Here is a 55907-nt window from a genome sequence, read left to right as displayed (position 1 = left end):
TCTGCGAGAAGGTGCCGCCGAGCGGGTCCAGGATGTGCGCGGACAGTTGCGGCGAGGCGGACAGCACGGTGGCCACCGCCATGGTCTCGCCGAGCGCGCGGCCCAAGCCCAGCATCGAGGCGCTGATGATGCCGGAGCGCGCGAAGGGCAGCACCGACAGGCGGATGACTTCCCAGCGGGTCGCGCCGAGCGCGAGCGCCGCCTCCTCGTGCATCTTGGGCACCTGGCGGATCACTTCGCGGCTGACGTTGGTGATGATCGGCAGGATCATGATCGCCAGCAGGATGCCGACGGTGAACAGCGACCGGGCGGCCGAGTTCGGGTCCTGCTTCTCGAAGATGACGGTCCAGCCGAAGTACTTGTCCAGCCAGAGGTTGAGGCCCTTGAGGTGCGGCACCAGGAAGAGCGCGCCCCACAGGCCGTAGATGATGCTGGGCACCGCGGCGAGCAGGTCGATCACGTAGGCGATCGGACCGCCCAGGCGGCGCGGTGCGTAGTGCGTGACGAACAGGGCGATGCCGACGGCGATCGGGACCGCGATGACCATCGCGATGACCGAGCTGACGACCGTGCCGTAGGCCAGTACCGCGATGCCGAACACCGGCGGGTTGAGGCTGGCGTTCCACTCGAAGGTGGTCAGGAAGTTGCCGTGGTCCTTGGAGATCGCGCTCACCGAGCGGACCGTCAGGAAGATGGCGATGGCCGCCATCACGACGAGGAGGAAGATGCCGGACCCGCGGGAGAGTCCCGCGAAGATCCGGTCGCCGGGCCGGGTGACGGTCTTCGTCTCCACCGGTGGCGCGGTAGGGGGAGGGGCGGTGGTGGTCATAGGGATTTCTCCGGTCTGGGTGGGGGACGTTCGGTCCCCCGGCGGCGGTGCACCGGATGTACGGCGGGCCCCGCGGTCGCCAGGACCGCGGGGCCCGCCGACTCGACTAGGACAGGGCGGTGATGGTGGAGCGGACCTTCGTGGCGATCTCGGTCGGCAGCGGGGCGTAGCCGGCCGCCGAGAGCTTCGCCTGACCGGCGTCGCTGGCGATGTAGGTCAGGAAGGACTTGGTGAGCGGCAGGGTGTCGGCCTTGTTGCCCTTGTCGCAGGCGATCTCGTACGTCACCAGGACGATCGGGTAGGCGTTGTCCGCCTTGGTGGTGTACGCGGCGCCCAGGTCCAGGGACAGGTCGGAACCGGTGCCGACGACCTTGGCGGAGGCGATACCGGCCGACGCGTTCTGCGAGGTGGCCTCGACCGGCGCGGAGGCACCGGTGTTGATCTTCACCGTCGGGATGGTGCTGGCGGTCGCGTAGGACAGCTCGAAGTAACCGATGGAGCCCTCGGTCTGCTTGACCAGCGCGGCGACACCGGCGGACTTCGCGGCGGCCTGGCCGCCCTTGCCCATCCACGCCTTCGCGTGCTCGTACGGCCAGTCGGCCGGAGCGGCGCCCTTCAGGTACTTGGTCAGGTTGTCCGTGGTGCCGGACTCGTCCTGGCGGTGCACGGTCTGGATCTTGGAGCTCGGCAGGGTGACGCCCGGGTTGAGCTTCTTGATCGCTTCGTCGTTCCAGTTGGTGATCTTCGAGTTGAAGATCTTCGCCAGGGTGGGCGCGTCCAGAACCAGGTTGCTCACACCGGAGAGGTTGTAACCGACGGCGATCGGGCCGCCGACCATCGGGATGCTGATGCCCTGGCCGTTGGTGCAGACCTTCTTCGAGGCGGTGACCTCTTCGGGCTTCAGCGGGGAGTCGGAGCCCGCGAAGGCGTCCGTGCCCTGGTTGAAGTCGACGATGCCCTCACCGGAGGACGAGGTCTTGTAGTTGATCGTCGCGCCCGAGCAGGCCTGCTGGTAGTCCTTGACCCACGACTCGATCGCGTTCTGCTGGGCACTGGAGCCGGAGGCCAGGATCTGGCCCTTCTCACAGGCGATGCCGCTCGCGTTGGCGCTGCTGTCGGACGAGCTGGCCGAGGCGCTGCCGCTGGGCGTGGACGTGGAGTCGTTGTTGTTGTCCGAACCACAGGCGCTCAGGACCAGCGCGCCGGTAATCGCGACCGCGCCGACGGTCAGGGCCCGCAGCCCGTTCTTACGCTGAAGCTTCACCTTCGTGTGTTCCTTCCAAAAGCCCGCCGGTGGACGGCGAAGCAGAGGGTTATGGGTTCTGCATCCACCCGGCGTCGCGTGATGCTCACCGGTAAGCCCGAAATTAGGCAGATGAAGTGAAGCGACCGACGGAAGGGAGTGAACGCCAGGTGAACCTCGTCTATCAGGGTGGTGCCGCTACGCGCGTTACGCGCGCCGTGGTGACGAAGTGGTATCCGGGGCTGTCGTTGTGTCACAAAGGAACACGGGCAGGTCACGGGGGTGACACGGGCCGGTTACGGCCGCCGGGCGGGCCGATCGGCACGCGGTGGTACGTCGGTTCACCGGCCGTCCACCCGCTCGGGTGCCCGCTCGTGCCCCCGCTCGGGCCCCGCGAGCCGGTACGGCCGGCCCGATGAGCCTGTTGTGGGACGGCTCCGCCGACCGCCGTCAGCCCGCCAGCGCGTGCAGCAGCGCGTCCACGAGGGGCCGGTCGCGGTCGTGGGTGAGCCTGCGGCGGGCAGCCGAGGGCGGCAGCCAGATCATCCGGTCCACCTCGTCGTTGGGGACGAAAGAGCCCTCCCACGCCTCGGCCGCCCAGTAGCGGACCTCCTTGGGGCGGCCGTCCACCAGATAGCGCGACGTCGGCAGCGGGGCGCCGAGTGAGCAGCCCAGGCCGGTCTCCTCACGGGTCTCGCGCAGCGCGGCGGCAGGGAACTCCTCGCCGCGCTTCAGCTTGCCCTTCGGCAGGCTCCAGTCGTCGTAACGCGGCCGGTGCACCAGCGCCAGTTCGATCCCGCCGTGGTACGGCGAGACGCGCCACAGCACGACGCCCGCCGCCCGTACGGTCGTTCCGCTCTTGTCGCCCGCGCGTTTCATTCCGTGCGCGCCCCCGGTACGGGATTCGGCCCAGGGCCCGGTGCGGACCCCGGCGCGGCACTCGCTGCGGGACCGGGCGGACCGGGCCGAGAGGCGCCGGAGCCCGGCTGCCACAGCCGCGAGAAGGCGAAGCGCGCGGCTTCCACCTCGTGCCGCTGGTCGGCGTGGAGCACGCCCAGCGCGTACGCGGTCGCCGGAGCTATGCGCGGGGTGCGGGCCGCCGCCGCGACGGCCGCCGCGCACTCGGCCGCCTCGCGGTGCCTGGCCAGCAGCACGGCCGCCTCGGCCAGCCGCTGCGCCGCCGCCTCGCCGTCCGGGTCGATGCCCCGGCAGACCTCGGCCGCGTAACGGCTCAGCCGCAGCAGCACCCGCACCTGGTGCCAGGGCGAGTCCTGGAGGTCGGCCGTCAGCTCGGTGCCGAGCGCCGCCTGGACGGCCTCCGCGTTGTACGGGTGCGCCGCGCGCAGCAGCGGCAGCGCGCCCGCCGCGTCGGCCAGCCGCCGGTCGGCCTGGGCGGCGAGCGGCGGCAGTACGGTCGCGGCCGGTCCCTCGGCCGCCGCGGTCAGCGGCACCTCGGAGGCCAGGACGGCGATGTTGTCCGCGAGCGCGTGGAAACGCGAGGAGCCCATCGCCTGGAGCGTCGCCGAGTGCGCCCGGGTACGGGCCAGGGTGAGCTGCCGCTCCAGGAGCGCCCCGGCGCGCGCGGCGCCCAGCGCCAGCGGACCGCTCCCGGCCGGGGGCGGCGGGACCGCGGGCGCGGGCGGCCCCGGGACGTCGCCGGTGTCCGCGGGGGCCTTGCCGCCGGCGTCCGGGTCCGGGTCCGCGGCGGCCGACAGCCGCCGCAGCGCCTCCAGCAGCCGCGCCAGCCGGGCGGTGTACTGCGGCTCGCGGGCCAAGGTGGTGGCCAGCCAGCCCAGTTCGGCGCGGAGCGACTCTGCCCACACCGGGTCGGTCAGCGGCGCGTAGATGTGCAGGACCCCGCCGATCCGCCGGGCGCTGGCCCGCAGCAGTTCGTCGGCGTCGCCCTCGTGCTCGCCCCGCAGGCTCAGGGCCCGCAGGAAGGCGGTGGCCTGGTCGTGCAGATAGCGCGCGAGGGTGCCGCCCGCCGTACCGCCGGGCGGGCCCGCGGGCGTGGGGCCCGCGTCGGCCGTGGGCGCCGCGGCCGTCCGCGACTGCGGTGTACGCGCTTGCGTCGTACGTGTCCCCGTCGTGCCGCCCGGTGCGGGGGCGGCGGCCGGTGGGCCCGGGTCGCCGCTCCCCGCGGGGGTCAGCGGGGGGCTGTCAGGTAGCTGCTGCTGGGCCACGCCGGCGCCTCCGGGCGTCGATGAGCATCTCCTGGACATTGCGCAGCGGCTTCCCGTCCGGGTCGGTGCTGTGCCGGGTCCAATTACCGTCCGCCGCCAGGTGCCAGGAGGAGGTCGTGTCCGACATCCCGTCCTCCAGCAGGCGGTTGAGGGTGGCGCGGTGGGTCGGGTCGGCGACCCTGACCAGCGCCTCGATGCGGCGGTCGAGGTTACGGTGCATCATGTCGGCGCTGCCGAACCAGACTTCGGTCTCGCCGCCGTTGCCGAACGCGAACACCCGCGAGTGTTCGAGGAAGCGTCCGAGCACGCTGCGGACCTTGATGTTCTCGGACAGACCGGCGACGCCCGGCCGTACCGCGCAGATCCCGCGCACCCAGATGTCCACCGGGACCCCGGCCTGCGAGGCGCGGTAGAGCGCGTCGATGATCTGCTCGTCGACGATCGAGTTCACCTTCAGCCGGACATACGCGGGACGCCCGGCGCGCTGGTGCGCGATCTCCTCCATGATCCGGGAGATCAGGCCGTCGCGCAGACTGCGCGGCGCGACCAGCAGCCGGTTGTAGACCTCGCGGCGCGAGTAGCCGGACAGCCGGTTGAACAGGTGCGACAGATCCGCGCCCACCTGCGGGTCGGCCGTCAGCAGACCGAGGTCCTCGTACAGCCGGGCCGTCTTCGGGTGGTAGTTGCCGGTGCCGACGTGGCTGTAGCGGCGCAGGGTGTCGTCCTCCTGGCGGACCACCAGCGACAGCTTGCAGTGCGTCTTGAGGCCGACCAGGCCGTAGACGACATGGCAGCCCGCCTCCTCCAGCTTGCGCGCCCACTTGATGTTGGCCTGCTCGTCGAAGCGCGCCTTCAGCTCGACCAGCACCAGCACCTGCTTGCCCGCCTCGGCCGCGTCGATCAGCGCGTCGACGATCGGCGAGTCGCCCGACGTCCGGTACAGCGTCTGCTTGATCGCCAGGACGTCGGGGTCGGCGGCGGCCTGGTCGAGGAACGCCTGCACGGAGGTGGAGAAGGAGTCGTACGGGTGGTGCAGCAGCACGTCCCGGCGGCGCAGCGCCGCGAAGATGTCGGGCGCCGATGCGGACTCGACCTCCGCCAGGTCGCGGTGGGTGCCCGCCACGAACTTCTGGTACTTCAGCTCGGGGCGGTCCAGGCCCGCGATGGCGAACAGCCCGGTCAGGTCCAGCGGACCCGGCAGCGGATACACCTCGTTGTGCTTCATCTTCAGCTCGTGCACCAGCAGGTCGAGCACGCGCGGGGCGATGGACTCCTCGACCTCCAGGCGGACCGGCGGGCCGAAGCGCCGGCGCATGAGTTCCTTCTCCAGCGCCTGGAGCAGGTTCTCGCCGTCGTCCTCCTCCACTTCCAGGTCCTCGTTGCGCGTGACCCGGAACATGTGGTGGTCGAGCACCTCCATGCCGGGGAACAGCTCCTCCAGGTGCGCGGCGATCACGTCCTCCAGCGGCACGTACCGCTGCGGGCCCGCCTCCAGGAAGCGCGACAGGATCGGCGGCACCTTCACCCGCGCGAAGTGCTCGTTGCCCGAGACCGGATTCCGTACCACCACCGCCAGATTCAGCGACAGACCCGAGATGTACGGGAACGGGTGCGCCGGGTCGACGGCCAGCGGGGTCAGCACCGGGAAGATCTGCTGCCGGAACAGCGTGAACAGCCGCGCCTGCTCCTTCTCGGTCAGCTCGTGCCAGCGGATGACGTGGATGCCCTCGTCCGCGAGCTGCGGCGCCACGTCGTTCTGGAAGCAGGCCGCGTGCCTGGCCATCAGCTCCCGCGACCTGGTCAGGATCAGGTCCAGCACCTCGCGCGGCTGGGCGCCGGACGCCGAGCGGGTCGCGACACCGGTCGCGATACGCCGCTTCAGGCCCGCGACCCTGACCATGAAGAACTCGTCCAGGTTGCTGGCGAATATCGCCAGGAAGTTAGCCCGTTCGAGGAGCGGGGTCGCCGGGTCCTCGGCCAGCTCGAGCACCCGCTCGTTGAACGCCAGCCAGCTGCGTTCGCGGTCCAGGAAGCGGCCCTGCGGCAATTCCTCACCGAATTCCTCGCTCGCCTCGCCCAGGCTCGACGATCCCGGGTCCGGATTCGGTACGACGCGGGGGCGGAACGTCCCGGACGCCAACGACTGCTGGGGCTGGGCGGGAAAACTGGGGTGATTCGTCTGGGCCATGGGATGCGAGCCCTCCTCCTGGTCCGGCACGGGGCGGCCTGCGGCCGGCTCGGGGCGACCGTGGGCCGTCGGTCCATTGTCCCGTGTACCCGAGGGTTTCGGCAGGTCGGGCGGGGGAGGGGGTGCGGGGGCAGCGGGCTGCATCCTGCGATGCTCGCAAGCGAGGTTGAATCGCCGGTAACGAGAGCGTTGCCGTCAGGCAAGCGGGACGCTTCCAGCGGGGGTGCCTTCGAATCTCGGCCCGCGCCCCGTCCGCACCCTCCGGTCCGCCCCCTCCCCCTCCACCTCGCGCAGGTGAGCCCCTTTCCACGGGCGCGGCCCCGCGGGTCCCCTGCCGGGGGGGGGTGGGCCGATCTTCCCAGGGGCGCGCCCTGGGGCGGTTCTTCTGCCGGGCGCCGGCCACGTGTTTTTTGGGGCGCGGCCCCGGGGGGGGCTTCTGCCAGGGGGGGTGGGCCGATCTTTTAGGGGCGCGCCCTGGGGCGGTTCTTCTGCCGAGGCGGCACGCCGTGTAGTTAGGGGCGCGGGGAACTGCGCGCTCAGCCCGAGCGGTGGCGCGGGTGAGAAACCGGCCCCAGCGGGGCAGATGCGGTTGTTTTCGGGCTGACAGCCCGGTGGGGGCTGGTCGCGCAGTTCCCCGCGCCCCTGAAAAACACGCCCTGCGCAAGGCGGAGGCACGGGGGGCGCGCCCTGAAGGCAGGCCGTGCGCGGGGTGGAGGCACTGGGGGCGCGCCCCCGGAAGGGCAGGCCCTGCGGGGGGGGGGCTTAGGTTTCGGTGCGGTACATGAGGTCGACCTCGTGGGTGGTGAAGCCGAGGCGTTCGTAGACGGAGAGGGCGGCGGGGTTGTCGGCGTCGACGTAGAGCAGGGCGGCGGGAAGGCGGCGGTCACGGGCGAGGTGGCGGAGCCCGACGGCGGTGAGGGCGCGGCCGAGGCCGGAACCCTGCTCGGCGGGGAGGACGCCGACGACGTAGACCTCGCCGAGCCCTTCGGGGTGGACTTTGGTCCAGTGGAAGCCGACGAGGTCCTCGCCGCGGAAGGCGAGGAAGAAGCCGGCGGGGTCGAACCAGGGCTCGGCGAGGCGGTCGGAGAGGTCGCGCTGGGTGAGGGAGCCCTGCTCGGGGTGGTGGGCGAAGGCGGCGGCGTTGACGGCGAGCCACGCGGCATCGTCGCGCCCGGGGACGAAGGTGCGGACGGTGATGCCGTCGGGCAGCCGCGGCTCGGGCAGGTCGGCGGCGTCCGGGGTCAGGGGCCGCCGCATCTGCCGCAGCTCGCGGAAGAGCTTGAGGCCGAGCTGGACGGCGAGGTGCCGGGCGGCGGGGTGCCCGCCGTGGGCCCAGACGCGTACGCGCCTGCCGGTGGCGTCCAGAAGGGCCGCGGCCAGGGTGCGGCCGTGGCCACGGGAGCGCCGCGCGGGGTGGACGACGAGTTCGGCGGAGGGCGCCTCGACCGGGTCCGAGCCGTCGATCTGCGCGTATCCGGTGAGGTCGGCCCCGGCCCCGTCGGCCCCCCCGGCCCCGTCCTGTCCAGGCGTCCACAGCAGCAGGTGACGGACGCCCTCGCGCGCGCCGCCGCGCACATGGAGCCGTCCGCTCTCGGAGACGGCGGGCTGCCCGTCCGCGGCGGTCGCCGCCCCGATCAGGCCGAGCACCGCTTCGGCGGTGTCAGCGGGCAGTTCTGTCAGGGCCTCGATCCGCGCGTCGGTCATGCGGAGATCGTACGGCGGGTGCCCCCGGCATCGGCGGCGGCGGGTGCCCGCGGAGCCGAAAGCGTCGGTCAGGCCGAGACCGTACGGCGGGCGCCCTCGGCGTCGGCGGGGGCGGCGCGGCGGGGGATGGGGATGAGGACGGCGGAGACGCAGGTCGTGGCGGCGGCGAGGGCGAAGCCGGGCCAGTAGGCGGTGGCCGAGATGACGGCGGCCATGACCGGCGGGACGACGGCGGCGGTCAGATTCTGGCCGGTGTTGTGGACCCCGAGGGCGCGACCCGACCAGGCGGGGCCCGCGTGCTCGGCGGTGGAGGTGAAGGACAGGCCGTTGGTGCTTGAGGTGATCGCGATGGCGGCGACCAGCAGCACGGGGGTCAGCGGGGAGGGGAAGGCGGTGCTCACGGCGGTGGCGGCCACCACGGCGGCGGTCAGGACGGCGAGCTGCCGCATCGGCCGCAGCCGGTCGCCGACCCGGTCCGACCAGCGGCCGACCAGGATGCGGGACACCGCGCCCAGACCTTGGGCGACGGCGATGAGCTGCCCGGCGTGCACCGGCGACCAGCCGCGTACGTCGACCAGCAGCACCAGCGCGAAGGCCCCCGCGGTGAACTGCGGGATCACCAGCAGCGCGGCCGACCCGTGGATGCGGGGCAGCAGCCGCGAGCCGCGGTACGGGTTCGGCGCGGGGCCCGCCGCGGCGGCCTCGGCGCGCGCCGGGTCGGCGGCGAAGACCACGATCAGCACGGCGATGACGGCGCAGATCGCGGCGAGGAAGCCGAAGGCGCCGCGCAGCCCGTGCGCGGCGGCCAGCGGCGGCATGGCGAGGGCGGCCACGCCCATGCCGAGCGGGGTGGAGGTCTGCCGGATGCCCATGGCCAGCCCGCGCTCCTCGGCGGAGAACCAGCCCATCACCAGGCGTCCGCTGGCCGAGTAGACCGAGGCGCCGGACGCGCCCGCCAGCACCAGCAGCGCGCCGAGCGCGACCATGCCGTGCGCGGCCCAGGCGGCCCCGCCGAGGGCGCCGGCCGCGATACCGAGGCCGAGCGCGATCACCACCCGCTCGCCCCACCGGTCGGCCGCCGCGCCCCACAGATAGAGCGCGAGCACCAGCCCCGCGGTCGGGCACGCCACCAGGAAACCGACCCGCGTGAGGCTCAGCCCCTGCTGGCCGCGCAGCTCGTCGGCCAGATACGGGACCCCGTACACGAAGGCGCAGGCCGCGGTCTGCGCGGCCGTTCCCAGCGCCAGCATGATCCAACGACGCACGTCGGAAGCACCTCCTCGGTGAGTGGGTGGTGCATCCAACTATGGCGGCTGCTCCGCAGTTTGAGACAGTTCGTTTCGCATCGTGAGACTCGCTAGGGCGACATCGCGCCACCGGACCTCACCCGGACGATCCCGGCCCACCGGGCGGTAACCGGGTCTTAACCCCCGCCCCCCTGCCGCGCTACGCGCGTTGACTCTATGCTGCCCTCCGCGTGACCCGTATTTGACCAGTTGTTGACTTCAGCTGGCGGCGGCTGACCCCAGCCGACGCCAGTCCTTGATCCGAGGGGATCCATGTCTCTGACGCGCAGAATCTCCGTCGCGGCCGTCGGGCTCGTGGCCGTCGGCGCGCTTGTCGCGGCCGGGCCCGCCCAGCACGGTGGCGGCCACGACCGGCCCGGCCACCCCGGAAAGCCGGGCCACGGGCAGTCCGGCAACACGGTCGACCTCCAGTTGCTGACGATCAACGACTTCCACGGCAATCTGGAGCCCCCGGCAGGCTCCTCCGGCCGCGTCACCGAGCAGCAGGCCGACGGCACCGTCAAGACCATCGACGCCGGTGGCGTCGAGTACCTGGCGACCAGCCTGCGCAACGCCCGCAAGGGCCATGACCGTTCGCTGACCGTCGCCGCGGGCGACCTGGTCGGCGCGAGCCCGCTGCTGTCCGGCCTCTTCCACGACGAGCCCACCGTCGAGGCGATGAACAAGATCGGCCTCGACGTCACCGGCGTCGGCAACCACGAGTTCGACGAGGGCAAGGACGAACTGCTCCGTCTCCAGAACGGCGGCTGCCACCCGGTCGAGGGCTGCTACGAGAAGGGCAAGAAGTTCAAGGGCGCCGACTACCCGATCCTGTCGGCGAACGTCGTCAACGAGAAGACCGGCCGCCCGCTGCTCGCCCCGTACACGATCAAGAACGTCAAGGGCGTCCGCGTCGGCTTCATCGGCGTCACCCTCAAGGGCACCCCGAACATCGTCACCGCGTCCGGTGTGAAGGGCCTGAAGTTCCTCGACGAGGCCGAGACGGTCAACAAGTACACGGCCGAACTGCGCAAGCGGGGCGTCAAGTCGGTCGTCGCGCTGATCCACGAGGGCGGCTTCCCGGTCTCCGGCAGCTACAACTACGACTGCGACAGCGGCGGTCCCGGCACCGGCATCTCCGGCCCGATCGTGGACATCGCGAAGAAGATCTCGCCGGACGTCGACGCGCTGGTCACCGGCCACACCCACAACGCGTACGTCTGCACCATCCCCGACCCGGCGGGCAAGCCCCGGCTGGTCACCAGCGCCTCGTCCTTCGGGCGGCTCTACACCGAGCTGGACATGAAGGTCGACAAGCGCACCGGCGACATCGTGCGCACCTCGGTCAAGGGCAGCAACCACGTCGTGGACCGCGTCCAGCCCAAGGCCGCCGACATGACCTCGCTGATCACCCGCTGGAACGCGCTGGCCGCCCCGATCGCCAACCGCACCGTCGGCTGGATCAGCGGCGACATCGGCCGCACCGGCACCAACGAGACGCCGCTGGGCGACCTCATCGCCGACGCGCAGCTCGAATACGCCAAGACCCTCGACCCGACCACGCAGATCGCGTTCATGAACCCCGGCGGCATCCGCACCGACCTGGTCTACGCGGCCTCCGGCAGCGAGGGCGACGGCGTCGTCACCTACGCCGAGGGCTTCGCCGTACAGCCGTTCAGCAACACCGTGAACCTGGAGACGCTGACCGGCGCGCAGCTCGTGACCGCGCTCCAGCAGCAGGTCAGCGGGCCGAACGAGGCGGCGACGAAGATCCTCCAGATCTCGGCCGGGCTCACCTACACGCTCGACCTGACCAAGTCCGGCGCGGCGCGCGTCGTCGCGGACTCCGTCAAGCTCAACGGCGCCCCGATCGACCCCGCCGCCAACTACCGCGTCGCGATGAACAACTTCCTGACCGGCGGCGGCGACGGCTTCCCCGTCCTCGCCCAGGGCACGTCCCTGCTGATCGGCGGCGACGACCTGGCCGCCTTCGCCACCTACCTGACCGCCCACTCCACGGCCGCGGCGCCCCTCGCCCCGCCCGCCGCCGACCGGGTCACCGTCATCAAGTAGGGCTCAGAGCACGGTCATTCGTCGAAACCGGCGAATACGGTGGAGCCGCCGGACGACACGGCGGGCCCCTCGGGCGGCGCGGTCGGCGCTCCCGGCAGCCGGAGGGCGGCGAGCGTGCCGCCCCCCGGCGCCCGGGTCAGCGCGACCTCGCCGCCCGACTGCTGCACCGTGCGCGCCACGATCGACAGCCCGAGCCCGCTGCCCGGCAGCGACCGCGCCGACGGCGACCGCCAGAACCGCTCGAAGACATGCGGCAGTTCGTCCTCCGGGATGCCCGGCCCGTGATCGCGTACGGTGAGCTGCCCGTCGGCCAGCCGCACCTCGATCCCGCCGCCGGGCGGGCTGAACTTCACCGCGTTGTCCAGCAGATTGACGATCGCCCGCTCCAACGCGGCGGGCTCCGCCCGCACATACCAGGGCGCCAGCTCCGCGCTGATCTTCAGGTCGGGCCCGCGCAGCCGCGCCCGTTCCAGCGCCGTCTCCGCGCTCTCGTGCAGCGCCACCACCTCAAGGGTCGGTACGGCGTCCGGCCGGGACAGCTCCTGCAAGTCGCCGATCAGCGAGGCCAGTTCGGTCATCTGCGCCTTCACCGACGCCATCAGCGCCTTGCGGTCCTCCGGCGGGATCGCCCGGCCGGTGGCCTCACTGCGCTCCAACAGCTCGATGTTGGTCCGCAACGACGTGAGCGGCGTGCGCAGTTCGTGCCCCGCGTCCGCGATGAGCTGCTGCTGCCGGTCGCGCGACGACGCCAGCGCGGCCGTCATCGCGTTGAACGACGCGCTGAGCCGGGCGATCTCGTCCTCGCCCTCCACCGGGATGTTGACGTTCAGATCCTCGGTGCGGGCGATGTGCTCGACGGTCTCGGTCAGCCGGTCCACCGGCCGCAGCCCCGTCCGCGCGATCCACAGCCCCGCGCTCGCCGCGCCGACCACGCCGATCCCGGCGACGGCCAGCAGGACCCAGGCCAGGGTGGTCAGCGGGCGGTCGACATCGCTCAGCGGCCGGGCCACGGAAATCGCCGCCGGCTGGAGATTGATCCGTGCCTGTGAGGTGTAGACGCGCAGCTTCTGGCCGTTGGGCGCGGTCACCGTGTGGAGGGCGTCGCGTCGCTGGCCGTCCGCGACCGCGTGGTCGGCGGGGCCGACGGGGATGGTCGTACGGCCCTGCACCCAGCAGGGCGTGCCGTCGGAGAGCACCACCTGGGCCAGGGTGTTGGTGGTGATGAAGCCGACGGAGCCGCCGTTGGCGCCCTGCGTGCTGTTCATCGCCGGAACGCTCGACTGGCAGCCCTGGGTGTTGAGCGTGCGCGAGATCTGCTGCACCGGCACGATGTCCGGCTGGCGCAGCGACTTGTCCAGCTCGCTCATGAGCTGGTCGCGCACCAGCAGCCAGCAGACCAGCGACACCACCGCCACCGCCACGGCCACCGCCGCCGCGGTGAGGATGGTGAGCCGGGACCTCAGGGGGAGCCGCTTCACGCGTGGCCGCCGTCCGGGGCGCGCAGGACGTACCCCACCCCTCGTACCGTGTGGACGAGCCGTCGCATGCCGCCCGCCTCGGTCTTGCGCCGCAGGTACATGACGTAGACGTCGAGGGAGTTGGACGAGGGCTCGAAGTCGAAGCCCCAGACGGACTTGAGGATCTGCTCGCGGGTGAGGACCTGGCGCGGGTGGGTGAGGAAGAGCTCCAGCAGGGTGTACTCGGTCCGGGTCAGCTCGACCGGGCGCCCGTCCCTGGTGACCTCGCGGGTGGTGGTGTCCATCCGCAGATCGGCGAAGGTGAGCGCGTGGCCGCCACCGTCGCCTTCGTGGCCGACGGTGGCGTAGGAACTGCGCCGCAGCAGGGCTCTGAGCCGGGCCAGCAGCTCGTCCAGCTCGAAGGGCTTGACGAGGTAGTCGTCGGCGCCCGCGTCGAGGCCGGTGACGCGGTCGCCGACGGTGTCCCGCGCGGTGAGCATGAGGATCGGGGTGGTCACTCCGGTGGCGCGCAGGCGGCGCGCCGTGGTGAGGCCGTCCATGCGCGGCATGAGGACGTCGAGCACGATCGCGTCGGGGCGGTACGCCTCCGCCTGGTCGAGGGCGGCGAGCCCGTCCGCGGCCAGGGCGGTGTCGTACCCCTCGAAGGCGAGGCTGCGGCGCAGGGCCTCCCGTACGGCGGGCTCGTCGTCCACGATCAGGATGCGGGCGGGGGCCTCGCCGCTGTCGCCGGGGCTCATGGTGTCGGGTACCTCACTGATGGACATCGGAATGGTGCCGGAACTCTCTCAGCGTCGCACGGCGCGCGTCCCGCGTCGTGCGGTCCCGCGGTGCGCGCGGCTCACGGGTTTCGCGGAGGCGGAGACCTCGGCGGGGCGCGGGGCCGACTCCCGCCGGACGGCCCGGTCCGCCGCCGCGTCGCGGGCCGCGCCGGCGGCGATGTGGGCGAGCGGCAGGTCGAGATCGGCGGGCCCGGTGGCGACGGCCGCGCTGTGCGGACTCCAGGAGACGGCGGCACTGAGGGCGCGGCGCAGCCGGTTGGCGCTGACGGTGAGGGTGCTGCTGCTCATGGCGTTCTCCCAGGGTGGTTCGGGGTGGTGCCGTTCTTTCCGGAGGGGCGGGGGGCCGGACGGTTGGGTAGGCGGAGGGTCGGTGAGGCAGAGGGTCGGTGAGGCGGAGGGGCGGAGAGGCGAGGGCGGCCCCTCAGCGGTTCCGCGTGCCCGCGGTCCCGTCGGCTCAGAAGCCGCCGAAGCCGCCGCCGCTGTTACCGCCGCTGCTGCTCCCGTTGCCGTTCCCGCTGCTGCTGCCGTTGTTGTCGGTCGTGCCGCTGCCGCTGGTGCCGCCCGCGCGCAGGCTCGCGAGGTCGGACTTCACGGTGTTGATCGGGATCGCGAAGCCGAGGCCGACGCTGCCGGAGCTGCTGCCCGAGGACGACGCGTCCGAGTACATCGCGGAGTTGATGCCGATGATCTGGCCGCTCATGTTGATCAGGGCGCCGCCGGAGTTGCCGGGGTTGAGCGAGGCGTCGGTCTGGATCGCCTTGTACGTGGTGGTGGAGTTGCCGGTGTCGCCGTTGTACTGGTTGCCGCCGAAGGAGAACGGCCACTGGCCGTTGCCCTGGCCGCCCTGGCCTTGGCCCTGGTTCTCGTCGGTGGACACGGTCACGTCGCGGTTGAGCGAGGACACGATGCCGCTGGTGACGGTGCCGGTCAGGCCCTCGGGGGAGCCGATGGCCACCACCGAGTCGCCGACGGCGATGTTCGAGGAGTCGCCGAGCGTGGCCGCGGGCAGTCCGCTGGCACCCCGCACCTTGATCAGCGCGAGGTCCTTGGCGGAGTCGGTGCCGACCACCGTCGCGGTGGCCGTCTTGCCGTTGCTGTACGTCACGGACACCGAGGTCGATCCGGCGACCACGTGGTTGTTGGTGATGATCTCGCCGCCGCTGGTGATGATGACACCGGCGCCGGTGGACTTGCCCGCGCCGGACGTCGCGTTGATCTCGACGACGCTGGGGCTGACCGCCTTGGCCACGCTGCTGACGCTGCCGTTCACGACGCTCGCGTTGACCGCCGAACTGGCCGTCGTCGTCGTGGCGTTGTCGTGCGTCGCGTTGCCGATCAGGGCTCCCGCGCCGCCGCCGATCACACCGGCCGCGAGCGCGACGGCGGCGAACAGCGCGACGGGCTTGCGGGCCTTGCGGCGGGGAGCGGGCGACGCCCCGGCGACGGCGGGCGTGGCGGGGTCGTACGGGGGCGGCGGCGGGAAGCCGGTCGCGGAGGGGGCGTCGTAGTCGGGGGCCTGGCGGTACTGCGGGGCCTCCGGCTCGGAGACCTGGGGGGCCTCATTGCCGAAGTAGAGCGGAAGCTGCGGTTCGTCCGGGTTCTGGTGTTCGCCGCCGGTGCGGCTGCTCTCGGTCATGACAATGACTCTGTGCCCGGAAGATGAGAGCTTCCTGAGCACTCGCTGAGAAGCCCGGCAGAAGTGGGTATGCCCCATATAAACAAGATCGGGAACCCCCGGTCCCGACCGCCCGCGACCGCCCGTACACCGCGGCCCGCCCGCGACCGCCCGTACACCGCCGCCCGTGCACCGCCGCGCGTACGGCTACGCGCGGCGGCCGTGCGCCCCGGCTCCCGCGGCTACCCGTGGCAGCCGCACGACCCCCGCACCACGAGCCGGGAGGGGAACTGCCGCAGCCGCTCGCGCCGGGCGCCCGGCACCCGCAGCGAGTCGTCGAGCACCGCATCCACCGCCGCCCTGGCCATCGCCTGCCGGTCGGAGGCGACCGTGGTCAGCGGCGGATCGGCGAGCGCGGCTTCCTTCACGTCGTCGAACCCGGCGACCGCGAGCTGTTCCGGCACGTCGATCCGCAGCTCACGCGCGGCGCGCAGCACGCCGATCGCCTGGTCGTCGGTGGCGCAGAAGATGGCCGGCGGCCGGTCGGGCCCGGCCAGCAGGCCCAGCGCGACCTCGTAGGCGTCGTACCGGTTGTACGGGGCCTGGAAAAGGCGGCCCTCCGTGGACCGCCCCGCCTCCTGCATGGCCCGCTGCCAGCCGACCACGTGGTCGGTGACGGGGTCGCCGATCACCGGCGTCTTCTCCATGCCGCCGAGGCAGGCCACGTACGCGTGCCCGTGCTCCAGCAGGTGGCGGGTGGCGAGCTGCGCGCCGCCGATGTCGTCGGTGACCACGGCGATGTCGTCGATCGCCTCGGGCCGCTCGTGCAGCAGCACCACACGCGCGTCCCAGGCGTCGATCTCGGTCGCCGCGTTCTCGCTGGGGCCCTGGCTGATCAGGATCAGCCCGGAGACCCGCATGCCGAGGAAAGCCCGCAGGTAGTGCACCTCGCGTTCGTCGAGGTAGTCGGAGTTCCCGACCAGCACCATCTTCCCGCGGTCCGACGCGGCCTGTTCCACCGCGTGCGCCATCTCCGCGAAGAACGGCTGGCGCGCGTCGGGCACGATCAGACCGATGAGGTCGGTACGGCGGCTCGCCATCGCCTGGGCCACACGGTCCGGGCGGTAGCCGAGCTGCTTGATGGCCGCGAGCACGCGCTCGCGGGTGGCCGGGGCTACCGGCCGGGGTCCGTTGTTGATGACGTAGCTGACGACCGCGGTGGACGTCCCCGCCAGCCTTGCCACGTCGTCACGCGTCACCTTGGGCACGTCGCGCAGTCTACGCGTGTCTATCCAGCCGTCACATGGCTCGTCATACGGTCTGTTCGGCGGATTTCAGCCGCTCGACGGGGACGTCCGCGGGCTCGTCGGAACGCTGCGGCCCGCGGCCCTGCGCGGCCTCGCTCCTGGCGGCCTCCTCGGCGGCCCGCTCGACCTTCTCCGGGGTCACGAAGCGGTAGCCGACATTGCGGACGGTGCCGATCAGCGACTCGTGCTCCACGCCGAGCTTGGCGCGCAGCCGCCGTACGTGCACGTCCACCGTGCGGGTGCCGCCGAAGTAGTCGTAGCCCCACACCTCCTGGAGGAGCTGGGCGCGGGTGAAGACCCGGCCCGGGTGCTGCGCCAGGTACTTCAGCAGCTCGAACTCCTTGAAGGTCAGGTCCAGAACCCGGCCCTTGAGCTTCGCGCTGTACGTGGCCTCGTCGACCGACAGGTCGCCGTTGCGGATCTCCATCGGGCTGTCGTCCGTGGTGATCTGCTGGCGGCCCATGGCCAGCCGCAGCCGGGCCTCCACCTCGGCGGGACCGGCGGTGTCCAGCAGCACGTCGTCGATCCCCCAGTCCGCGGTCACCGCGGCGAGTCCGCCCTCGGTGACGACCAGCATCAGCGGGCAGCCGGGCCCGGTCGAGCGCAGGAGCTGACACAGGCTGCGCACCTGCGGCAGATCGCGGCGGCCGTCGATCAGGATCACGTCGGCGCCCGGGGTGTCCACCAGAGCCGGGCCCTCGGCGGGCGCCACGCGGACGCTGTGCAGCAGCAGCCCGAGCGCGGGCAGCACTTCGGTGGAGGGCTGGAGGGCATTGGTCAGAAGCAGGAGAGAACTCACCGGCAGCTCCCGTCGGTCGTCCGGACGTTTCGTCGGTGTGCTCGTGGCTGTGCGCGGTTTCCGCACGCGGTGCGCTTGCTCATTTCCGAACCCTCCTCGGTCCCTGCGAGGACGTACCTCGTGCCGGAAAGCACGAAAGGACCCGGGGGCGACATTGCCCAGGTCCTCTTGCACGGAAGAATAGCCCACATGGACAGCCCTGCCGAGACCGATGACCAGCGTTTCCGTGTAGCACCGATCACTTCCGGCGACGGTAATGCCGCTGGGCGGAGAACGCTCCTGACGGCCGACGGCGTACGGATCGAGGCGGAACACCGGCCCGCGGACACGGAATCGGCGGTCGATACGGCGGACCGGACAGGTGATGTCCGGCGCGTCGAAACGACCCGTGAATCGGCCGCCGATTCGAGGGGTGAATCGGCGGCCGAAGTGCGCGAATCGATGGCCGAAGAGCGCGAATTGGCGATCGTCGTGGCCCATGGATTCACCGGTGCGCTGGAGCGGCCCGCGGTGCGCAGGGCGGCCCGTGTCCTCGGCGGTTCGGCCGGTGTCGTGACCTTCTCCTTCCGCGGTCACGGGCGGTCCGGCGGCCTGTCCACGGTCGGCGATCTCGAAGTGCTCGACCTCGACGCGGCCGTCTCCTGGGCCCGCCGCCTCGGCTACCGGCGGGTGGCCACCGTCGGCTTCTCCATGGGCGGCTCCGTGGTCCTGCGGCACGCGGCGGGACAGACGGTGCACGCGGCGGTGTGCTCGGCGGCGGGGCCTCATGACGTACGCGGCAACGACGCAGGCGGGGACGGCGTACGTGGCGACGTACGACGGAACGCGCGGGTGGACGGGCGGGGGGTCGTGCGCCCGGCGCGTGACGGGCGCACGACGGCGCATTCACCGGCGCGTGTGGACGCGGTCGTCTCCGTCAGCTCGCCCGCCCGCTGGTACTACCGCGGCACCGCGCCCATGCGCCGCGTGCACTGGGCGATCACCCGCCCGGCGGGCCGCCTGGTCTCGCGGCTCGGCATGAAGACCCGCATCCGCGCGGCGGACTGGGACCCGGTGCCGCTCTCCCCGGTCGAGGCCGTCCCGCTGATCGACCCGGACATCCCGCTGCTCATCGTGCACGGCGACCGGGACGGCTACTTCCCGCTGGACCACCCGCTCTCGCTGGCCGACGCGGCCGGGCGGGACCGGGCGGAGCTGTGGATCGAACCCGGTTTCGGCCACGCGGAGAACGCCGCGGACGACGCGCTGCTGCGCCGGATCGGCGACTGGCTGACGGGCCGCGTTCCCGCGAGGTGACGTGGACGGGCCATGATGGACGCCGCACCACACGTCAGACACGCACGGCGAGTGACACGCACGGCGAGTGACACGCACGGCGAGTGACACGCACGGCGAGTGACACGCACGGCGAGCACAGGACAGAACGAAGGACGGAGCCGCGATGGCCGCACCCGACACGGCCGCGCGCCCGGCGGCGGGCACGATCCGCTACTGGGCCGCCGCCAAGGCCGCCGCGGGCACGGCGGAGGAGCCGTACCGCGCGGCGACCCTCGCCGACGCCCTGGCCGCCGCACGCGAACGGCACGCCCAGCGCCCGGAGTTCGCCCGCGTCCTGCTGCGCAGCTCCTACCTCGTCGACGGCAACCCCGTCGGCACCCGGGACCACACTTCGGTCGCACTGGCCGACGGCGGCACGGTGGAGGTCCTCCCACCGTTCGCGGGAGGATGACATGACCAACGAATGGCACGGCTTCCAGCCCGGCGACGAATCCGGCCGGCGGCCCGCGGACCCGGACACCGCCCAGGGCGACCACGACGGCCGCTCCCCGTCCGACCCGAACCACGCCAGGCACCGAGCCCCGGGTGACGCGAGTACCGGCGGTGGCTACGACCCCGGCTACGGCGGTCAGCTCCCCGGCTCGTACCCGGCCGAGGGCCACGGCCCCGGCTCCTACGCGCCCGGCCCCCAGGCCCCCGGTTCCTACGGACCCGGTTCTTACGCACCCGAGGGACACGACTCCGGGTACGGCACCCACGGGGGCCCGTACGGCGGCCAGGCGCCCGAGGGCTACCCGGCCGCGGGGTACGGAGCGCCCGGGGACAACGGCGGGACCGCGTATCCGGGCGGCGGCCACGGCGCGGGCCAGGACGCCGGGTACGGCGGAACCGGCGGCGGTTCGTACGGCGGCCAGGCACCCGGCGGGCCCGCGGGTCAGGGATACGCGGGTCAGGGATACGCGGGTCAGGGGTACGCGGCGCCCGGCGGCGCGTACGCCGGTGACGGTCAGGACGGCGTCGTCCGGCACGCCGGTCACGGGGCCGGGGTCTATCCGGTCGGCGGCCACGACGAGGGGTATGGCGTGCGCGAGTACGGGGACCACCCGGACGGGGGCCGGACGTACGTGCCGGAGCCGCTGGCCGGGCCCATGCCGCCGTACTCGGAGCCGGGGGCGCCGTACGCGCCGCCGACGCCCGGGGACGCGTGGGGCGGGCACGCGGGAGGCGCGGACTGTGCCCAGGGAGCGGCGCACCCGCACCCGCAGGCGGGCGGGGTCGAGCAGACCGCCGTGCTGCCGGTGGTCGAGAGCCTGCCGCAGCAGACGCCGGGCAGGCACGGCGACCAGGGCCAGGGCCAGTCCCAGGCCCAGGGGCAGCCGCAGGCACCGGTCAGGACCGGCTCACCGATCATCGCCCCCGGGCTGGAGCCCGCGGCGCTGACGGCGGCGCTCGGCCTGCTGACGGCGGGCGGCGCGGCGCTCGGCAAGCCGGGCCTCGCGGTGCTGCTGGTGGTGCTCCAGGCGGTGACGGCGGCCGGATGGTTCCGGCTCAACGGCATGTGGCCCGCCCGGCAGGGCATCGCGCTGGCGTTCCTGTCCGGCGTGACCGCCGACATCGGCCTGCTGATCGCCGGTGACGACCACGGCCCCGCGGTGCTGATCGGCACCCTCGGCGTATGGCTGCTCCTCGTGCTCGTCCTGCAACTGCGGCACCACGGCTCGGCCGACGAACGCATGTCCTCGCTGACGGCGACCTCCGCGTCCACGCTGCTCACGGTCGTCGCGGCGGGCTACCTCGCCACCGCGGCCTCCGACGCCGGGTCCGATCCGGTCGTGGTCGGCGCCGTCGCGGTGGCCCTGGCGGCCCTCGTCCGCGCCCTCCCGCTGCCGGGCGCCGCCTCCGTCGTCGTGGCGCTGCTGGCCGCCGCGGCCACCGGCTTCGCCACCGGACCGGCCACCGGGATGAGCGGCGGGGACGCCGTCCTGCTCGCCGCGGCCTGCGGTGTCTGCGCGCTGATCGGCCTGCGGGTCGCCAGCTACGACTTCCCGTCCCGCTTCGTGCACTTCACCGCGGGTGTGGCGCTGCCGCTGACCGCCGCGGCCCCCGCCGTCTACATCCTCGGCCGCGTCCTCACGGGCTGACGGGAACCACCGGCTCGATCCGCCCGCGCGGTGATCCGTCCGCCCGCGCGGTGATCCGTCCGCGCGGGCGGTGATCCGTCCCCGTGGGCGGTGAATTGTTCGCACAGGCGGCGCACAGGTCACGTGCGCACCGTGTGAAGGGCGGATTGAGCCGCGGTAACGGTTGGCCGCGCGGGGAACCGTCGGGTCTGCCCCGCCGTCAGGGCTGAGGGGAGATCAGCGGGGAACGAGCGGGGAGCGACAGCACATGCGAGTGGCGCGGACAGTTCTGATCGTCCTGGTGATCCTCGGCGGCCTCTTCGTCGCGGCCGACCGGATCACGGTGTCGGTGGCGCAGAACAAGGCCGCCGACCGCGCCGCGCTCACCGAGGGCCTGACCACCAAGCCCAAGGTGTCCATCGAGGGCTTCCCGTTCCTCACCCAGGCCGCCGGGGGCAAGCTGGACGAGGTCAAGATCTCCGCGAAGGACATCGCGGCGGGCAACGGCGAGCAGACCCTGCGGATCGACTCCTTCCACGCCGACCTGCACGGCGTACGGCTCTCCGACAGCTACCGGCGGGCGGTCGCGGACACCGCCGACGGCATCGCCTTCCTCACCTACGAGGACCTGACGAAGGCCGCGCCCACCGGGATCACGGTCTCGTCGGCGGGCGACGCCAAGAGCAAGGACGGCGGCGCGCTGGTCAAGATCACCGGCGAGTTCATGGGCGCGAGGCTGAGCGTGCTCAGCGAGGTGACGGTGCGCGGCGCCGACGAGATCGGCCTCCAGGCGGCGGAGCTGCCGAAGGCGTTCACCGAGCTGGGCCTGGAGGACCAGGTGCGGCAGCAGATCGACTTCACCCGGCAGCTCACCCACCTGCCCTCCGGGATCGCGCTGACGTCCGTGACCAGCACGCCGGACGGGCTGTCGGTGGCGGCGGGCGGCAAGAACGTCGTTCTCGCCAACTGAGACGGCGGTGTCCGTACCGCAGTCCTCCGCAGGTGGGCGGGGTGACCGTATCGCCCGATCGGGTGGTTCGGAACGGTCCGGCATGGGGTATTAAGCCGCTCGTACGCCGTCGGCAGGCCGCCGGACGGGCCGAGACGCGGGTTGCGTGGCATGGTGATCCCGCCATGCGGACAATCTTGTCTCGGTATATGACACGACGGTGACACCTACGGGTTGATATCCCTACGATCGGGACCATGAAGCGACAGGCGGATCTCACGAAGCGGCGGGCAGTCGACCTGTGCCGCGTCGCCGCCATGCTCTGTCGCATGCCCTAGGGGTGGCGGTTCCTCCGTGCCGATGCCGGCCGTAACGGCCCCCGGCGCAGCCTGCCTCCCCTGCCTGCCAGGCGAATCCCCGCGCATCACGCGCATCGCGTATCCCTCGCAAGCCCCGCGCGCCCGTCGCGCACCGCACATCCGTACTGCCCCGGAGGAGAAACAAGATGAGCCGCAGTGACGTCCTGGTGGACGCCGACTGGGTCGAGGCCCACATCGACGACCCCAAGGTGGTCATTGTCGAGGTCGACGAGGACACCTCGGCCTACGACAAGAACCACATCAAGAACGCCGTCCGCATCGACTGGAAGACCGACCTCCAGGACCCGGTCCGCCGCGACTTCGTGGACCAGGCCGGCTTCGAGGCGCTGCTGTCCGCCAAGGGCATCGCCAACGACGACACCGTGGTGCTCTACGGCGGCAACAACAACTGGTTCGCCTCCTACGCCTACTGGTACTTCAAGCTGTACGGCCACGACTCCGTGAAGCTGCTCGACGGCGGCCGCAAGAAGTGGGAGCTGGACTCCCGCGACCTGGCCGTTGACGTGCCCGAGCGCCCCGCGACCACGTACAAGGCCAAGGAGCAGGACACCTCGATCCGCGCCTACCGCGACGACGTCGTGGCCGCGATCGGTTCGCTGAACCTGGTCGACGTCCGCTCGCCCGACGAGTTCTCCGGCAAGCTGCTCGCCCCGGCGCACCTCCCGCAGGAGCAGTCGCAGCGCCCGGGCCACGTGCCGAGCGCCCGCAACATCCCGTGGTCGAAGAACGCCAACGACGACGGCACCTTCAAGTCGGACGACGAGCTGACGGCGCTGTACGCCGAGGAGCAGGTCGATCTGGCCAAGGACACCATCGCGTACTGCCGCATCGGCGAGCGCTCCGCGCTCACCTGGTTCGTGCTGCACGAGCTGCTCGGCCAGGCCAACGTCAAGAACTACGACGGCTCGTGGACCGAATACGGCTCGCTGGTCGGCGTTCCGATCGAGCTCGGCTCCAACTGACCCCGGAGGACTGAACGTTATGTGTGGAGCCAAGGCCGGTGGGCCCGATCTGGCAGGAGTTGACGTGGCGAAAGAGACGATCATCCAGGGGTCGGTGACCCGCGACGGCGAGCCGGTCACCGGTTACGTCCGGCTGCTCGACGGCGGCGGCGAGTTCACCGCCGAGGTGCCGGTCTCCGCGACCGGGCAGTTCCGTTTCTTCGCGGCCCCCGGTACCTGGACGCTCCGCGCCCTCGTCCCCGGCGCCACCGTCGACCGCACCGTCGTCGCCCAGCAGGGCGCCCCGTCCGAGGTCGCCATCGCGGTCTGACCCCGCCGTGAAGGGCCGCACCCCGCGCAAGGGGGCGCGGCCCTTCGCTGTTCCGGGACTCCGTCCGGCGGGGGGTGCGCGGCGGGTGCTGATCCGGCGTGGCGGACGTACCGTTGAAGGGTGAACGCGCGTCGCCGTCACTGGTATTTCGCCATGATGGGCACCTGCGTGGTGCTGTTCGTCATGGCGTGGTCGGTTGTCCGCATCTGGTCGGTGCCGGCGGCCATCGCAATGTGCCTGGTGGCGATGGTGATCCCGCCGGTCGCGGCGATCGTGGCGAACCGGAAGGGCCCTGAGGACCGGTGGTGGGACGAGGAGCCGCTGCGCCCCGAGGAGCGCAAGCCGACCGGGAAAGAGCGCGATGACCCGCCCCCGCCGGGCGCGACCTCGATGGAGGAGCACCGGAGGATGACCCCGGCGCGGTCCGAGCGCCAGAGCTACGGTTCGTCCGGCGACCCGGAGTCCGACCGGTGGTGGGACGAGCTGGACCGCGGCGGTCCGCCGTAGCGCCCGCGCCTTCAGTAGACCAGCGCCTGCACGCCGTCCGGCATGATCTCGCTGACGAAGAGCTGCGCGCCCGCGATCCGTACGCCCGCGATGAGGTCCTGTTCCTTGATGTCACGGCGGGCCGCGCACTGCGAGCACAAGGTGACCTGCCCGGCGGCGAGCACCGCGTCGATCAGATCCGGCAGCGGCGCCGCGTGCGGCAGCTCGAACTCCGCCGCGCGGCCGGGCAGCGCGAACCACGCGGACTCACCGGTCAGCCAGAGCGAGACCTCCACGCCGCTGGCCACCGCGACCGCCGCCACCGTGAACGCCTGCGAGCACCGCTCGGGCGCGTCGGCGCCCGCCGTCACCTTGATCACGAGCTTCTTCGCCATCCGGCCAGCGTAGGCGCAGCCGTCCCGGAGCCGCACCGCACCCGTACCGGTGGCACCTCTGCCCTCCGGCTGTGTCGTACGTCACGCAGGCGTCGGCAAATTTCGTTGTGAAGCCGCTGTGTCGTCTCGACATAATGCGAGTCCGCGTGCATCGCACGCGTGTACGCCCGGGGGGGCTTCTGTGGAACTGAACGACGGTGGCGTACGCCGCCGCGGCCGTGGCGCGCTGTTCGGCGCCGTGGCCGGACTGGTCGCCGTGGCGGCCGTGACAGCGGGCGCGGTCGTCGCCCTCGGCTCCTCCTCCGGCCACGCCGACGCGTCCGTCGCCCCGCCCGCCAGGCCCTCCGCCGCGGCAGCGGCCCCGACGACCGGCGCGGCCACGCCCTCTTCGGCAGCCCCCACGGCCGCCGCGCGCGTCCCGGGCCGGGTCTCGCACGGCGTCCACACCGGTGACCTGCGCTTCTTCCTGCTCCCCGCGCCCTCGGACGCCGATGTCTACGGCGACCCGGACGGCTCGCCGTACACCGCCGACGACATCGCGGGCAGCGCCTCCGATCCGTCCGACGCCCGAGCGGCCCTGAAGACGTACGGCTTCCGCACCGGTGCCTACCGCACGTACCTCACCGGGGACGGGGCCTTCGAGGTCAGCGCCCGGCTGATCCGTTTCGGCAGCGCGGAACAGACCGCCGCGTACGACGCGCAGCACTCGTACCAGGGTGCCCGGATTCCGCTGACCACCGCCTATCCGGCCCGCGCCTACAACCTCCAGTCCTCCTCGGCCGAGAGCACCAGCGCCGTGGTCGCCGTCGCCCACCAGGGCGACGTCCACATCACGATCACCCTGACCGGCGGCAAGGCACCGTCCGCCGCGCTGGTCCAGCGCCTGCTCGACGCCCAGTTCCAGCGGCTGAAGACCGGTCGCTGACCTCGGGTCCAGCCGCGCGACCTTCTCCTTCCGAACCATCTCGTGGAGATCCCCTTGTCCCTGTCCGAAGACACCCCTGCCCAGGAGCGGGGCCCCGAGCCGGAGCCCGAGCCGGAGCCCGAGGCGCCGCCCACGCCGGACTTCCCACCCGCGCCGCCCGCGTCGGACTTCCCGCCCACGCCGCCGCACCCGCCGCGCCCGCGCGGGCGCACGACGCTGCTGATCACCGCCGCGCTGGTGCTCGGCGTGCTGGCCGGGGGAGGCGTGGGCTACAAGATCCAGCACGACCGTGAGCCGACGCCGCTGCCCCCGCTGACCGGCCCCGCGCTGGCGCAGCCGAAGGGGACGGGCCCGGACGTCCCGGCCCTCCCCGTCGCCCAGGACCGGAACGCGGTCTACGACGGCGACCTGCTGAAACTGCTCGTGCCGACACCGAAGACGAAGGGCACGAAGGAGCTGGAACGCGGCTGGCAGTCGCTGGTCGAATACGCCGACGGCTACGGCCGCCCCGACATCGCCTTCACCCGGCTGGCCCAGAACGACTTCCGCCGGGTGGCGGGCGCCGGCTGGACGGACGCCCGCCACGACTTCTCCCATGTGGAAGTCGTGCAGTTCCGTGACGAGGCGACCCTGTACACCGGCAGGCACCTCACCGAGCAGGTGGGAGCCGCGGGCACCAACCCGCACTTCGCCCACAACGCGCCCGTGCCCGGCACCGCCGACGGCCAGGCGTGGGGCTCGGGAATGCCGTACGAGAGCGACGGCTATCTGCCCCAGTACCGGGGCATCGGATTCGCCCGCGTCGGCAACCTCTTCGTCGAGGTCGTCCTGGACTCGGAGCACCCGGTCAAGGTCAAGGCCGTCCTGTCCCTCATCAAGCGGCAACTGGAGCGGCTGTGACCGACGAGCCCGAGAACGTACCGCCGTCCGTCTCCGCCGCCCCCTTCGGGCCCCCGGCGGTACCCCCGCCCGCTCCCGCTCCGGCACCCGTGCCCGCTCCCGTACGGTCGCGGCGCGGGCCCGCGCTGATCGCCGTCGGCGCCCTGGTGGCCGTCGCGGCGGGCGGGGGGATCGGCTACGCGGTGCTGAAGCAGCGCGACGACGGCACGTCGGCCAAGCCCGCCGTGGCCACGCCCTGGACGCCGCCCGCGCCGACCGCCACCGAGGAGTTCGGCGCGAAGTCCGGCGGCAGCCACTACGGCAGCCTGAGTGAGCTGCTGCTGCCGATGCCCGCCGGTTACGGGCCGGGGCCGGACGTCGAGGGCTTCGGCAACGACGTGGAACTGAACGCGACGAAGGCCGCCGACCTGGTCAAGGGCGACCTCGGCGGGCTGACGAAGAAGCAGCGCGCGAAGACGGAGAAGGCTCTCGCGCAGCTGCACATCGAGGGCGCGGGCATGCGGACGTACCGGTCGATCGAGAATCTGATCGTCGAGATCGAGATCGTCCAGATGAAGAACAAAACGGCGGCGCACGCCCAGACCGACTACTTCACCGAGTTCACCAAGGCGCTGGGCGTCTTCCGCAACGGGCCCACGATCGACGGCCACCCCGGCGCGACGTGCGTGCTGCCGCCGACCGAGCCCGGCGAAAAACTCGACGAGATGCTCTGCCAGGCCACCGAGGGCGACCTCATGGTCACGGTCACCGCCTCCGGCGTCGTCCCGCTCCAGAAGAACGAGGCCGCCAAACTCCTCGCCCAGCAACTCGACCGCATCAAGGACCCGGGAGAGGCCGTCTGATGCCCGACAATTCGCCTGCGGCTCAGCCCGCCACCCCCCTCGCGCCGCAGCCGCCGTCTCAGCCGGAGCGGCTTTCCGAGTCCCGGCCGGAGTCCCGGGGGCCCGGCGACGCGCCGGCCGTCGAGCCGCATCTCCTTCCCGTGGCCCGCCGCCCGAGGCGGCGGCTGCGGGCGCTGGCGCGGTGGACGGCCGCCGTTCTGGTCTTCGCGGCGTTCGGCGGGGCGACGGCGTACGCGGTGACGCAGCCGGAGCGGACGAAGGTGCCGGGGCTCAAGACGCCGGACGACGGCCGGTGGACGTTTCCGCCGCTGGCGCTGCCGAAGCTGCCCGCGGGCAAGCCGGGCGCGCTGGACACGGGCGCCAACCCCTCGGGCCGCCACTACGCCGACCTCAGGTCACTGCTGCTGCCGCTGCCCGAAGGCGCCGTCGAGGACACCATGCTGCCCGGCGTCAAGGGCTGGGTGCCCGCCGAGGACTACGTCGGGCGGTTCGACGTCGGCGACCGCGCCGCCGCCGGGACCACGCTCACGGCACAGGGCCTGCGGCACATCGCGGGCCGCGCCTGGTCCATGCCGGACGGCACCCGTACGCAGATCTACCTCGTGCAGTTCGTCAGCACCGCCTACGCCGGTGACTACGCCACCAGCGCCGAGTACACGACGCTGACCGGCGTCGACAGCAAGGAGGGCGACAACTCCGTGGAGTCGGACTCCCTGCCCGTCCCCGTCACCGTCTCCGCGTACGCCCAGACCCCGCCGTACGACGACACGGCGACGCGGTACGCCTTCGTCCACGCCGGGGACACGCTGGCGCTGGTCGTGCAGTCGACCGGCCGGCAGGCGGGCGTCAAGCGGGGCACACCCGCGGTGCCGTTCCGCCAGACCGTACGGCTCCAGGCGCAGCTGCTCGGCTGAGCGCCTGAGCGGCGGGGCGGCGGGGCGGCGGGGCGGGGCGCTGGGGCGCACGTCACGCGGCCTGGCCGCGCCTTCGGACGGGCGGCGCACTAGACTCGTGCGCGGCCCGTCCGCATGATCCGTCCGAGGAGCACGTCCCGTGCAAATTGAGTATGTCTACGACGCCCTGCTCGTGCTCGTCTGCCTGGGCGTCGCGCTCTTCGCGTTCTACGCGGTGAAGAAGCTCTACCAGGGCCAGCGCTGACATGATCGAGATCCCGTCCGACCTGCACCCCGACCTCGTACCGCTGGTGTTCCTGCTCGGCCGGTGGGAGGGCGCGGGCGTCCACGACTTCCCGGGCTCCGAGAAGTGCAACTTCGGGCAGGAGGTCGTCTTCACGCACGACGGCCGCCCGTTCCTGGAGTACACCTCGCACTCGTGGGTGCTGGACGAGGCGGGCAAGAAGGTCAGGCCGCTGGAGAGCGAGAGCGGCTTCTGGCGGATCGACAAGGACCGCAAGGTCGACGTCACCACCACGCGTGACGAGGGCGTCGTGGAGATCTGGACCGGCGAGCTGGCCGACGGCAAGCCGCAGATCGACCTGGTCACGGACGCCGTGGCACGGCTCGCGGGCGCGCCCGACTACAGCGGCGGCAAGCGGCTGTACGGGTACGTGAACAGCGACCTGATGTGGGTCGGCGAGAAGGCCACCCCCGCGGTGCCGCTGCGCGCGTACATGTCGGCGCACCTGAAGAAGGTCGTGGACCCGCGGGAGTGGGCCGCCGACCTGAAGGACCTGCCGGACGACGGCATCGCCTTCTTCAAGTAGGCCGGGCTTCACGGAGGCGGAGCCGGCCGTACGCCCCGGCATCGCGCGTACGCCCCGGCCTCGCGCGTACGCCCCGGCATCGCGCGTACGCCCGGGTCCGCGCCCCGCGTACGCCGGGGAAGCCAGGGCGCCTTTCCGGGACGGTCGGCTTTCCGGGACGGTCCTACACTGGCCGTGTGGTGACCATCGACTGGAAGACCGATCTGCGGCAGCGCGGCTACCGGCTCACGCCCCAGCGCCAGCTCGTGCTGGAGGCCGTGGACGTACTGGAGCACGCGACGCCCGACGACATCCTGTGCGAGGTCCGCAAGACCGCCTCGGGGATCAACATCTCCACCGTCTACCGGACCCTTGAGCTGCTGGAAGAGCTGGACCTGGTCAGCCACGCCCACCTCGGCCACGGCGCCCCCACGTACCACCTCGCCGACCGGCACGACCACATGCACCTGGTCTGCCGCGACTGCGACTCCGTCACGGAGGTGCCGGTCGCGCTGGCCGAGCCACTGAAGGACGGGCTGCGCGCGGAGCTGGGCTTCGAGACGGACATGAAGCACTTCGCCATATTCGGCCGCTGCCGGGACTGCGCGGACAGGCGTTCGGACGCGGAGTCGTAGCACCGGCGCGGAGTCGTAGTCTTGACGGCATGACTGACGGCGTGAACATGACGGACGGCGCGACCACCGGCGTGAAGAAGAGTCCTTTGCTGTCGCTGCCCGGCGCTGTCCTCGCCGAGGGCCCCGACGAGGGAGTGGCCGCGCACTACGGCGACCTCTTCCGCGAGCAGCGCGCCCTCGCGGACGGCACCGGCTTCGTGGACCAGTCGCACCGCGGTGTGGTGACGGTGTCCGGCGACGACCGGCTGTCCTGGCTGCACCTGCTGCTCACCCAGCACGTCGAGAAACTTCCCCCCCGGCAGGCGACCGAGGCGCTGGTCCTGTCGGCGAACGGCCACATCGAGCACGCCCTCTACCTGGTGGACGACGGCACCACGACCTGGATGCACGTCGAGCCCGGCACGCAGGGCGCGCTGCTCGCCTACCTGGAGAGCATGAAGTTCTTCTACCGCGTCGAGACCGCGGACGCCACGGACGCTTACGCGGTGGTGTACCTGCCCGCCGGTTCGATCACGGCGGTGCCGTCGGAGTGGGCCGTGCGGGAGACCGCGTACGGCCGGGACGTCTTCGTGCCGCGCGCCGAGCTGGAGTCCTTCGCCGCGAAGGCCGCGCCGCCGATCGGCGCGCTGGCCCTGGAGGCGCTGCGCATCGAGGCGCACCGGCCGCGGCTGGGCCTGGAGACCGACCATCGTACGATCCCGCACGAGCTGGGCTGGCTGGAGACCGCGGTGCACCTCCAGAAGGGCTGCTACCGCGGACAGGAGACGGTCGCCCGCGTTCAGAACCTCGGCCGCCCGCCGCGCCGTCTGGTCTTTCTGCACCTGGACGGCAGCGAGGTGCGGCTGCCGGGCCACGGCGCCCCGGTCCGGCTCGCCTCGGACGGCGAGGACGGCCGCGCGATCGGCTTCGTCACGTCCTCGGCCCGGCACTGGGAGCTGGGGCCGATCGCACTGGCCCTGGTGAAGCGGAACACGCCGGAGGACGCGGTGCTGATGGCGGAGCAGACGGCGGCGTCGCAGGAGACGGTCGTGGCGCCGTAGGTCCGTTGGCGCGTATGGCTTTTCGGGGCGCGGGTGCGGTGAGGCCGCTGTCGGGGGCGCGGGCTCCGTAAGCCCCTGTCGCCTGCCTTCGCCTGACCTGCCCCGCCTCGCCTGCCTCCGCCTCACATGTCGATGACCACTGTGAACGGGCCGTCGTTCGTCAGCGAGACCTTCATGTCCGCGCCGAACCGGCCCGTCTCGACGGTCGCGCCGAGCGCCCTGAGCTGGGCGACGACCTCGTCGACCAGAGGCTCGGCGAGGTCGCCGGGCGCCGCGGCGTTCCAGGTGGGGCGGCGACCCTTCCGGGCGTCACCGTAAAGCGTGAACTGGCTGATGACGAGCAGCGGGCCGCCGATGTCGGAACAGGACCGCTCGTCGGGCAGGATCCGCAGCGTCCACAACTTGCGGGCCAGCGCCGCGGCCTTCTCCTTCGTGTCGTCGTGCGTCACGCCGACCAGGACGCACAGGCCGGGCCCCGCAATGGCACCGACGCTCTCCCCGCCGACCACGACTTCCGCTTCGCTCACCCGCTGGGCCACCGCTCGCATGCGCCCATTGTGGCCTGCCGCGCCCGCACGCCACCCACACGGGTGAGGGGGAGCGCGGGGAGGGGAACGTACGCCCGGTCGGCGGCTTCGCACAACAGTTGCGACGGCCGTTCGGGTGCAGAGTCGCTGCGGGGTGACAGGGGCAGGTGGCAGCATCGGAAGGGTGGCGGCGCAGGCGCCGCCACGGAGGGGACAACAGGCATGACCACTTCCGGCGCTGGAGAGACTTCCGGCACTGCCGTACCGACGGCGCCCACCACGAAGGGCCACCGCATGCTGAAGGCCGACGGATCTGGTCCGCTGGGTTCACGGGGTCCGCTGCGCACGCCCGCGCCGCGCAACCCGCTCGCCGACCTGCCCGCGCCCGACCTCGGCGCGCTCGACCTGGGCGCGCTGCGCGCCCTGCGCAGGGACGCGCAGCAGGAGGAGGCCGACCTGTCGTATCTGCGGCGGATGCTGCACGGCAGGATCGACATCCTCCAGGCCGAGCAGGCCAGGCGCAGCGGGCGGGACGCGCGCGGTACGGCCGCAGGGCAGGGCCCCGACGCGCCGAGTACGTCGCCCGTGCTCGACCGGCTCTCGGAGATCCTGACCGACGGGCCTTCGCGGGTCCGTTCCTCCGCCCGCCACGTCACGCTCGGCACCCCGCTGACCGAGCGGGTGCGGCAGCTCGCCGAGGACATGCTCGCCGAGGTGGAGCTGTCCGACCTCGACGCCCGCACCGACCCGGAGCTGGACGCGGCGATGGGCCGCCTGGTCCGCAACGAGCAGCAGGTCTCACGCCGCCGCCAGGCCCTCCAGCAGACGGTGGACGGGTGCAGCGCGGAGATCACCCGGCGGTACCGGGAGGGCGAGGCGAAGGTGGACGACCTGCTGTCGGACGGGTGAGGGCGGTGCCGTCGGACGCGGTGGGGCGGCCCGGCGCGGTTCGGCGCGCGGTGGCGGCGGGTCGGCGCGGGGTGAGGGCGGTTCGGTGCGCGGTGGCGGCGGGTGGGCGCGGGGTGACGGCGGGTCGGCGCGCCCGGCGGCTCCCCGGCCGAAATTCGGGTGCGGACGGCCGGGGGCGTCCGTAGCGTGCGCGTATGACCTCGAGCCCTGAGATCCGCACGCTGGCCGAATCCGACGTCGCCGACTGGGTGCGGGCCAAGCTCGCCGGCTTCCATCTCGCGCCCTCGGTGAGCGCGGCGGAGGTCGAGGCCCGCAGGGCCGCGTTCGACCTGAGCCGTACGCAGGGCGCTTTCGACCAGGGCCGCTGTGTGGCGACCTTCCGCAGCATGCCGCGTCAGCTCACCGTGCCCGGCGGCGCGGCCGTCGCGGCCTCCGCCGTCACGAACGTGTCCGTGACCGGCACGCACCGCCGCCGCGGCCTGGCCAGCCGGATGATGGCGGCCGACCTGGCCGCCGCCAAGGAGCGCGGCGAGCCGGTGTCGATCCTGGTCGCGGCCGAATATCCGATCTACGGACGGTACGGCTTCGGCGCGGCGACCTGGGTGACGGACTGGGAGATCGACGTGCCGCGCGCGGGCCTCGACCGGCGCTGGGCGGGTCCGACGGACGGCGGCCGGGTGGACCTCGTGACCGTCGAGGACGTACGCAAGGTCGGCCCCGCGCTGCACGAGCGGGTCCGCGCGGTGACGCCCGGCGCGATCAACCGCACCCCCTACTGGTGGGAAGTCAACACCGGACAGCGGCCGTTGGACTCCCAGCCGTGGACCGAGCCCTTCTTCGTCGTCTACCGCGACGCCGACGGCCGGGTCGACGGCCTGGCCGCGTACGCCGCCAAGGAAGAGCACTGGCCGGGCAAGTTCCCCAAGGTCGAGCTGAGCGTGCACGGGCTGATCGCCGCCTCCCCGGCCGCCGAGACCGCGCTGTGGCGCTTCCTGCTCGCGCTGGACTGGGTGACGCTGCTGAAGTCCGGCCACCGCGCGCCCGACGACCTCCTGCCGCTGCTCCTCGGCGACCCGCGCGCCGCCCGCACCGAGACCTACGCCGACTTCATGTGGCTGCGGATGCTCGACGTGCCCGCCGCCCTGTCCGCCCGCACCTACGCGGGCGGCCCCGCCGCCCTCGTGCTCGACGTCCACGACCCCGCGGGCCTGGCCGGCGGCCGTTTCCTCCTGGAGACCTCGCCCTCGGGCGCCGCCTCCTGCACCCCCACCTCGGCCTCCGCCGACCTCTCCCTGTCCGTCGCCGACCTCGGCTGCCTCTACCTCGGCGACGAGTCCCCGGTCCGCCTCGCCGCCCTCGGCCGTGTCTCCGAACACCGAACGGGTGCGGCCAGGACAGCCGACGCCCTGTTCCGCACCCCACGCCGGCCCTGGTGCCCCGACGTCTTCTGATCCCCGCGCTGACCCGTTACCCGTTACCCGCTTACCCGGTTGCCCGCTTTTCCGCGGCCCGTCACTGCGCCAGCAGCAGCGCTATCGCGGTGATTCCTATGCAGGTGAACGTGGTGTTCCGCATCTTGTGACCGAGTCCCACCAGCCCGACGGCGATGGCCCCTGCCGCGCCGTACCGCCACTGGATGATCTCTTCGAAGGCATATGCGCACAAACTGAGAGCGAGCATGACCGATCCCTCCTTCGCGACTCCGCGCTTTTGCAGAAGGCGGGTGGCTGCGATGTCCCGCACGCCATCGGACGGGAAGTTGGCGACCCCCGATGAGGCTGGATCATTCAACTTCCCTACCCGAATGAGAAGTTGAGAGAGGCTGCCTCTATCAAGGGTGTGCCCAGTTGGCCGAGATCGATAAACTCGGGTCAGGTAAGCACCGTTGTTCCGCCGGAAGTTGTAACGTCGTCTTGTGGACGAGGAAGACGCCGGAACCAACGGTTCCCGACCCCCATACCGCTACATCGCGGACGTACTCCGCGGTGAGATCGTCGACGGTCGCTACCCGGTCGGCGGACGCATACCTTCTCAGGCGGAGTTGGAAGAGCGCTTCAACGTCTCCCGTCCCACGATCCAGCGTGCGCTGGGCGTACTCCGCGACGACGGCTACATCGACAATCAGCGCGGACGCCCGTCCGAGGTGCTGCGCTGGGAGGAAGACCGCCCGGATTTGCAGACTCGGCTCCAGGAGCCGGGACGTGCTTCCAAGGCCCTCCGGCCGCACATCGACGAGGCGTTCACGCACCAGCACGTCACCATCGACGCCTACTCGCTCACCACGGAAACCCTCAGCCGCGCGCTGGTCGTACCCCTGACGCGGGTTCAGGACGGCGACCTCAAGCCCGAGTCGATCCGCCTCCGCCTCATGATGCCCAGCCTGTCCGCGCAGTTGGCGATTCCCCGGCTGGTCGCCGACGCCTCCGACGAGCGCCCGCTGTGGCGGCTACGACAACTCGTCCGCGCCCATGTCCTCACCGTGCGCGCCGCTTTCGCGGCCCTGGCCGAATTCCAGCCCGACGTCGAGCAGTCGGTCGAGGTGCGGACCGTACCGATCACCCCGATGCACAAGCTCTACCTCATCAACGGGCGGACCGCGCTGTTCGGCCACTATCAAGTGATCGACCGCGAGGTCGAGTTCGGCCAGCGGGGCAAGGGCAACATCTACGACGTCCTCGGCATCACCGCGACGCTCTTCTCGTTCGGCCTGAACACCGACAAGCCCAAGGAGCGGGACTCGCAGTTCGTCACCGAGTCCCAGGAGTGGTTTGACTCACTCTGGTCAACGATCGCCGAGCCGCTGACACTCCTTGAGTGACTCCTACGTACTTCGAATCACCTGAGAGCAGCCCGTTCGCCCTGCTCGACGCGGCGGAATGCCTGTTGCTCGACTTCGACGGACCGGTCTGCGAACTGTTCGCGAGGCATCCGGCCAGCCTGATAGCGGAAGAGATGCGCCGGTACCTCGACCGGCACGGGATACGTCCCCCGAATCCGGCGACGGCGCGCAGCAAGGACCCGCACGCCATGCTCGGCGAGCCCTGGCCGCCCGGAGTGGCCGCCGAACTCGAGCGGATACTCGCGCACGGCGAGGAGTCGGCCGTACCGTTCGCGCGCGAGACAGAGGGCGCCGACGAATTCGTACGGGCCGTGGCGCTCAGTGGCCGACTGCTCGCCATCACCACCAACAACTCGCCCCAGGCCGTCGAGACGTATCTGAAGAGCCATTCGCTGGAGAGCGTCTTCGGGTCGCGGATCTACGGCCGTGACCAGTACGACCCGGCCAGGATGAAGCCGGACCCCGACTGCCTGCTGCGGGCCATGACGGCGCTGAAGGTACGGCCGGAGCAGTGCCTGATGATCGGTGACTCGCCGCGGGACGCGGAGGCGGCGCGGGCGGCGCGGGTAAGTTTCCTCGGTTACGCGCGGTCCAGGAGCCGGGTGGCGCGGCTCCAGGAGATCGAGCCCCATCCGGTGGTCGTCGGGATGCGTGACCTCGTCGTCGCCGCGAGCGCGTTGAGTCGTCGCCCGAACGGGTGAGGCGTCGCGGTCCGTAACCGGGTCTTAACGGCTCTCCGATGGCGGGGGCTGCCGCTACCCACTAATGTTCGTGCCAAACACTGGCCGCCCTTCGGCGGTCTCGTGAGTGCGCGAGCGCGTGGGAGCGATGCTTTGGGCGTCCTGACGACCGGCCGGGAGCAGAGCCTTGCTGCCGCTTGGGACACGGTCCGGCAGGATGCCACGCGCTTCGGTGAGCGGCTGACAGGTCATCACAACAGCAACTACGTCATCGATCTGGCGCCCGGCATGGCGGAGCGTCTGCGCTTCGAGGCGCACACCCCGGTCAAGGTGCGGGTGCCGCTGGACGGTTCGCTGAAGGTCGTGGAGCGGGTCTGGCCCGACGAGGGCGAGATCCTGAACGCCTTGCAGCGCACGGCGGTTGTGGAGAACACCCCCCGGCACTACGTGGGACTCGGCGGATTCTCCGTCCACGAGTACGTGCCAGGGCAGGCGCTGGCGGAGGTCTGCGCGCCGGGCAAGCCGGTGGATCCCTTCGTCGTGGACGCCATCGTCGGTCAGATGGCGGGGTTCACCCGGGTGTCGGCGGCCGATCTGCCCCCGCTGCCCGCCGGTTGGGCCGCGGACGGCGACTCCAACGCCTTCCTCAGAGCCCGCGCGGACTTCGCCGAGCACGATGTGCGCGCCGCCAACTGGGCCGACTTCGCACCGCTCTTCGCCGCGCTGGAAGTCCCGGCGAACGCGTTGCGCTGGTTCCGCGACCGGATGCCGCCGCTGCGCCGACGGCCCTTCGCGCTGCTCCACGGCGATCTGCACCGGCACAATCTCATCGTCCGCGCCGACGGCGGCCTCACCGTCGTGGACTGGGAACTCGCCATGTGGGGCGACCCGTTGCACGACCTGGCCATCCACCTGGTGCGGATGCGGTACCCGGCCGACCAGCGGCCCGAGGTCATCGAGCGCTGGCGGCGTGCGGTGCTCCGCGTACACCCGGAGGCCGCCGCCGGGCTCGAACGGGACCTGCCGGTGTACACCGCCTACGAACGGGCCCAGTCGCTGTTCGCCGACACCATGCGCGTGGCGCTCGCGCTCGACGCGCATCCGGGTCCTGGCATGGTCGGGGCCGGGGTGAGCCGGGTGCGGGCGGCGCTGCACCTGGCCGCGGTGCCGCTGCGGCTGCGCCGGGTGGCCACGCGTACGGAGGTCGAGCGGGCGCTGGTGGACTGGGTGCGCAAGCGGCAGCGCGACGGCGTCCGCGTCCCGCCGCTGCGCGCTGACATCGCCGAGGCCGCGTAGGCCGCGTATGCCCGCAGGCCCCGTGAGCCGCGTATCCCCGTAGGCCGTGTGCGCCGCTGGCGTCGCTGAGGCCGCGTCAGCGGTTCCGCGGCTCCCGCGCCGAAGGGTTCTGGAGGCCCAGGGTCATCCAGTTGTCGGGGTCGGTGAGGGGAGTGAAGCCGACTTTGGCGTAGACGGCGTGGGCGTCGGCGGTGGCGAGGACGACGCGGCGCAGGCCGTAGGGGGTGAGGTGGTCGCGGATGGCGGTGACGAGGGTGGTGCCCAGGCCCTGGCCGCGGGTGGCGGGGTCGACGTAGACGTCGCAGAGGTAGGCGAAGGTCGCGAGGTCGGTGACGACGCGGGCGTAGGCGTGCTGGGCGCCGGTGGCGGGGTGGTAGGCGCCGAAGTTGAGGGAGCCGTCGATGGCGGCCTGCTGGGTGGCGAGGGTGCGGCCCAGGGCCCAGTAGGCGTCGGTGGAGAGCCAGTCGTGGATACGGGGGACGTCGAGGCGGGCCGGGTCCGCGGAGATCTCGTACATGCGCGGGAGAGTAGCGCTGCTTAACGGTTCCGTGCACGACAATTAACTGGACCTTCGCCATGGGCTCGGGTCAGACTCGCGGACATGATCCTCGTACCGCTGGTCACGCCGTTCGACACACAGGGCCGGGTCGCCGTGGGCGCCCTCGAAGGGCTCGCGCACGAGGTGCTGCGGGACGGCGCGGCCGGGCTCGTGGCGCTCGGCACGACCGCGGAGGCCGCCGCCCTCGACCCCGGCGAACGCGCCGAGGTGACGGCGGTCGTCGGCCGGGTCTGCCGCGAGCACGGCGCGCGCTTCGTGCTCGGCGCGGCCGGCGGCGCCACGGCGGCGGCCGTACGGGAGCTGGGGGCGCTCGCCGGGGCGCCGGTGGTGCCGGACGCCGTACTGGCCACGGTGCCGTCCTTCTCCCGGCCGGGCGAAGCCGGGGTCCTCGCCCACTTCGCGGCGCTGGCCGCGGCCGGTCCCGTACCGCTGATCGTCTACCACGTGCCGTACCGCACCGGGCAGCCGCTGACCGCCCGCACCCTGCGCGAGCTGGCCGCGCTGCCGGGCGTGGCCGGTGTGAAGTACGCCACCGGCGGCATCGACGCCGAGACCGTCGACCTGCTCGGCGACCACCCGGACGGCTTCGAGATCCTCGCGGGCGACGACGTCTTCGCGCCCGCCCTGTTCGCCCTCGGCGCCCCCGGCGGCATCCTCGCCTCCGCGCACCTGGCCACCGCCCGCTGGGCCGGGCTGGCGAAGGCCGCGGCCACGGGGGACGCCAAGGGGGACACGGCCCTCGGCCACCGCCTCGCCGCCCTGGCCGCCGCCCTCTTCCGCGCGCCGAACCCGACCGTCATCAAGGCCGTGCTGCACGCGGAGGGCCGCATCCCGACCCCCGACGTACGGCTGCCGCTGCTGCCCCCGCCGCCCGCCGTCGTGGACGACGCCCTGACCAGGCTGCGTCTCGTCCCCTGAAATGCCCCGCCGCCCCGCTCCCGCCTCGGGGGATACTCGACCGGGCGGGCACGCAGCCGTACGGAACGGCACGCAGCCGTACGGAACGGCACACATCGATCGGAGAGAGCCGGATGAGGATCGGAATCGTCGGAGCGACCGGACAGGTCGGCTCGGTCATGCGCAAGGTGCTGGCCGAGCGCGCGTTCCCGGTGACGGAGCTGCGGCTGTTCGCCTCCGCCCGATCCGCCGGGAGCACCCTGCCGTGGGCCGACGGCGAGATCACCGTCGAGGACGCGTCCACCGCCGACTACAGCGGCCTGGACATCGTGCTGTTCTCCGCGGGCGGCGCCACCTCCCGCGCCCTCGCCGAGAAGGTCGCCGCCCAGGGCGCGGTCGTCATCGACAACTCCTCCGCCTGGCGGCGCGACCCCGACGTCCCCCTGGTCGTCTCCGAGGTCAACCCGCACGCCATCGCCCACCGCCCCAAGGGCATCATCGCCAACCCGAACTGCACCACCATGGCCGCGATGCCGGTGCTGCGCCCGCTGCACGCCGAGGCGGGGCTGACCGCCCTGGTCGCCACCACCTACCAGGCCGTCTCCGGCTCCGGCCTGTCCGGCGTCGCCGAGCTGCACGGCCAGGCGACCAAGGTCGTCGAATCCGCCGACCAGCTCACCTTCGACGGCGACGCCGTCGCCTTCCCCGAGCCCGCCGTCTACGCCCGGCCCATCGCCTTCAACGTCGTCCCCCTCGCGGGCAACCTCGTCGACGACGGCAGCTTCGAGACCGACGAGGAGCAGAAGCTGCGCAACGAGTCGCGCAAGATCCTCGAGATCCCCGAGCTCAAGGTCTCCGGCACCTGCGTACGCGTCCCCGTCTTCTCCGGCCACTCCCTCCAGCTCAACGCCCGCTTCTCCCGGCCGCTCGGCGTCGCCCGTGCCTATGACCTTCTGCGGTCCGCACCCGGCGTCGAGCTCTCCGAGATTCCCACGCCGCTTCAGGCCGCCGGGCGCGATCCGTCGTACGTCGGCCGCATCCGCCTCGACGAGACCGTCGAGAACGGGCTCGCGCTTTTCGTCTCGAACGACAACCTTCGCAAGGGGGCCGCTTTGAACGCCGTTCAGGTGGCCGAGCTCGTCGCCGCCGAGCTTGCCGCTACCGCGGCGCTCTAGACCCCCTCGGGCGTACGCCCCCAGCGCCCTGAAAGCACCGCCCTGCGCGAGGGCGGTGGGGTGGGGGCGCGCCCCGGAGGGGGGTCAGGTCTCGTTGAGGAGGCGGAAGGCGGCGAGAACTGTTTCCGACTGAAGGTCAACTTGGTCGGGGACCGGCACCCACGTCAACTCATGACCGGCGGCCAACTCGGCCGCCCAGCGGGCGTGCTGGGCGGAACAGACGCCGTGGAGGGTGCGCGCGGCGGAGCCGCCGCGGCCGTCGAGGAGGCGGAGCATGATCCCGGTGGCGCGCAGGGAGATGCGGCGGGCGGCGATGTCGAGGGCGTTGAGGTGCGCGAGGGTGAGGGGGACGGGGGAGGGGTGGAGCCCGTCCCAGTCGTCGGCGACGCTGCGCATGATGGCGGGCATGCCGCCCGTGATGCGCAGGAGGGGGCGGGTGGCCGGGGAGCCGGGGTCGGGGACCAGCGGCCGTACGGCGTCGAGCAGGGCGTGGGTACGGTCGGCGTGGCGGCGCAGAAGCGCGGCGAGAGCCGCGAGCGCGCGGGCCGGGTCCGGGTGCGCCGTGGTGTCGGCGACATCGCGGCTGGCCCACATCGGGACCTCGAAGAGCGCGGTCATCCCGCCGTAGCGGTGCGGGCGGATCCAGGTCGAGCGGTTGACGTCCTCGGGCAGGTTCTCGAACTGGGCGCGCTGGCCAGGCGCGGGCATCAGATAGACGCCGGGCCCCGACACCGTCCAGTACAGGGCGTCGTACGTGCCGGTCTGCACGGGCACGTCCCGCTCGGCGGAGAGCTTGCCGAGAGGCTCGGCCAACCCCGGTATGTCACGCGTGAGTTGGACCCAGCTGCCGCCGAGGTCGTTGCCGTGCAGCGAGCACTGCAACTCCGGCCGCAGCTCGTCGATGAGGCTCACCAGCGCCTGGGACTCGGGGAGTTGGTCGTCCGGCGGCCGGATCGACGGCGCCCACTCCGGCTGTTCGTCGGCGGGCGGACGGTAGGCGTGCCGGAAGTGCTCGGCGGGCGTGCGCCGCACCGGCGGCCCGGCCTCGCTGCGTACGGTCCCGTCCGGGTCGAGACAGAGCAGGAAGTGCCAGGAGGCGCCCGCCCCGGAGTGCAGGCGGCTGTCGGCGGCGACCCGGTGCGCCAGCCGCAGCGCGGTCGCGGGCCCGACGCGCTCGTCGGAGTGCGGGCCCGCGACGACCAGGATGTGCCGCCGGCCACGCCCGACGGTCAGCAGATGCAGCGGACGCCCCTGCCGGGACCGGCCGACCACCCGCAGGGTGCTCAGCACGGGCCGCGAGTACGCGAACGCGGAGGCCGCCGCTGCGACCTCCGCGACGCTGGGATAGGCGTCGGCGTCCGACGTCACGTGCCGTTGGAGTTGCTGTCGCCGGTGGTCTCTTCCTTGTCCAGCCGTCGGATGACGAGAGTGGTGTTCGCCACGGTGACTCCTCTCTGTCCAAGCAGGGTGCAGCGCTGAGGAGTTGAACGGTTTGGCCCCTGAATCCCCCACTGATTCCCCCGCACCTTGCCAAGGCTCCGGCGGCCCGGCGACAGTGTCAAGGTCCGTACGTACTCATGCGTACGGGCGGAGCACGAGGGGGTCGGCTGATGACGGCACCACCGCACACCGAACCGCACACCGATGACTCCGAGGCGCTGCTCAGGCCGCGGATCAAACCCGAACACCAGGCCTATCGCACCGCCGACGGCAACGTCAGGATCGGCAGTGTGATCTACGGGATCGGCGCCGAGATCGAGGACCCTGACGGCTGGATCTGGACCCTTACCGAGGCGATGGACGGCACACGCACCGCGGCGCAGATCGCCGCCGAAGTCGCCGCCGCGCACCCCCGCTTACTCCTGCCCGCCGCCACGATCGGCTCCGCGATGGCGGACTTACGGGAGGCGGGTTTCGTGGACGACGCGGCGGCGCCGCTGCCCGCGGGGCTCGTCGACCGCGACCGCGTACGGCACGCCCGCGGTGTCGCGCTGCTGCGCTGGATGGACCTCAGCTCACGGGCCAGCCCGTGGAACGCCCAACTGCGCCTGGCGGGCGCCCGCGTGCTGGTCCTCGGCGTCGGCGGTACGGGCGGCATGGCAGCGCAGGCGCTGGTCGCCTCCGGCGTGGGTCACGTCCACACCGTCGACCCCGACGTCGTGGAACTGTCCAACCTCAACCGGCAGACGCTCTACCGCGAGGCCGACATCGGGCGGCCGAAAGCCGACGCGGCGGTGGCCGCGCTGCGCGCCCTCAACTCCGATGTCACCGTCACCGGTGAACGGCGGGAGATCCGCGGCCCCGACGCCCTCGCCGCGCTCCTCGCCCCGGACGGCGGCGGCCGGTCACCGTACGATCTGCTGGTCCTCGGCGCCGACCGGCCGCCGGAGATCCGCCGTTGGGCCAACCGCGTCTGCATCGCCCTCAATCTGCCCTGGGTGGAAGGCGGTTACCGCGGCCCGCTGGTCACCGCGGGCGTCCACGTACCCGGCGACGGGCCCTGCTGGGAGTGCCAGCGCGCGGGCGAGGACGCACGGCGCGACCTGCGGCTGCGCCCCGGCCAGAGCGAGGACGCCGCCTCGCCCCGCATGCCGTGGAATCCGGCGAGCGCCGTCACCGCCGGTCTGTCCGGCACGCTCGTCGCCCACGCCGCCATCGCCCTGCTCACCGGCGTCCCGCGGATGCGCCCCGGCTTCCGCTACGGCATCAACCTCATGGCGCTCGGCGACCCCGTACTCCAACGCCACCCGCGCCGCCCCGACTGCCCGGCCTGCGGCCCGCTCGACCACCCCACGTAAGGGCCCAAGGCCCCAGCGGCGGGTGGTGACCTGCGGAAGCGTCGTGCCCGGGCCCGCCCAACTGACCGGCTCGCCGCCCGGACGAAAGGCGGTGCGCCCCGTCAGGGGCGCGAGGAACCGCGCGAGCAACCCACCACCGGCGGGTGGCCCGGACACCACCGGGCTGCCCCCCGGGGGCGGGTGGTGACGTACGGGAGCGTGGCGGTCGGGCGCGCGGTTCCTCGGCCTTCGACCGGGGTCCTTGAGGGGGCGGGTCACCGCGTTGACGTGAGGTCGACGGTTGCCAGGACGGTCCTGGCCTGGAGTTCGGCCTGGTCGCCGACCGGCACCCAGTGGGCGTCGGTCGCGGCCAACAGGTCACGGGCGCCGGAGTCGATCCGGCGCTCCAGCCGGCCGCGCAGGCGGCCGTGGTCGCCGCCAGGGTCGCCCTCGCCGCCGCGCTCCTCGTCGAGCAGCCGCAGCAGCATCCCGGAGGCGCGCAGCGGCATACGGCGGGCGGCGATGTCGAGGGCGGCGACGTGGGCCATGGTCAGGGGGACGGGGGAGGCGTCGGCGAGCGTCTCGTAGTCGTCGGCGAGGCCGGAGAAGGCGCCGACGGCCTGCTCGACACCGCGCAGCAGCGGGCTGTGCGCGGCCTGCGGGGAGAGCAGGCGCCAGGCGCGGTCCAGCGCCGACGCGGTGGCGGCGCCGTCCTTGCGCAGCCGGGCGGCGAGGGAGGCGACGGCCTGGGCGGGGCCGGGGTGCGCGTCCTGGTCGGCCACGCGCCGGGTGGCCCACATCGGGACCTCGACCACGGCGGTCAGCCCGCCGTGCCGGTGCGGGCGGGCCCAGGTGGAGCCCGCCGCGTTCTCCGGCTCGTCGGTGAACCGCCCGGGCGTGCCCGCGGGGGGCCGCACGAAGACGCCGGGCCCCGACCCGGTCCAGTGCAGCGCGTCGTAGGCGCCGGTCTGCACCGGGATCTCCAGTTCGGCCGCGTATTTGCCGAACGGCTCGGCCAGGCCCGGCACATCGGCGGTCAGCCGCACCCAACCGCCGCCGACGTCGGTGCCGTGCAGCGTGCACTGGAGGAACGGCTTCAGCTCGTCAATCGCCGCCAACAGGGCCATCGTCTCGGGGAGTTCGTCACCCGGCGCGCGGAAGGCCCCGGCCCGCTCGGGCTGATCGGCCGGCGCCGGGCGGTAGGTGTGCCGGTAGTGGACGGCGGGCGGCCGTGGCCCGGCCGGACCCGTCTCGTTGAGCACGGTGCCGTCGGGGTCGAGGCAGAGCAGGAAGTCCCAGGTCAGATCCGCGTCGGCCTGCCGCTGCCGGTCGGCGACCGCGTGCTCGGCCAGCCACAGCGCGCTCGCCCCGCCCGTCTGCTCGTCCGGGTGCGCTCCGGCCACCACCAGCACGTGCCGGCTGCCGTGTCCCACCGACAGCAGCCACAGGGGCCGCCCGGCCCGCGACTCCCCGGCCAGCCGCATCCGGCACAGGTCGGGATGCCGCCGGGTCAGTACGCGGGCCGCCGCCGCGACACCTGACACGGTCGGATACGCGTCTGGCCCGCGCATGACGGCTCCTCCTCGTCCCACATCCACGACCACGGCGGCGTCCACTCGCCGTGCCCACCCCCACCGCGCTCCGAACCGGCGCGCCGCGTATCGCACATCGCGCGCCACCGGCGGAGTAGCGGAGTTCGGGTGCCGTGGGCGCGCCACCCAAGGCTGTGCGGGCCGCCCCCGGGTGTCAAGAGCGCCCCGTGGCCCCCGAGTCGGCGCGCGACCGCCCGATGTCGGGCCCCCGGTAGAGGCGTTCGGGGATGGTGGCCAGCGCCGATTCCCGCAGTCGCGGGCCGAGCCCGTAGAAGTGCTGGAAACTCATCACCAGGGGCCGCCACATGTCCGGATCGATCCGGTCCCGCGTGCCCGCCGCCCGTACCTTGTCGTGCACCAGCACGCGCGTGATCCGTACCTCGAACACCACGATCCCGCCGCGCTGTTGAGGGTCGTCCTCGGCCAGCGGGTGGGTGGCCTCGACCACCGCCTCCAGCGCCACAGGGCACTCGGCGACGCGCGGCGCCGCGACCGTCTCCGACGCCACCGGGGTCAGCCCGGCCAGCTCGAACTTGCCGCCCTCGTAACGGTATCCGCGCCGCGCCTTCCCCTCGGGCACCGGATCGCGGCCGGTGGTCAGCGCCAGCCGGTCCACGGCCGCCGCCATCGAGTCCTCGGGCAGATTCAGTACGCACGCGCCGTCGCGCAGCAGATTGCGCGCCGTCTGCGACCGGGCCCCGAGCCCCAGCATCGCCCGCCACCCCAGCCAGAACACCGACGACATCGGCGCGAGATTCGCCGACCCGTCCTCGTTCACGGTGGAGAGCAGCACGACGGGCGTGCCGAAGTAGAGGATTCCGGGCTCGATGCGTGAGTGGACGGCGGGTGCGGTCGCCGCGGTGATCTCTGAGGTCATACGGCCAGTGTTGTGCGCGGGGCCGCCGGTCGCTGGCGGGTATCGGACGTCGCGTACGGGGACAGTAAGGCCCGGTACGGGGGCCCGTACGCCCCGGTACGGGGGCGTCGGCGGTCAGGAACCGGGCCGCTCGCGGGGGCCGTAGCGGGCGTGCGGCGCGCCCGTGGCCAGCGCCCAGTAGCGGTCGCCGTAGGACCAGTGCCACCACTCGGTGGGGTAGTTGACCAGGCCCGCGGCGGTGAGCGCGGCGGACAGCGTACGGCGGTTGGCGCGGGCCTCGGCCGACAGCCCCGGCGCGTCGGTGTAGCAGGCGCCCGCGCTCTCCTCGGGGTTGGCGTTCACGCGGGTGCCCATGTCCAGTTCGCGGCCGTCCGCGACGAGGGTGAGGTCGACGGCCGCGCCCGCGCTGTGCGGCGCGATCTCCGGCGGGGACACGTAACGGCTGGCGGCCTCCCTGATCCGCGCGGGCGTCCACTCCGGCCGTGCGGCGCGCAGCTGCGCCGAGTACCCCTCGAAATAGGCGCGTTGGAGGGACGGCGGCCGGTAGCCCTCCACGAACAGCAGGCCGACGCCGTCGGGCAGCAGCGTGCGCGCGTGCGCGAGCCGGGTCAGGACGCCCTCGCGCAGGTGGGCGAAGCTGCCGTCGTCGTCCTGGCGGCGCGGGTCGACGGCGCCGAGCGGTCCGTCCGTACCGGGGCCACCGCCTCGTCCGCCGCCGCCTCGTCCGCCGCCCCGCACGTCGCTCCGCACGTCGAGCAGCGGCTCGTCGCAGTCCTCGACGGGGATGGCCGCGATGCGCGGGTCCGACATCAGCACGATTTCGCTCATGGTCCGATCATCGCCTGCCGCCCGCCCAAGTGCCGCGCCCGGCCCCGCCCCGCGCCCGGCCCCGCCACCGCCCCGGCTGCGCGGCCTTCGCTAGCCTGCGCGGGTCAGGGACAGAGCCGGGCGCGGGGCGTCGTCGAACGGGGCGGACGGATGAGCGAGCAGGAGCGGGACCGAGAGCGGGAGCGGGACCGGAACCGGGAGCGGGAACGGGACCGGGAGCGGCTGCGGGCGGCGGTCGAGGCGCGCGTGCTGGCGGACTGGGGGTTCGAGCTGCCGGACTCGCTGTTCCGGTTCCACGACTTCATCGGGTCGCTCGACCCCGTCGAGGCGTCGGCCTTCGCGGACCTGGAGCTGTGGCCGTACGGCGTGATGGACCTCTTCGACGCCCCCGCCGCGCAAGCCCGCGACGGCGTCGACATCCGCGCGCACGGCCGTTACTACCGCGACCCGCCCGAGTTCCTGACCTTCCTGCACGGCGGCACCGACGGCCTGCACTACGGCCTCTGGTACGACGACGGCCGCACCTGCGCGGGCGTCGGCTCGTACTACAACAACGACGACGGCGGCGGCATCGACCGCACCTGCCGCACCCCGCTGGAGGCGGTCCGCGTCACGCTCGAACGCCACTGGTACGACCTGCACGAGGACACCGGCCGGGAGCCGGAGGAGGTCGCGGAGCGCGCGCCGGGGATGGTCCGACTCCGGTCGAAAATCGGCGAGTTCGAGACCGGGGACCGTACCGCGACCGGCGCGGACTACGTACGCGCCCACACGTACGGCTACCGGCGCCCGCCGGTCGAGCCCGGCCGGATCACCACGCTCGACGGCGGCGGCGCCCTCGCGGCGGGCGAGACCGCACTCGGCCGCCCGCCGCACAACGGCGCGGACGAGCACGCCTTCGGCACGCACATGGCCGCGGTCTTCGCGGACCCCGGCGAGCTGGCGGCGGCCGTCGCCGAGGCGCGGCGGCGCCTCGCGGCCGGTGACCCGACGGAGGCGCTGGTCCTCGGCCGCGACCTGCACTGGGCCTCGGTCGGCGACGCGACCCGCGAGGGTCACGCCCATGAGCTGCTGGCCGCGGCCTACCGTGCCCTGGACCGGCCCGCGTTGGCCGCCGTCGCCGACGCGCACCACCGGCACCGGGACCTGCCGCGCGTGGACGTGCTGGAACCCAAGTCCTAGGGCCCAAGTCCTAGAGCCCGTCCGGTGGATCAGCGGGCCATGGGCGTCAGGCGGGCAGCTCCACGACGTCCGCGACCACGCAACTGACGTTGTCCGGACCGCCGTTGCGGTTGGCGAGGGCCACGAGCGCGCGGACCGCGTCGTCGGGGTCCGGGGTCGTCGCGAGCGTGGCGTGTACGTCGTCGGCCGGGACGACGGCGGACAGCCCGTCGGAGCAGAGGAGATAGCGGTCGCCGGGGCGGGCGTCCTGGAGCCGGATGTCGGCGCCCGCGCTCCCGTCGGTGGCCGGGCCCGTACCGGACAACGCCCGCGCCAGCAGGGACCGTTGGGGGTGGGACTCGGCCTCGGCCGGGCTGAGGCGGCCCTCGTCCACCATCGACTGGACCATCGTGTGGTCGTGGGTGATCTGGAAGAAGCCGCCGTCGCGCAGCAGATACGCGCGGGAGTCGCCGATGTGGACGAGGGCGAGCTGGGAGCCGGTCCAGAGCATCGCGGTGAGGGTGGTGCCGACGTGTCCCGGCTCGCGCTCGGCGGCGGCGACGCCGCGGACGGCCCGCCCGGCCTGCTCGACGGCGTCCTCCAGGGCGTTCAGCAGCTCACCGGCGGGGACGGTGTTCGCGCCCGCGTCGAGGCGTTTCAGTACGTCGACGGCCGCGGCGCCCGCGGGGGCGCCGCCGGTCCCGAAGCCGTCGGCGACGGCGAGCAGGCGGGAGCCCGCGTAGGCGGTGTCCTGGTTGCTCTCGCGGACGAGCCCGGTGTCGGACAGGGCGGCGTAACGGATGCCGAGCGGTGCGGTGGCGGCTGACATGGCGGGGTCCTTCCAGGACAGGTAGTCGATGAGGAAGGCGGCCAGGTCCCGCCGGGCGGCGGTGTCGGCCTCGACGCGGGTCCAGTACGCGCGGACCGACAGGGCCGCGTCCCGGCCCTCCTGGGCGCAGACCTCCTGGATTCCGGCCAGCGGCATCCCGAGGCGGCGCAGCCACGCCACCAGGCGGGCCTTCTCCAGTTGCTCCGTTGCGTACCAGCGGTAGCCGGTCGCCGGGTCCACGCGGGCGGGGGAGAGCAGGCCCAGCTCGTCGTAGAGCCGCAGCGCCCGCTGCGACAGCCTGGCCGCCTTCGAGAAGGCCCCGATGCCCATCAGGCCGGGTCCCGTGTCCCGCTCCATGCCCGCGCTCCTCCGTCCCTCCTCGCGCCGGGCCTCCGTCCGGCGCGCGTCCGATGCTGGGGTCTTCCCCGACGTGAGAGTCAAGCAGTGTCCGCGGCCTTCCGCCTCTCCCGCCGTCCGCGCCCTCACCTGCGCGGATTTACGGTTCGCTCTACGAACTAATATGGTTCGTAAAGCGAACGAGATGTCGAGGCGTGCGGGGAGTGGTGAACATGGCGGGTGCGGGTGCGGGTGCGGGTTCCGGCGTCGGTGGTGGTGCTGGTGCGGGTACGGAGGGCGCGGCGCGTGCGGCGGGTGCGGTGCGGACGGTCGCGGTCGTCGGCGGGGGGTACGGGGGCGCCGCCGTCGCCAAGGCGCTGGACCAGGACACGGACGTCGTCCTGATCGAGCCGAAGGACGCCTTCGTGCACGCGGCGGGCGCGCTGCGCGCCCTGGTCAGGCCCGACTGGGCGGCGAACATGTTCTTCCCGTACGACCGGCTGCTGGCGCGCGGCCGGGTGGTCCGCGAGCGCGCGGCCTCGGTGGACCCCGGCGGCGTCACACTGGCCTCCGGCGCCCGCGTCGACGCCGACTTCCTCGTCCTGGCCACCGGCTCCGACTACGCCTTCCCGGCGAAGACCGAGACCGACTCCACGGCCGAGGCGCTGCGCAGGCTGCGCGTCGGTCACGACGAACTGGCGCTGTCCGAGCGGGTGTTGATTGTCGGCGCGGGCCCCGTCGGGCTCGAACTCGCCGGTGAGATCAGGGCCGTGTGGCCGGACAAGCACATCGTCGTCCTCGACCCGGCCGAGCGGTTGCTGTCCGGTTTCATGCCGGAGCTTCGGGACGACCTGCTGCGCCAACTGGACGCGCTGGACGTCGAATTGCGCCTCGGTACGACCCTGGCCGCGCAGCCGCCGACCGAGCCGGGGCAGGCGAAGACGTTCACGGTCGCCACGTCCTCCGGTGACCAGGTCACCGCCGACATCTGGTTCCGCTGCTACGGCGTACGCGTCAACAGCCACTACCTCGCCGACGGCCGCCTCACCGCCCGTACGCCCAAGGGGCAGGTCCGCGTGACCGACACGCTCAACGTCCATGGCAACGGCGGGACGTACGACCGCGTCCACGACCACGTCTACGCGCTCGGCGACCTCACCGACCTCGCCGAGGCCAAGATGGCGGGGTACGCCATGAAGCACGCCGCCGTCGTCGCCGAGAACATCCTCGCCCAGGTGCGCGGCGAACGGCCCTCGGCCGTCTACCGGCCCTCGCCCGTACCGTCCGTGCTGCTGCCGCTCGGGCCCGGCGGGGGTGTCGGCCAGACCCTGTCCGACGACCGGCCGACCCCCGTACCCGTGCTCCTGCCGGCCGAGCGGGTGGCCGCGTACAAGGGGCGGGATCTGCTCGTGGGGCGGTTCGCGGCGCTTTTCGGCACGGGCTGAGCCTTCGGGTACGGGACGTGGCGCGTGCTCAGTGCGCGACGGGGCCCTCGTCCAGTTCGAGGAAGACGGCGGGCACCTTGTTGTCGCGGACCACGCGGCTGAGCAGACCCGCGAGCGTGACCCGTTCCGCCTCGGTCAGGCCGGACGGCAACTCCTCGACGCGGCGGCAGGTGTCGGCGTAGAACGCGTCGACCAGCGACCGCCCTTCGGCGGTGAGCGCGACCCGTACCGCGCGGCCGTCGCTCGGATCGGCCTCCCGCCGTACCAGCCCGCGCTGCGCGCAGCGGTCCACAAGACCGGTCAGGCTCGACTTCGCCAGCCCCAGGATGCTGCCCAACTCGCCCATCCCCAGGGGCTGTCCCATCAGCCCGCACAGCAACTGCCCCTGCTGCGGCGTCAGTCCGTACCCCCGGCCCGCCTCCGCGTACACGGCGTTCACCAGGAAGGAGGAGCGCACCAATGCGGTGACGACTCCCATGTGCTCGCCCGCGTCCTTCCCCATACCGCCAGCCTACGGGATAGGGGCGATCGGGTGGTGGTTCGTGACGCGAACTATGGAAGGGGTGGGAGGGGGAGGAGGGGAAATAGGGAACGCGGTGCGTTCCCGTTCGGACCCGTCCTTTCCCGTGCGTTCCCGTTCGGACCCGGCCGGATTGCCGCCGGGGCGCGGGCGTCGGACGATCGAGACCGGCGGTCCGTCCGGCGAGGGAGTGATGCGATGAGCGCGCGGCGGCTGGCCGACCTCGACCGCCCCGAGCGGCGCCGGGCGATGGCCGCGAGTGTGGTCCGCTGCGTGCTGTCCACGGCGGCGATCCTGGTCCTGTACTACTTCCTGCCGCTCAACGGCGGCCGTCCCGACGCCGCCGCCCTGATCCGGCTCGGCATCGGCGCCGTCGTCTTCGTCGCGGTCATGCTCCTCGAACTCCGCCGCATCCTCCACGCCGATCTTCCTCAGCTCCGCGCCGTGGAGACCCTCGTCGTCACCTTCGCCTTCTTCCTCGCGCTCTTCGCCAGCGCCTACGTCTCCCTCTCCCACCTCTCACCCGGCAGCTTCACCGAGCCGGTCGACCGCACCGCCGGGCTCTACTTCGCCATCGTCACCCTCGGCACCGTCGGCTATGGCGACATCGCCCCCACCAGCGATTTCGCCCGCATTCTCGTCAGCGTCCAGGTCCTCATCGACCTCGTCTTCCTCGCCTTTCTGCTCCGCCTGGTCATCGACCTCACCCGCCTCACCCTCCACCGCGACCAGCCCCCCTGACGGGGGTCCCGCCCCCTCCCGGCCCGGCCCCCGCTTTCCCGCCCCCCGGGTCCGGCAGGGCTTGCCCGCGCCGTTCCCCGCGCCCCTGCGGTGGCCCGCTGGGCCTCGCCGGTCGGGGTGGTGCCGGTGGTTTCCCGGCCGCCGGTCCGGTGGGGGTTACTCGCGCCGTTCCCCGCGCCCCTTCGGGGCACGACCCGCCGTGCGAACGGCGCCACCGCCGTGGCTGTCCGCGCCGTTCCCCGCGCCCCTGCGGGGTTCGGCCTCGTGCGGGGTGGGTGGGTCGAGGTTTTTAGGGGCGCGGGGCTGTGTCTTATTGGCGGCTGGCGCCGCGTGGGCGCGACGAGGCACGACGGGGCTGAGTGGCGCCACGGGCCCCGGGGAGGGGTCAGGCTTCGGCGAGGGCGGTGGTGAGGACGGCGTGGGAGGGGCGGTCGAAGGCCATGAGGCGTACGTGTTCGACGCGAGTCGACGCGTGGGTGAGGACGGCGACGGCGATGCGAGCCGCCTGGTCGGCGGGGAAGCCGAAGATGCCGGTCGAGATGGCGGGGAAGGCGAGGGTGGAGACGCCGAGGGTGTCGGCCACTTCGAGGCAGCGGCGATAGCAGGAGGCGAGGACGTCGGCCTCGCCGGAGGCGCCGCCCTTCCATACGGGACCGACGGTGTGGATGACGTGCCGGATCGGGGGGTCGAGGTCGAACCCGGGGGTGGCGACGGCGTCCCCCCGCGCGCAGGGCGCCACGGCGGCGCCGGCCTCGGCGAGACGGGGGCCGGCGGCCCAGTGGATGGCGCCGTCGACTCCGCCACCGCCCTGGAGGGACTCGTTGGCGGCGTTGACGATGGCGTCGACGGACTGTTTGGTGATGTCGCCCTGGACGACCTCGATGTGGACCATGCGCTGATGATGGCGGGGGAAGGCGGGTCGGGGCGCGTCGAATTCGGTCAGGGGGTCCGCAGGGCGGCGGCCAGGTCGCGCAGGTGGCTGTCGACGGGGCCGAGGCTCAGGAGTCCGCTGGCGGCGCCGGCCAGCTCACCTGCGGCGGGCAGCAGTTCGGCGTGGGCACGCCGCTTGGCTGGCGGGGAGTCGAGTGCGAGGGCGGCGCGGGCGGTGAGGGTCCACATGGCTTCGTAGAGGAGGTCGTGCGGGGGCGCGGGGGCACCCCGGAGGGCGGCGGCGGCCTCGGGGCGGCGGTCCTCGGCGAGCAGGAGGAGGGGGCGGACCCACGGGACGTACGGGCCCCAGTCGGCGTCGGTCCGCGCGAGGACGAGCAGGTCGCGGCCGTGCCGGAGCCGCAGGCACAGAAGGGCGAGGGGGAGGAGCCCGCGCTCCAGCCCCGGCATCCCGGCGCCCGTCAGCTCGGCGGCGGCATCCCCGTACGCGGCCTCGGCCGCCTCGAAGGTCCCGGTCTCCGCGAGCCGCAGCGCCCCGTACCACCGGGTGAACACCCCGACGAGCGGCAGCTCATGACGCTCCGCCAGCCGGTCGGCGGCGGCGGCGTGCTCGTCCGCCGCCCCGAAGTCACCCCGTGCGCAGGCCGCTTGGAGCCGGATGAGCCGGCCGAGCACCTCGGACGTGAACAGGCCGTGCCGCGCGGAGAGTTCGACCAGCTCCGCGCCGATCGCATCGCGTTCCGGCGCCAGACCCGCCCGCTGAAACGTCTGCATGAAGGTCGCGTTGAGCGCGAACGCCAGCAGCACCGGATCGTCCAGCCGCCGCGCCGCCTCCTGCGCCAACCGCGCCGCCTGCGCCCCGCGCCCGCCCCCGCCCCGGCCGCCAGCGCCCCCGCCGCCGACGTCCCCGCCCCGCGTCTCCAGCGCGATCGTCGCCAACAGCCGTGCGCGCAGGGCCTCTTCGGCGGGGCCCGGCGGCAGGGCCGTGAGGGTGCGTTCGGCGGCGGCCACCACCTGGGCGGCTTGGGCGGGGTCGTCGAGGCGGGTCCAGACGGCGGGGACGTCGTAGGCGCCGATGACGCGGGCGCAGAGGTGGGGGTCGCCGAGTTCTTCGGCGGCGGAGACGGCGGCGAGGCGGTGGCGGCGGGCGGACCGGAGCCCGTCGCCACCGGTGACGGCGAGGCCGCGCAGGAGGGTGACGGTGGATTCCAGGCGGGCGCGGGCGCCGGTGGGGACGGTGCGGTCGTAGGCGGCGGTGGCCTCGGCCCAGACGCGTTCGGCGCCGCCCGCGCCGGGGTCGAGGCGGTCGTCGTCCTGCCGGAGGATGTCGGCTTCGAGGGCGCGCAGGCCGGGCCCGGGGTCGACGCCGAGCTGTTCGACCAGGAGGGCGCGGGCGCGGCGCAGCACGGCCAGGGCGTCGCCCTGGCGGCCCGAACGGTAGAGGGCGAGGGCCAGCAGGCGCCAGGCGTCCTCGCGCCAGGGGTGCTCCGCCGCGTGGGCGTCGAGGTCGGCGGCGGCCTCGGCGGCCAGGCCGAGGGAGAGGCGGGCCTCGGCCCGGCGTTCCACGGCGTGCAGCCGCAGTTCGGCCAGGCGCGAGCGTTCGGCGCGGGCCCACGGCTGGTCGGCGAACTCGGCGTACGCGGGCCCGCGCCACCACCCCAACGCCCGCTGGAGCAGGGCGAGTACGTCCTTCGGCGGCAGCCCGGCGGCCTCGGTCACGGCCTGCTCGAAGCGCCACGCGTCCACCGTGTCGGGCGCGGCGCGCAGCGCGTACCCGGGGCCCTCGGTGACCAGCAGCCGGGCGGGCGCGCGCGGTGGCCGGTCGGGTTCGAGGGTGCGGCGCAGGGCCGCGACGAAGGTACGGAGGGTGCCGACGGGGTCGGCGGGCGGTGCGGGGGAGTGGCCGGGACCCGCGCCGTTGTTCCCCGGCCGCTCCGGCCACAGGTCCTCGACCAGCCGGGCGACCGGTACGACGCGGCGGCGGGCGATGACCAGGCGGGCCAGTACGGCCCGGTGCCGTGGCCCCCTCAGCGCGAGGGCCGCACCGCGTACCGCCTCGTCCGGGCCGTCCCCGCTCTCGGCCCAGGCCGCCACCGGCCCCAGCACGCCGAACGCCACCCGCACCGCGTACCGCCTCTCCGGGAGTTCCCCCAGGTCACGGTAGCGCGCTCATCGGCTGCTCATCCGCCGCCCACACGCTGGAAGCACGAGCCCGTTGACGCGCCAGGCCCGCGTACGACCCGGACCGCGTACGCGCACAGACCGCGTATACGCCCGGACCGCGTACGCGCACGGCCCGCGTACGGACCAGGACCGCCTACGGACCAGGCCCGCGTACGCGCCCGGCCCGCCTACGGACCAGGCCCGCGTACGCGCCCGGCTCGCGTACGACCGACCGGCACCGCCGCGTACGGGGCACGGCCCGCGTACGTCCACCCACCGAAAGGGGCACCCCATGCCACCCGCCATCCCCGGCTTCGACCTCCGCCGCGTCCCCGCGGCCGACGGCGTCAGCCTCACCGCCGCCGTCGGCGGCTCCGGGCCGCCCGTCGTCCTGCTGCACGGCTTTCCGCAGACCCACCTGATGTGGCGGCACGTGGCCGTCGACCTCGCTGCCGACCACACCGTGATCTGCCCCGACCTGCGGGGCTACGGCGCGAGCGACAAGCCGGCCGAGGCCGACGACACGGCCGGCCCCGCCGGGACGGCACCAGCCGTCTACGCCAAGCGCACCATGGCCGCCGACATCGTGGCCGTGGCCGCCGCCCTCGGGCACGACCGCTTCGCGCTCGCGGGCCACGACCGCGGCGCCCTGGTCGCCTTCCGCGCCGCCCTCGACCACCCCGGAACGGTCACGCACCTCGCTTGCCTCGACGTTCTGCCCACCCTCGACATGTGGGAGGCCATGCACGGCACCACGGCCGCCGTCGGCTTCCACCTCTACCTGATGGCGCAGCCGCCCGGGCTGCCCGAGCGGATGATCGCCGCCGACCCCGATCTCTTCTTCGGCCACTTCCTGGACCTGTGGGTCCGGGCTCCCGAGGCCGTCCCGGCCGACGTGCGCGCCGTCTACCTGGCCGCCTGCCGGGCCGCGATCCCCTCGATCGTCGCTGACTACCGGGCCTCGGCCGGTATCGACGTCACCCACGACGCGGCCGACCGCGCCGCAGGCAACCGGCTGCGTATGCCCGTCGCCGTCCTCCAGCAGGACTGGGGCGCGGCGCTCGGGTTCGACGCCGCCGCGCTGTGGTCCGCGTGGGCCCCCGACCTCCGGCACACCACGGTCGACACCGGCCACTTCATGGCGGAGGAGTCCCCGGCGACGGTCGTCACGGCCCTCCGCGACCTCCTCGCCCGCTGATCCGGAGGCCCGCCCGCCGGAACACGACGCGGTCGGGGACGCGTGGCGGCCCGTGGCGGCCCGGCGGTGGCGGCCCGGCGGGACCCGTGCCCGTCGGGGGTGCGGTGCCGCCGGTTTTCGGCTCCGGCGACGGTCAGACGGTGAAGATCCGTTCGGCCTGGTCGCGGTGGGTGTGCAGGTCCCCGTACACGGGGGAGATCTGGTCCGCGGTCGCGGGTCGGCGACCCGCGGGCGTACCTCGTACGGGTCGTCACGCGGCAGTCGCTCGACCGGCTGCGCACGCTGGCGCGCCGCCGCGAGGAGTACGTCGGCGAGTGGCTGCCGGAGCCGCTGCTGACGGCCCCCGACGTCGCCGAGGACGTCGAAGTCGCCGACAGCGTCTCGATGGCGCTGCTCACCGTCCTCGAAACGCTCGGGCCGACCGAGCGGGCGGTCTTCGTGCCGCGCGAGGTCTTCGGGACGCCGTACGGGGAGATCGCCGAGGCGGTCGGGAAGTCCGTGGCCGCGGTACGCCGGATCGTCCGGCGCGCCCGCGACCACGTGGCGGCCCGGCGGCCACGGGTCGAGGTCGGCCGCTCGGAGCGGCAGGCCGTCGTGGAACGCTTCCTCGCCCGCCCTGCGCACCGGCCGGGTCCAGGACCTGCTCGACGTCATGGCCCCCGACGTCGTCTTCGTCGCCGACGCCGACGACGGTGGCCTCGCCCCCGCCTCCCGCGTCCCCGCCTCCCGCGTCCCCGTGCACGGGGACGCCCGCGTCGAAGTCGACGGCCGCGTCGCCGCCGCCACCTTCGGCGTCCGCGACGGCCGCGTCACCCACATCCACACGGTGGCCAACCCCGAGAAACTCACCCGCCTCGGCGCCGTCCCGACCCGCCTCGCCCGCTGAGGCGGGTCGGAACGGCGCCGGTGCGTCAGCCCACCGGCTGGTAGTGCTGGAGGTAGAGGAAGATCGACTTCCAGCCGCTGCCGACGTTGAGGACGTGGAGCCGGCCGCCGGAGGGCCCGAGGTCGAGGGCGGTGATGCCCTCGACCTCGTCGTCGGGCTGGACGTCCTGGGTGAAGGCGCGGGTGACGGTGCCGGTGGCGGGGTCGATGGCGTAGACGGCCTTGTCGCCGTCGCCGTCCACGGAGGCGTAGAGGGAGCCGTCGAGCATGGTGGCGCCCTGGATGCGGCTGAGGGGGCGGGAGAGGCGGACGGTGGTGGCGACGGGGAGTTCGGCTCCGGCGGGGAGCGAGAGGAGGTCGCTGAGGCGGTAGCCGAC

General features: G+C 73.1%; 54 protein-coding genes and 1 pseudogene (2 of these 55 cut by a window edge). 29 read left to right on the top strand and 26 right to left on the bottom strand.

Translation table 11 applies throughout. From position 1 onward, the window contains the following. The 7 genes from pstC to ACIO6U_RS32315 form a co-directional block, all read right to left on the bottom strand. Positions 1 to 829, bottom strand: the 5' portion of a protein-coding gene (pstC, locus tag ACIO6U_RS32345; RefSeq protein WP_355341860.1) for a phosphate ABC transporter permease subunit PstC. Its footprint begins 152 nt before the window's first position; the window shows 829 of its 981 coding nt (coding positions 1-829); the start codon lies at positions 827 to 829; the stop codon falls past the left edge of the window. Positions 830 to 935: 106 nt separating this feature from the next. Further along, positions 936 to 2093 (bottom strand): phosphate ABC transporter substrate-binding protein PstS, encoded by a 1158-nt coding sequence (gene pstS, locus ACIO6U_RS32340; protein ID WP_355341863.1) that lies wholly within the window; start codon positions 2091 to 2093, stop codon positions 936 to 938. Between the two features lie 429 nt (positions 2094 to 2522). Next, positions 2523 to 2951, bottom strand: coding sequence for an NUDIX hydrolase (locus ACIO6U_RS32335; protein ID WP_355341866.1), 429 nt, complete (start codon positions 2949 to 2951; stop codon positions 2523 to 2525). Continuing rightward, positions 2948 to 4255 carry a CHAD domain-containing protein gene (locus tag ACIO6U_RS32330; RefSeq protein ID WP_401724515.1) on the bottom strand — a complete coding sequence of 436 codons (1308 nt, stop codon included), beginning with the start codon at positions 4253 to 4255 and terminating at the stop codon, positions 2948 to 2950. The genes ACIO6U_RS32335 and ACIO6U_RS32330 overlap by 4 nt, the downstream gene beginning before the upstream one ends. Beyond that, entirely contained in the window at positions 4233 to 6443 is a 2211-nt protein-coding gene (locus ACIO6U_RS32325; protein ID WP_355341872.1) for an RNA degradosome polyphosphate kinase, read from the bottom strand. The genes ACIO6U_RS32330 and ACIO6U_RS32325 overlap by 23 nt, the downstream gene beginning before the upstream one ends. Positions 6444 to 7205: 762 nt before the next feature. Then, complete coding sequence (mshD, locus tag ACIO6U_RS32320) at positions 7206 to 8147, bottom strand: mycothiol synthase (protein ID WP_401724512.1); 942 nt, start codon at positions 8145 to 8147, stop codon at positions 7206 to 7208. A 68-nt stretch (positions 8148 to 8215) separates the two neighbouring features. After that, complete coding sequence (locus tag ACIO6U_RS32315; protein WP_401724509.1) at positions 8216 to 9412, bottom strand: MFS transporter; 1197 nt, start codon at positions 9410 to 9412, stop codon at positions 8216 to 8218. Positions 9413 to 9706: 294 nt separating this feature from the next. Here ACIO6U_RS32315 and ACIO6U_RS32310 point away from each other — a divergent pair, with 294 nt between their 5' ends. Continuing rightward, on the top strand, positions 9707 to 11506 hold the full coding sequence (locus ACIO6U_RS32310; protein ID WP_401724506.1) for a bifunctional metallophosphatase/5'-nucleotidase: 1800 nt from the start codon (positions 9707 to 9709) through the stop codon (positions 11504 to 11506). A 14-nt stretch (positions 11507 to 11520) separates the two neighbouring features. Here ACIO6U_RS32310 and ACIO6U_RS32305 read toward each other — a convergent pair whose 3' ends face one another. The 6 genes from ACIO6U_RS32305 to ACIO6U_RS32280 all read right to left on the bottom strand — a co-directional run bounded on the left by ACIO6U_RS32305 (position 11521) and on the right by ACIO6U_RS32280 (position 17484). After that, the gene (locus ACIO6U_RS32305) at positions 11521 to 12984 is read right to left on the bottom strand and encodes a HAMP domain-containing sensor histidine kinase (RefSeq protein ID WP_355341884.1); all 1464 of its coding nucleotides are present in this window, start codon (positions 12982 to 12984) and stop codon (positions 11521 to 11523) included. After that, entirely contained in the window at positions 12981 to 13721 is a 741-nt protein-coding gene (locus tag ACIO6U_RS32300; RefSeq protein WP_391049797.1) for a response regulator, read from the bottom strand. The genes ACIO6U_RS32305 and ACIO6U_RS32300 overlap by 4 nt, the downstream gene beginning before the upstream one ends. Before the next feature lie 48 nt (positions 13722 to 13769). Further along, positions 13770 to 14051 carry a hypothetical protein gene (locus tag ACIO6U_RS32295; RefSeq protein WP_391049745.1) on the bottom strand — a complete coding sequence of 94 codons (282 nt, stop codon included), beginning with the start codon at positions 14049 to 14051 and terminating at the stop codon, positions 13770 to 13772. A 166-nt stretch (positions 14052 to 14217) separates the two neighbouring features. Continuing rightward, a complete protein-coding gene (locus ACIO6U_RS32290; protein WP_401724504.1) occupies positions 14218 to 15399 on the bottom strand; it encodes a S1C family serine protease in 1182 nt (393 codons plus the stop codon). A gap of 221 nt (positions 15400 to 15620) precedes the next feature. After that, a complete protein-coding gene (locus ACIO6U_RS32285) occupies positions 15621 to 16646 on the bottom strand; it encodes a LacI family DNA-binding transcriptional regulator (protein WP_355341893.1) in 1026 nt (341 codons plus the stop codon). Between the two features lie 43 nt (positions 16647 to 16689). Next, positions 16690 to 17484 (bottom strand): response regulator transcription factor, encoded by a 795-nt coding sequence (locus ACIO6U_RS32280; protein ID WP_355341896.1) that lies wholly within the window; start codon positions 17482 to 17484, stop codon positions 16690 to 16692. A gap of 441 nt (positions 17485 to 17925) precedes the next feature. On the opposite strand from ACIO6U_RS32280, the gene ACIO6U_RS32275 reads away from it, so the two are divergent. The 8 genes from ACIO6U_RS32275 (at position 17926) to ACIO6U_RS32240 (ending at position 23990) form a co-directional block, all read left to right on the top strand. Beyond that, positions 17926 to 18780 carry an alpha/beta hydrolase gene (locus ACIO6U_RS32275; protein WP_401724499.1) on the top strand — a complete coding sequence of 285 codons (855 nt, stop codon included), beginning with the start codon at positions 17926 to 17928 and terminating at the stop codon, positions 18778 to 18780. A gap of 145 nt (positions 18781 to 18925) precedes the next feature. After that, on the top strand, positions 18926 to 19213 hold the full coding sequence (locus tag ACIO6U_RS32270; protein WP_391049740.1) for a MoaD/ThiS family protein: 288 nt from the start codon (positions 18926 to 18928) through the stop codon (positions 19211 to 19213). 1 nt (position 19214) lies between these two features. Continuing rightward, entirely contained in the window at positions 19215 to 20903 is a 1689-nt protein-coding gene (locus tag ACIO6U_RS32265) for a hypothetical protein (RefSeq protein WP_401724497.1), read from the top strand. 253 nt (positions 20904 to 21156) lie between these two features. After that, positions 21157 to 21852 (top strand): DUF2993 domain-containing protein, encoded by a 696-nt coding sequence (locus ACIO6U_RS32260; RefSeq protein ID WP_401724493.1) that lies wholly within the window; start codon positions 21157 to 21159, stop codon positions 21850 to 21852. A 236-nt stretch (positions 21853 to 22088) separates the two neighbouring features. Continuing rightward, the gene (locus tag ACIO6U_RS32255; RefSeq protein ID WP_355342331.1) at positions 22089 to 22169 is read left to right on the top strand and encodes a putative leader peptide; all 81 of its coding nucleotides are present in this window, start codon (positions 22089 to 22091) and stop codon (positions 22167 to 22169) included. Positions 22170 to 22336: 167 nt separating this feature from the next. Beyond that, on the top strand, positions 22337 to 23173 hold the full coding sequence (locus tag ACIO6U_RS32250; protein WP_355341911.1) for a sulfurtransferase: 837 nt from the start codon (positions 22337 to 22339) through the stop codon (positions 23171 to 23173). Positions 23174 to 23192: 19 nt separating this feature from the next. After that, complete coding sequence (locus ACIO6U_RS32245; protein WP_355341914.1) at positions 23193 to 23483, top strand: DUF1416 domain-containing protein; 291 nt, start codon at positions 23193 to 23195, stop codon at positions 23481 to 23483. Positions 23484 to 23603: 120 nt separating this feature from the next. Beyond that, positions 23604 to 23990, top strand: a complete 387-nt coding sequence (locus ACIO6U_RS32240) for a DUF3099 domain-containing protein (RefSeq protein ID WP_355341917.1) — start codon at positions 23604 to 23606, stop codon at positions 23988 to 23990. Between the two features lie 11 nt (positions 23991 to 24001). On the opposite strand, the gene ACIO6U_RS32235 is transcribed toward ACIO6U_RS32240, so the two are convergent. Continuing rightward, positions 24002 to 24364: a DsrE family protein gene (locus tag ACIO6U_RS32235; RefSeq protein ID WP_401724488.1), complete on the bottom strand. Its 363-nt coding sequence runs from the start codon at positions 24362 to 24364 to the stop codon at positions 24002 to 24004. 181 nt (positions 24365 to 24545) lie between these two features. Here ACIO6U_RS32235 and ACIO6U_RS32230 point away from each other — a divergent pair, with 181 nt between their 5' ends. From ACIO6U_RS32230 to ACIO6U_RS32200, 7 genes are all read left to right on the top strand, one after another. Next, the gene (locus ACIO6U_RS32230) at positions 24546 to 25289 is read left to right on the top strand and encodes a hypothetical protein (RefSeq protein WP_401724485.1); all 744 of its coding nucleotides are present in this window, start codon (positions 24546 to 24548) and stop codon (positions 25287 to 25289) included. Between the two features lie 54 nt (positions 25290 to 25343). After that, positions 25344 to 26189: a hypothetical protein gene (locus ACIO6U_RS32225; RefSeq protein WP_401724482.1), complete on the top strand. Its 846-nt coding sequence runs from the start codon at positions 25344 to 25346 to the stop codon at positions 26187 to 26189. Next, positions 26186 to 27031: a hypothetical protein gene (locus ACIO6U_RS32220; protein WP_401724479.1), complete on the top strand. Its 846-nt coding sequence runs from the start codon at positions 26186 to 26188 to the stop codon at positions 27029 to 27031. The genes ACIO6U_RS32225 and ACIO6U_RS32220 overlap by 4 nt, the downstream gene beginning before the upstream one ends. Beyond that, on the top strand, positions 27031 to 27945 hold the full coding sequence (locus ACIO6U_RS32215; RefSeq protein WP_401724476.1) for a hypothetical protein: 915 nt from the start codon (positions 27031 to 27033) through the stop codon (positions 27943 to 27945). The genes ACIO6U_RS32220 and ACIO6U_RS32215 overlap by 1 nt, the downstream gene beginning before the upstream one ends. 245 nt (positions 27946 to 28190) lie before the next feature. Then, positions 28191 to 28754: an FABP family protein gene (locus ACIO6U_RS32210; RefSeq protein ID WP_355341934.1), complete on the top strand. Its 564-nt coding sequence runs from the start codon at positions 28191 to 28193 to the stop codon at positions 28752 to 28754. Between the two features lie 176 nt (positions 28755 to 28930). Then, positions 28931 to 29368, top strand: a complete 438-nt coding sequence (locus ACIO6U_RS32205) for a Fur family transcriptional regulator (RefSeq protein ID WP_355341937.1) — start codon at positions 28931 to 28933, stop codon at positions 29366 to 29368. A 29-nt stretch (positions 29369 to 29397) separates the two neighbouring features. Then, a complete protein-coding gene (locus ACIO6U_RS32200; RefSeq protein ID WP_355341940.1) occupies positions 29398 to 30408 on the top strand; it encodes a folate-binding protein in 1011 nt (336 codons plus the stop codon). 122 nt (positions 30409 to 30530) lie between these two features. Here ACIO6U_RS32200 and dtd read toward each other — a convergent pair whose 3' ends face one another. After that, positions 30531 to 30956, bottom strand: coding sequence for a D-aminoacyl-tRNA deacylase (gene dtd, locus ACIO6U_RS32195; RefSeq protein WP_401724472.1), 426 nt, complete (start codon positions 30954 to 30956; stop codon positions 30531 to 30533). A gap of 201 nt (positions 30957 to 31157) precedes the next feature. Here dtd and ACIO6U_RS32190 point away from each other — a divergent pair, with 201 nt between their 5' ends. Both ACIO6U_RS32190 and ACIO6U_RS32185 read left to right on the top strand, forming a co-directional pair. After that, a complete protein-coding gene (locus tag ACIO6U_RS32190) occupies positions 31158 to 31844 on the top strand; it encodes an ABC transporter substrate-binding protein (protein WP_391049725.1) in 687 nt (228 codons plus the stop codon). Positions 31845 to 32038: 194 nt separating this feature from the next. Further along, a complete protein-coding gene (locus ACIO6U_RS32185) occupies positions 32039 to 33295 on the top strand; it encodes a GNAT family N-acetyltransferase (RefSeq protein ID WP_355341946.1) in 1257 nt (418 codons plus the stop codon). A gap of 61 nt (positions 33296 to 33356) precedes the next feature. Here the strand turns inward: ACIO6U_RS32185 and ACIO6U_RS32180 are convergent, their stop codons facing one another. Beyond that, entirely contained in the window at positions 33357 to 33524 is a 168-nt protein-coding gene (locus ACIO6U_RS32180) for a hypothetical protein (RefSeq protein ID WP_355341949.1), read from the bottom strand. 235 nt (positions 33525 to 33759) lie between these two features. On the opposite strand from ACIO6U_RS32180, the gene ACIO6U_RS32175 reads away from it, so the two are divergent. The 3 genes from ACIO6U_RS32175 to ACIO6U_RS32165 all read left to right on the top strand — a co-directional run bounded on the left by ACIO6U_RS32175 (position 33760) and on the right by ACIO6U_RS32165 (position 36659). Continuing rightward, complete coding sequence (locus ACIO6U_RS32175) at positions 33760 to 34662, top strand: GntR family transcriptional regulator (protein WP_401724467.1); 903 nt, start codon at positions 33760 to 33762, stop codon at positions 34660 to 34662. Beyond that, positions 34659 to 35384 (top strand): HAD family hydrolase, encoded by a 726-nt coding sequence (locus tag ACIO6U_RS32170; protein ID WP_401724465.1) that lies wholly within the window; start codon positions 34659 to 34661, stop codon positions 35382 to 35384. The genes ACIO6U_RS32175 and ACIO6U_RS32170 overlap by 4 nt, the downstream gene beginning before the upstream one ends. A 132-nt stretch (positions 35385 to 35516) precedes the next feature. Beyond that, positions 35517 to 36659 (top strand): phosphotransferase, encoded by a 1143-nt coding sequence (locus ACIO6U_RS32165; protein ID WP_391164038.1) that lies wholly within the window; start codon positions 35517 to 35519, stop codon positions 36657 to 36659. A 76-nt stretch (positions 36660 to 36735) separates the two neighbouring features. Here the strand turns inward: ACIO6U_RS32165 and ACIO6U_RS32160 are convergent, their stop codons facing one another. Beyond that, positions 36736 to 37176 carry a GNAT family N-acetyltransferase gene (locus ACIO6U_RS32160; RefSeq protein WP_355341960.1) on the bottom strand — a complete coding sequence of 147 codons (441 nt, stop codon included), beginning with the start codon at positions 37174 to 37176 and terminating at the stop codon, positions 36736 to 36738. Between the two features lie 84 nt (positions 37177 to 37260). Here ACIO6U_RS32160 and ACIO6U_RS32155 point away from each other — a divergent pair, with 84 nt between their 5' ends. Then, positions 37261 to 38136 carry a dihydrodipicolinate synthase family protein gene (locus ACIO6U_RS32155; RefSeq protein ID WP_401724461.1) on the top strand — a complete coding sequence of 292 codons (876 nt, stop codon included), beginning with the start codon at positions 37261 to 37263 and terminating at the stop codon, positions 38134 to 38136. A 113-nt stretch (positions 38137 to 38249) separates the two neighbouring features. After that, entirely contained in the window at positions 38250 to 39290 is a 1041-nt protein-coding gene (locus ACIO6U_RS32150) for an aspartate-semialdehyde dehydrogenase (protein WP_355341966.1), read from the top strand. A gap of 84 nt (positions 39291 to 39374) precedes the next feature. On the opposite strand, the gene ACIO6U_RS32145 is transcribed toward ACIO6U_RS32150, so the two are convergent. Continuing rightward, entirely contained in the window at positions 39375 to 40658 is a 1284-nt protein-coding gene (locus ACIO6U_RS32145; protein WP_355341969.1) for a M14 family zinc carboxypeptidase, read from the bottom strand. 305 nt (positions 40659 to 40963) lie between these two features. On the opposite strand from ACIO6U_RS32145, the gene ACIO6U_RS32140 reads away from it, so the two are divergent. Further along, positions 40964 to 42088 carry a ThiF family adenylyltransferase gene (locus ACIO6U_RS32140; RefSeq protein ID WP_391128542.1) on the top strand — a complete coding sequence of 375 codons (1125 nt, stop codon included), beginning with the start codon at positions 40964 to 40966 and terminating at the stop codon, positions 42086 to 42088. Between the two features lie 254 nt (positions 42089 to 42342). Here the strand turns inward: ACIO6U_RS32140 and ACIO6U_RS32135 are convergent, their stop codons facing one another. The 3 genes from ACIO6U_RS32135 to ACIO6U_RS32125 all read right to left on the bottom strand — a co-directional run bounded on the left by ACIO6U_RS32135 (position 42343) and on the right by ACIO6U_RS32125 (position 45364). Next, positions 42343 to 43638 carry a M14 family zinc carboxypeptidase gene (locus ACIO6U_RS32135; RefSeq protein WP_401313746.1) on the bottom strand — a complete coding sequence of 432 codons (1296 nt, stop codon included), beginning with the start codon at positions 43636 to 43638 and terminating at the stop codon, positions 42343 to 42345. A gap of 175 nt (positions 43639 to 43813) precedes the next feature. Then, the gene (locus ACIO6U_RS32130) at positions 43814 to 44536 is read right to left on the bottom strand and encodes a flavin reductase family protein (protein ID WP_355341975.1); all 723 of its coding nucleotides are present in this window, start codon (positions 44534 to 44536) and stop codon (positions 43814 to 43816) included. A gap of 114 nt (positions 44537 to 44650) precedes the next feature. Next, positions 44651 to 45364 carry a M15 family metallopeptidase gene (locus ACIO6U_RS32125; protein ID WP_401724457.1) on the bottom strand — a complete coding sequence of 238 codons (714 nt, stop codon included), beginning with the start codon at positions 45362 to 45364 and terminating at the stop codon, positions 44651 to 44653. A gap of 150 nt (positions 45365 to 45514) precedes the next feature. Here ACIO6U_RS32125 and ACIO6U_RS32120 point away from each other — a divergent pair, with 150 nt between their 5' ends. Beyond that, positions 45515 to 46546 (top strand): ADP-ribosylation family protein, encoded by a 1032-nt coding sequence (locus ACIO6U_RS32120; protein ID WP_401724455.1) that lies wholly within the window; start codon positions 45515 to 45517, stop codon positions 46544 to 46546. Between the two features lie 46 nt (positions 46547 to 46592). On the opposite strand, the gene ACIO6U_RS32115 is transcribed toward ACIO6U_RS32120, so the two are convergent. Beyond that, positions 46593 to 47711: a MerR family transcriptional regulator gene (locus ACIO6U_RS32115; protein ID WP_401724452.1), complete on the bottom strand. Its 1119-nt coding sequence runs from the start codon at positions 47709 to 47711 to the stop codon at positions 46593 to 46595. Positions 47712 to 47923: 212 nt separating this feature from the next. Between ACIO6U_RS32115 and ACIO6U_RS32110 the strand changes: the two genes are divergently transcribed. Continuing rightward, positions 47924 to 49135 carry an FAD-dependent oxidoreductase gene (locus tag ACIO6U_RS32110; protein ID WP_401724450.1) on the top strand — a complete coding sequence of 404 codons (1212 nt, stop codon included), beginning with the start codon at positions 47924 to 47926 and terminating at the stop codon, positions 49133 to 49135. 28 nt (positions 49136 to 49163) lie between these two features. On the opposite strand, the gene ACIO6U_RS32105 is transcribed toward ACIO6U_RS32110, so the two are convergent. Beyond that, the gene (locus ACIO6U_RS32105; protein WP_401724570.1) at positions 49164 to 49613 is read right to left on the bottom strand and encodes a MarR family winged helix-turn-helix transcriptional regulator; all 450 of its coding nucleotides are present in this window, start codon (positions 49611 to 49613) and stop codon (positions 49164 to 49166) included. 240 nt (positions 49614 to 49853) lie between these two features. Here ACIO6U_RS32105 and ACIO6U_RS32100 point away from each other — a divergent pair, with 240 nt between their 5' ends. Beyond that, entirely contained in the window at positions 49854 to 50396 is a 543-nt protein-coding gene (locus tag ACIO6U_RS32100; RefSeq protein WP_355341990.1) for an ion channel, read from the top strand. A 385-nt stretch (positions 50397 to 50781) separates the two neighbouring features. Here the strand turns inward: ACIO6U_RS32100 and ACIO6U_RS32095 are convergent, their stop codons facing one another. Both ACIO6U_RS32095 and ACIO6U_RS32090 read right to left on the bottom strand, forming a co-directional pair. Beyond that, positions 50782 to 51288: an O-acetyl-ADP-ribose deacetylase gene (locus ACIO6U_RS32095; protein WP_401724446.1), complete on the bottom strand. Its 507-nt coding sequence runs from the start codon at positions 51286 to 51288 to the stop codon at positions 50782 to 50784. A gap of 47 nt (positions 51289 to 51335) precedes the next feature. Then, the gene (locus ACIO6U_RS32090; protein WP_401724443.1) at positions 51336 to 53408 is read right to left on the bottom strand and encodes a BTAD domain-containing putative transcriptional regulator; all 2073 of its coding nucleotides are present in this window, start codon (positions 53406 to 53408) and stop codon (positions 51336 to 51338) included. Positions 53409 to 53739: 331 nt separating this feature from the next. Here ACIO6U_RS32090 and ACIO6U_RS32085 point away from each other — a divergent pair, with 331 nt between their 5' ends. Further along, positions 53740 to 54645 (top strand): alpha/beta fold hydrolase, encoded by a 906-nt coding sequence (locus tag ACIO6U_RS32085; RefSeq protein ID WP_401724440.1) that lies wholly within the window; start codon positions 53740 to 53742, stop codon positions 54643 to 54645. Between the two features lie 207 nt (positions 54646 to 54852). Next, positions 54853 to 55531: pseudogene (locus tag ACIO6U_RS32080) on the top strand (sigma-70 family RNA polymerase sigma factor); the annotation flags it as partial. A 25-nt stretch (positions 55532 to 55556) separates the two neighbouring features. Here the strand turns inward: ACIO6U_RS32080 and ACIO6U_RS32075 are convergent. Continuing rightward, positions 55557 to 55907: the final stretch of a hypothetical protein gene (locus ACIO6U_RS32075; RefSeq protein WP_401724437.1), read on the bottom strand. 522 nt of this gene lie beyond the right edge of the window; only the last 351 of its 873 coding nucleotides appear in the window; its start codon lies beyond the right edge, outside the window; the stop codon is at positions 55557 to 55559.

The organism is Streptomyces sp. NPDC087422 (genome assembly GCF_044744145.1).
Taxonomy (GTDB): Bacteria; Actinomycetota; Actinomycetes; order Streptomycetales; family Streptomycetaceae; genus Actinacidiphila.
This window is presented reverse-complemented; position numbering and strand designations above follow the sequence as displayed.

Excerpts from the sequence above, each read along its gene's own strand:
- ACIO6U_RS32335 (WP_355341866.1), bottom strand. The coding sequence starts at position 2,951 with ATGAAACGCGCGGGCGACAAGAGCGGAACGACCGTACGGGCGGCGGGC.
- ACIO6U_RS32325 (WP_355341872.1), bottom strand. The coding sequence starts at position 6,443 with ATGGCCCAGACGAATCACCCCAGTTTTCCCGCCCAGCCCCAGCAGTCG.
- mshD (WP_401724512.1), bottom strand. The coding sequence starts at position 8,147 with ATGACCGACGCGCGGATCGAGGCCCTGACAGAACTGCCCGCTGACACC.
- ACIO6U_RS32310 (WP_401724506.1), top strand. The coding sequence starts at position 9,707 with ATGTCTCTGACGCGCAGAATCTCCGTCGCGGCCGTCGGGCTCGTGGCC.
- ACIO6U_RS32300 (WP_391049797.1), bottom strand. The coding sequence starts at position 13,721 with ATGAGCCCCGGCGACAGCGGCGAGGCCCCCGCCCGCATCCTGATCGTG.
- ACIO6U_RS32295 (WP_391049745.1), bottom strand. The coding sequence starts at position 14,051 with ATGAGCAGCAGCACCCTCACCGTCAGCGCCAACCGGCTGCGCCGCGCC.
- ACIO6U_RS32290 (WP_401724504.1), bottom strand. The coding sequence starts at position 15,399 with ATGACCGAGAGCAGCCGCACCGGCGGCGAACACCAGAACCCGGACGAA.
- ACIO6U_RS32275 (WP_401724499.1), top strand. The coding sequence starts at position 17,926 with ATGGCCGAAGAGCGCGAATTGGCGATCGTCGTGGCCCATGGATTCACC.
- ACIO6U_RS32270 (WP_391049740.1), top strand. The coding sequence starts at position 18,926 with ATGGCCGCACCCGACACGGCCGCGCGCCCGGCGGCGGGCACGATCCGC.
- ACIO6U_RS32265 (WP_401724497.1), top strand. The coding sequence starts at position 19,215 with ATGACCAACGAATGGCACGGCTTCCAGCCCGGCGACGAATCCGGCCGG.
- ACIO6U_RS32255 (WP_355342331.1), top strand. The coding sequence starts at position 22,089 with ATGAAGCGACAGGCGGATCTCACGAAGCGGCGGGCAGTCGACCTGTGC.
- ACIO6U_RS32250 (WP_355341911.1), top strand. The coding sequence starts at position 22,337 with ATGAGCCGCAGTGACGTCCTGGTGGACGCCGACTGGGTCGAGGCCCAC.
- ACIO6U_RS32245 (WP_355341914.1), top strand. The coding sequence starts at position 23,193 with ATGTGTGGAGCCAAGGCCGGTGGGCCCGATCTGGCAGGAGTTGACGTG.
- ACIO6U_RS32235 (WP_401724488.1), bottom strand. The coding sequence starts at position 24,364 with ATGGCGAAGAAGCTCGTGATCAAGGTGACGGCGGGCGCCGACGCGCCC.
- ACIO6U_RS32215 (WP_401724476.1), top strand. The coding sequence starts at position 27,031 with ATGCCCGACAATTCGCCTGCGGCTCAGCCCGCCACCCCCCTCGCGCCG.
- ACIO6U_RS32210 (WP_355341934.1), top strand. The coding sequence starts at position 28,191 with ATGATCGAGATCCCGTCCGACCTGCACCCCGACCTCGTACCGCTGGTG.
- ACIO6U_RS32200 (WP_355341940.1), top strand. The coding sequence starts at position 29,398 with ATGACTGACGGCGTGAACATGACGGACGGCGCGACCACCGGCGTGAAG.
- dtd (WP_401724472.1), bottom strand. The coding sequence starts at position 30,956 with ATGCGAGCGGTGGCCCAGCGGGTGAGCGAAGCGGAAGTCGTGGTCGGC.
- ACIO6U_RS32190 (WP_391049725.1), top strand. The coding sequence starts at position 31,158 with ATGACCACTTCCGGCGCTGGAGAGACTTCCGGCACTGCCGTACCGACG.
- ACIO6U_RS32185 (WP_355341946.1), top strand. The coding sequence starts at position 32,039 with ATGACCTCGAGCCCTGAGATCCGCACGCTGGCCGAATCCGACGTCGCC.
- ACIO6U_RS32180 (WP_355341949.1), bottom strand. The coding sequence starts at position 33,524 with ATGCTCGCTCTCAGTTTGTGCGCATATGCCTTCGAAGAGATCATCCAG.
- ACIO6U_RS32160 (WP_355341960.1), bottom strand. The coding sequence starts at position 37,176 with ATGTACGAGATCTCCGCGGACCCGGCCCGCCTCGACGTCCCCCGTATC.
- ACIO6U_RS32155 (WP_401724461.1), top strand. The coding sequence starts at position 37,261 with ATGATCCTCGTACCGCTGGTCACGCCGTTCGACACACAGGGCCGGGTC.
- ACIO6U_RS32150 (WP_355341966.1), top strand. The coding sequence starts at position 38,250 with ATGAGGATCGGAATCGTCGGAGCGACCGGACAGGTCGGCTCGGTCATG.
- ACIO6U_RS32135 (WP_401313746.1), bottom strand. The coding sequence starts at position 43,638 with ATGCGCGGGCCAGACGCGTATCCGACCGTGTCAGGTGTCGCGGCGGCG.
- ACIO6U_RS32130 (WP_355341975.1), bottom strand. The coding sequence starts at position 44,536 with ATGACCTCAGAGATCACCGCGGCGACCGCACCCGCCGTCCACTCACGC.
- ACIO6U_RS32125 (WP_401724457.1), bottom strand. The coding sequence starts at position 45,364 with ATGAGCGAAATCGTGCTGATGTCGGACCCGCGCATCGCGGCCATCCCC.
- ACIO6U_RS32120 (WP_401724455.1), top strand. The coding sequence starts at position 45,515 with ATGAGCGAGCAGGAGCGGGACCGAGAGCGGGAGCGGGACCGGAACCGG.
- ACIO6U_RS32115 (WP_401724452.1), bottom strand. The coding sequence starts at position 47,711 with ATGGAGCGGGACACGGGACCCGGCCTGATGGGCATCGGGGCCTTCTCG.
- ACIO6U_RS32110 (WP_401724450.1), top strand. The coding sequence starts at position 47,924 with ATGGCGGGTGCGGGTGCGGGTGCGGGTTCCGGCGTCGGTGGTGGTGCT.
- ACIO6U_RS32105 (WP_401724570.1), bottom strand. The coding sequence starts at position 49,613 with ATGGGAGTCGTCACCGCATTGGTGCGCTCCTCCTTCCTGGTGAACGCC.
- ACIO6U_RS32100 (WP_355341990.1), top strand. The coding sequence starts at position 49,854 with ATGAGCGCGCGGCGGCTGGCCGACCTCGACCGCCCCGAGCGGCGCCGG.
- ACIO6U_RS32095 (WP_401724446.1), bottom strand. The coding sequence starts at position 51,288 with ATGGTCCACATCGAGGTCGTCCAGGGCGACATCACCAAACAGTCCGTC.
- ACIO6U_RS32085 (WP_401724440.1), top strand. The coding sequence starts at position 53,740 with ATGCCACCCGCCATCCCCGGCTTCGACCTCCGCCGCGTCCCCGCGGCC.